The sequence below is a fragment of the Nonomuraea sp. NPDC050536 genome, from assembly GCF_044457685.1.
GTDB lineage: Bacteria > Actinomycetota > Actinomycetes > Streptosporangiales > Streptosporangiaceae > Nonomuraea.
Map to the genome: position 1 here is coordinate 1 of NZ_JBITHD010000003.1, position 57671 is coordinate 57671.

Genomic DNA, 57671 nt, shown 5'->3' on the forward strand with positions numbered 1-57671 from the left:
ACCGGCTGGTCGGTGACCGCGGTGGGACACGCCCGCGCCGTCCACACCCCCGAGGAAATGGCCCGCCTGATCCAGCTTCCCCTGCTGCCATGGGCGCCGGGCAGCCGCGACCACTACATCGTGGTGGCCGCCGAACAGGTCACCGGACGCCGCATCACAGCGGCACCGACCAGCTGAGCCGGGTCCCGCCCGTTTCGGGAGAGTCGACGGTGAACGTGCCGCCCAGCCGGGCCGCCCGCTCCTCCAGGTTGGCCAGCCCGCTGCGCCGCCCATCCGGCTTGATCCCGACCCCGTCGTCGCTGACCACCAGGGTCAACCGGCCGCCGGCCGCCTCCACCAGGATGTCGGCCGCACCGGCCCTGGCATGCCGGACCAGATTGGACAACGCCTCACGCAGCACCGCCAGCACCTGCTCGGCCACCAGATCCGGCACACCGCTGTCCAGCTGGCCCTCCAGCCGCAGCCCCGGCCGGAAACCCAGATGCGCGCGGGCCCCCTCCACCAGCTCCACGATCTGCCCCCGCAACCCGTCCGCCGAGGGCCCCTGCAGCGCGAAGATGCTGGAGCGGATCTGCCGGATCGTCTCATCCAGCTCATCCACCGCGTGCTGGACCCGGCTGATGGCCTCGGGCCGCTCCATCAGCCTGACAGCCCCCATCAACGTCATGGCCACCGCGAACAGCCGCTGGATCACCACATCGTGCAGATCCTTGGCGATCCGGTCACGATCTTCGAGCAGACCCAGCCGCTCGGCATCCCGGCGCGCCTCGGCCAGCTCCAGCGCGATCGCCGCCTGCCCCGCGAACGCCTCCACCATCCGCACATCCGCGGCGCTGAACGGCATTCGGCCCGACCGCTTGGTCAACACCAGCACCCCACGCACCGACGGCAGTGTGCCAAGCGGCACCAGCAGCCGCATGTCGCCCTCGGTCAAAGACTCACCCCGGGTCAGCACCTGCCCCGCCAGCGAGCCGTCCACCTCGCACGAGCTGCCGAGCGTCTTGTCCGCATGGGTTCCCTCGGCGATCTCCACCACCAGCCGGTCCCCGTCGGCGGGCAGCATCAGCTCCACCAGATCGGCATCCGTCATCTCCTTCGCGCTGACCGTCAACGCGGTCAGCACGTCGTGCGGATCCGCGCCCGACAGCAGGCTCGTAGTGATCTCCGACGAGGCCTCCAGCCACTGCTCCCGCCGCCGCGTCTGCTCATACAGCCGCGCGTTCTCCACCGCCACGCCGGCCGCGGTCGCCAGCGCGATGACGACCGCCTCGTCCTCCTCGTCGAACTCGCCCCCGCCGCGCTTCTCGGTCAGATACAGATTGCCGAACACCTCATCCCGCACCCGGACCGGCACCCCGAGGAATGTGTTCATGGACGGATGGCCAGGCGGGAAACCGTACGACTCGGGATGGTCGGAGATCCGCGACAACCGCAACGGCCGCGCATCCTTGATCAGCAGACCGAGCAGGCCCAGCCCATGCGGCCAGTGCTCGATCCTGGCGATCTCCTCCTCACTCAGCCCCACCGGGATGAACTCGATCAACGTGCTGCCCTGGCCGACCACACCCAGCGCGCCGTAGCTGGCGTCCACCAGATTCGTCGCGGTCTCCACGATCCGCCGCAGCACCGTCTCCAGATCCAGATCGCTGCCCACCGACACCACCGCGTCCAGCAGGGCGTGCACGCGATCACGCGTCGCCAGAACCGCGTTCAACCGAACCTGCAGCTCGGCCAGCAGCTCGTCCAGTCGCATGGACGGCATAACTGATCTGTCGGTCATACCCGAAGTCTGTCTCCCACCATGCCCGGTTGGCAAAGGTCAGAGCCGAACGTCCCACCCGAAAGGTGACCAACGCCTGCAGACGCTGCCAGGGACGAATCCCCAAGCTAGAAGTGAAATTTCCGGAACGAGGGGGAATCGCGATGGTCAAGCCGATCGTGGTCGCCGTGGACGGGTCCGAACCCGCGACCGTGGCCGTGCACTGGGCAGCGGACGACGCGTGCCGGCGCGGGCTCCCACTGCGGATCGTGCACGTGTGCGAGGACTTCAGCCTGCTACCTGACGAGGCGCTCGAGACGCAGCGCAACTACTGCGAGGGACTCGTCGCGGCGGCCGCCGACCGGGCTCGGGAGCGCGCGCCCGGCCTGCAGATCACCACCGAGCGCACCACGGGCAACGTCGTCGAGGGCCTCATCGCCGAGGCAGGCGAAGCGGACTGCGTCGTGCTCGGCAGCCGAGGCCTGGGCGGCTTCACCGGCCTGCTCGTCGGGTCGGTCGGCCTGGGGGTCGCCGGGCACTCGCCCGGCCCGGTCGTGATCGTGCGCGGCTCGGCTGAAGCCGCGCACGGCGAGGTGGTGGCCGGGTTCGACGGTTCCCCGGCGGCGGAGGCGGCCCTGGAGTACGCCTTCCAGCAGGCCCGGGCGCGCAAGGCGCGGCTGCGGGTGATGTACGCCTGGCGGATGCCGATCACCGGCCCGTACGCCTTCGGGATGGCCGACACGATCCGGAACATCGAGCAGGGCGAGGTGGAGCCGGCGCGGGAGCGGCTGGCGCCGTGGCCGGGCAAGTACCCCGACGTGCCGGTCGTGGAGGACGTGGTGTGCGGCCACCCCGCCTATGCGCTGAGCAACGCGTCGGAATCGGCGGACCTGGTGGTGGTCGGCTCGCGCGGGCTCGGCGGTTTCGCCTCGGCGGTCCTGGGTTCCGTCAGCCACGCCGTACTGCACCACGCCGCCTGCCCGGTGGCGGTCGTGCGGCCACGTCCATCGAGCGAGGAGTAGAGACCGCTCACTTGGCCGGGTGGAGGATGCGGTCCAGGCGGACCGCGGCGTAGCCGAGGACCGACAGGGCCAGGACGATCAGCAGGTCGCCGGGGGCGAGCGGCTGGGTGCCGAGGAGCTCCTGCAGCAGCGGCAGGTAGAGCGCGGCCAGTTGTAGCAGCAGCGCGCCGGCGATGGCCAGCAGAAGCATGGGGTTGGCCAGCGTCCGGGGACGGGCGCGGGAGCCGATGCCGACGCCGAGCTGGGCGGCGCCGAGGGCGAAGAAGGCCATGCTCTGCCAGGGCCGCCCTGTCTGCTGCGCCCAGAAGGCGACGCCGAGCGTGACGGCGGTGAGCACGACGGCGATCCTGATGACCCGCTGCCACAGTCCCGCGCCCAGGATGCTCTGGCTGGGCGGTCGCGGCGGGCGGTTCATGGCTCCCGGTACGGCGGGCTCGCCGCCGAGCGCCACGCCGGGCAGCCCGTGCGTGAGCAGGTTGATCCAGAGGATCTGGGCGGGCAGCAGGGGCAGCGTCAGCCCGGCGAACGGCCCGAGCAGCATGACGGCGATCTCCGCCGCTCCGCCGGACAGGGCGTAGACCAGGAAGCGCCGGATGTTGGCGTAGACCCGGCGGCCCTCCTCGACTGCCGCCACGACCGTGTTGAGGTCGTCGTCGGCAAGGACGAGGTCGGCGGCCTGCCGGGCGACCTCGGTGCCGCGCCGGCCCATGGCCACGCCGATGTCGGCACGGCGCAGCGCGGGCCCGTCGTTGACGCCGTCGCCGGTCATGGCCAGGATGTCGCCCTGGTCGCGTAGCTCCTGGATGATGTCGAGCTTGCGTTCCGGCGTGGCCCGGGCATGCACCTCGTCGATCCCCAGCTCCGCGGCGACGGCATGGGCGGTGCTCGGGTGGTCGCCGGTGATGAGGACCGGCCTGATGCCCGCGCGGCGGCAGGCGGCGATGGTGGCCGCGGCCGCCTTGCGCGGCGGGTCCACGATGGCGACCAGGCCGAGCAGGGGCAAACCGAGTTCCTCGATCGGCTCCGGGAGCGTGTCGACATCGGCGGCGGTGACGGCCAGGACGCGGCAGCCGGACCTGGCGTAGGAGTCGGCCTGCTCGATCGCGGCCCCGTCGGTGACCAGCACGTCGGGAGCGCCCTTGCAGATGACGCGGTACCGGCCCTCGGGGAGGCGGTGGACCGTGGTCATGCGCTTGCGCCGGCTGTCGAAGGGCAGCTCGGCCACCCGGGGAAAGCGTTCCTGCAGGGCGGCCCGGTCCAGGCCGTGCTCGGTCGCGGCGGCCAGGAGTGCCACCTCGGTCGGGTCTCCCAGGGCCTCGCCGTACTCGAGCCGGGCGTCGTTGCAGAGCACGGCGGCGGTGAGAAGCTCGGCGGTGCTCGCGGTGGGCCACAGGTGGCCCACCGCCATCCTGCCCTCGGTGAGGGTGCCGGTCTTGTCGGTGGCCAGTACGGTCACCGAGCCGAGCGTCTCCACCGCGGGCAGCCTGCGCACCAGGGCGTGGCGGGTGGCCATGCGGCGGGCGCCCAGCGCCAGGCTCAGGGTGACCACCGCGGGCAGCGACTCGGGCACGGCCGCGACCACCAGGCTGATCGCGGTCACCACCATCAGCTCGAGGTCCTGCCCCCGCGCGAGCCCCAGGGCCAGCACCACCGCGCACAGCAGGACGGTGACGCCGGCGAGCAGCCGGCCGATGCCCATCAGCCGGCGTTGCAGCGGTGTCAGGCCCGATCCCTTCACCATCATGGTCGCGATGCGGCCCATCGCGCTGGCCGCGCCGGTCGCGGTGACCACGGCGGTGCCGCGCCCGCGGACCACGACGGTGCCCGAGGAGACCTGGTCGGCTTCGCCCTTGTCGACGGGCACCGACTCGCCGGTCAGCGCGGATTCGTCGACGAGCAGCGACTCGGCCTGCGTCACGGTGGCGTCGGCCGGAATGATGTCACCCTCGGCCAGCACGACGAGGTCCTCCAGCACCACGTCCGCGGCGGGGATCTGCCGCTGGTGACCGTCCCTGATCACCCGGGCGGCCGGTGCGGTGAGCTCTTCCAGTGCGCCGATGGCCCGGTCGGCGCGGATCTCCTGTGCGACGCCGACCGTGGTGTTGACCACGACGACCAGCAGGATGACCGCCATGTCGGTCCAGTCGCCGGTGATGGCGGTGAGCGCGGCGGCGATCAGCAGGACGACGATCAGCGGGTCACGGAGCTGGGTCAGCACCCGCCGCCACCAGGGCACCGGCGGTTTGCGCGGAAGCAGGTTGGCGCCGTCCTGCTGGAGCCGTGCGGCCGCCTGGGCCGTTGTCAGGCCTGAAGCGAGAACCGTCACCGCTGGCTCCCCGCGTGTGCGAACGCCAGGGCTTCGGCGGTGCACGGTGTCGGCGGCACCATCACGACGGGGCAGGGGCAGTCGCGGAGGCAGGCGAGCAGCACGGCGCCGATCCGGCCCTCATCCAGCCGCTCGAGCGAGGCACCCAGCACCAGCAGATCGGCCTCGGCCGCCAGGCGCAGCAGGATCTCCGCCGCCCTGCCGCGCTCGAGCCGACGCTCGATGCCGAGCTTCGGGAACAGCTCCTGGGCGAGGGCGGCGCCGCGTTCGATGATCGCCGAGCCACAGGAGAGCAGGTAGGACGGGTCGCGCCGCCAGGAGAAGCCCGCGTACGGGGCTTGGTGAACCAGGTGCGCGCCCCAGGCGTGCACGATCGTCAGCGTCGCGCCGCACCGCTCCGCCTCCGAAGCGGCCCACACCAGGGCCGGTTCGGACGCTGCGGTGCCGTCGACTCCCACCAGGATCCTCATGCCTCCACGCTCTCGGGCTGCCCGCTGGAGCGGCAGAGGCCTTCGGTACCTGCTTTAGAGGACCTTCGGCCGCTGCCGCTGTCCCCTATGTGTGATGACGTGGACCGACAGGGGGAGGTTGCGCGATGAGATCAGTGAGCGACTGGATCATGCTCCGCCTCCGGTACTACCGGCCGGATGGCAATCCCCTGCGCCGCGTCTCCGATCGGCTGGAGACCCTGGCGATGGCGATGGCCATCGCGCTGTTCCTGATCAGCATCTGGCCGTCGATCGTCGTAGGAAGGATGGCCGCGGATGCCCATCGGCGTGTCCCGGCCGGAGAGCACCAGGTCGTCGCGACCATCCTGACTGACGTTCCCACGCCGTCCGTGCCCTTCGGAGAGACGGCGACGCGCGCCAGGGCCACAGCGACGTGGACGACCCCGGCCGGCGGGCAGCGCACCGGGCAGGTGGACGCGCCCGTGTTCGCGGTCAAGGGCGACAGGGTTCGTGTGTGGATCGACGCGACCGGCTCACCCGTCACTCCCCCGCCCGGCCCATCCGAGATCTGGCTGTACGGCGTCTGCTCGACGCTGTTCGTGCTGATGAGCGCGGCCGCGCTCGTGTGCCTGCTGTTCGCGGGGTTCAGGTGGGGGCTGGACCGACGGCGGTCCGCACGATGGGAGAACGCCTGGAAGCTCGCGAACGAGCCCTGGCGGCGAAGGAGATCAGAATGAACTCCCTCCGCCTGGTCGAGCAGGATTTACTGCCGGTGCCGACCCCGCCGCATCAGCTCCCAGGCCATCAGCACGGACTCCTCGGGTTCGACGACCACCAGCACCTGGCTCATCACCTGCCCGGCGGTCAGGTCCTCGACGCGCATGATCTGTCCCCCTCGTTACGGCGGCCCATCAACAGGTAGGCGATCGGGCCGACGGGCTGGACGAGCAGGGCCGGCCACCACAGGCTCTTGCGCCCCCGGACGGCGTTCCGCGGGCGGAACCACAGGTCCACCGCCGCGGTCGCGGTGAGCGCCCATTCGATCGACGCCATCACCAGGATGGCTGTCTGCTGGCGCTGCGTGAGATCCCGCCATCGTCGGCGCTGCCACATGTCCGGCTCCTTTCGTGCTCCTCAGCGCCTCAGTGTCCGGCCCGGGCGGCAGACCCGCTAGGGCCGGAAGTCCATCAGAGGGGGACCTTCGCCTCCAGTCTCACAACGGTGACCAGGGGCCAAGCACGACATCCTGGCGCCCTGGTGGCAGCGCTATCCCGAGCTGCGCTGCGCGACTCTGGCGTGGAGCCCGCTGTCATGCGAGCTCCGCCAGTGCGTCGCGGAGATAGCCGGGGAAGTCCCAGACGTCGGGGACGCGTTTGCGGCAGGCTGTGATGCCGATGTCGAGCCGGCCGTCGTAGGAGAAGACCGTGATGTTCAGGCCGCCGCTGACGTCGGTGACCACGGAGACCGGGTAGTGGGCGAGCAGCCGCACCCCCGCGATGTGCAGGGGGAACTGGGGCCCTGGAATGTTGGAGACGACCACGTTGATCGGCGGGGACGTCCTGCCGACCAGTTCGAAGGCGGCGCGGTCTGCCAGGCCGTTGAGCGCGGCTGGCAGGCTCTGGCTGAGGTCGCTGAGCCAGCCCGCCGGGGTGAGGCCGAAGCGTTCCTTGATCGCGCGCATCGCCCGGTTCACGGCCGCCAGCCGTTCGAAGGGGTCGGAAAGGTGCGTGGGCAGGGCGGTCATCATGATCGTGACCTGATTGCCCGGCGGGACGTCGGAGCATTCGCGCAGCGAGAACGGCACGCCGGCCACCAACGGCAGCTCGGGCAGCGCGTCGTGGGCGAGCAGCCATCGCCTGAGCGCGCCCGCCGTCAGGGCCATGATCACGTCGTTGACCGTTCCGCCCTGCTCGTTCTTGATCCGCTTGACGTCCTGCAGTGGGAGCTCGGCGAAGGCGTACCGGCGGTGCGCGGACACCGGCCCGCTCAGCGGGGTCGCGGGGGCGGGCAGGTCGGGGACCTGGCTCACCGAGGGCCTGCGGAGCAGCCGCGACACCTGTGCGGCGCCGGGCAGGCGCGAGACGACAGGGAGCTGGTCGAGCATCGGTGCCGCCTCGACCAGGAACTTCAGCAGGTAGCCAGGGTTGGCCGCGGCGTGACCCGCGCTCCTGGCGAGCATCTGCCACAGCGGCGGGGCGTTCTCGTGCTCGTGCGCGACGAGCGGCGGCGCCGGGTCCATCAAGGCGCCCAGCAATTCGGCACCGGTGATCCCGTCCACGGCGGCGTGGTGCACCTTGGTGTAGACGGCGCAGCGCCCTCCGGCCAGGCCGTGGATCAGGTACATCTCCCACAGCGGGCGGTCGCGGTCGAGCCGTCTCTCGTGCAGCCGGGCCACCTGCTCGCCGAGCTGCCGGTCGTCGCCGGGCGGCGGCAGGCACAGCTCACGCACGTGATAGTCCAGGTCGACCTCGTCGTCGGCCCAGTAGGGACGGTCGAGGCCGAGCGGCACGGACTCCAGCCGCTGACGGAGCTGCGGGATGGCCGGCAGCCGGTCCTTCACCCTCACCAGGATGTCCTCGCGCGTGACGTCGCTCTCGAGCACCGCCACGCCGCCGATGTTGGCCACGTTGGTGGCGGTCTCGAAGTTGAGGAACTGCGCGTCCAGCGCGCTCACCTGCCGCACACGTCCAGCGTCCGCCGTGAGGTCGCACCTGTTCAGGGTCGAAAGACCCTGGCATCGGGGACTTCGTCCTCCAGACCTCGCGGGAAGAAAGCCGGAGGCTGGAGGCATGAACGAGCAGATCGTGGTGGCCGTGGACGGATCCGCGGCCTCCTATGCCGCCGTCGACTGGGCGGCGATGGACGCGAAGCGCAGAGGCCGCGCGCTGAGGGTCGTCCACGTGTGCGAGCAGGTGGCGATCGGCCAGACGGAGTACTGCGAGGCGGCGCTGGCCGCGGCCGTGGACCGGGCTCGCGCGATCCTGCCGGAGTCCGACGTCACGTCCGAGCTGACGCCCGGGCACGCCGTCGAGACGCTCGTCGCGGAATCCGCGCGAGCCGACAGCATCGTGCTGGGCAGCCGCGGACTCGGTGGGTTCGCCGGGCTGGTCGTGGGATCGGTCAGCCTGCTGGTCGCCGGGCACGCCGCGGGTCCTGTCGTGGTCGTACGCGACATCGATCCGGTCGAGTACGGGGAGGTGGTGCTCGGCTTCGACGGCTCGCGTCCCGCGGAGGCGGCCGCCGAGTACGCCTTCGAGCAGGCCCGAGCGCGCGGAGCACGGTTGCGCGCGGTCTACGCGTGGCAGATGCCCCCCGCAGCGCCGTACGCCGTGGGCTACAGCGGGTACGTGACGTCGACGTTCAAGAGCGAGACCGCGGCGATGCGCGAGGCGCTGGCGCCGTGGCGTGAGAAGTACCAGGACGTCCAGGTGATCGACGACGAGGTGTGCGACCACCCGGTCTCGGCGCTGATCAACGCGTCGCGGTCGGCCGACCTCGTCGTGGTCGGCTCGCGCGGGCTGGGCGGTTTCGCCTCGGCGGTGCTCGGCTCGGTCAGCCACGGGGTGCTGCACCACGTCCAGCGGCCGGTCGCCGTGGTCCGTCCGAGGAAGGGTTAGCATGCGCGCGCTGGTGATCTACGAGTCGATGTTCGGCAACACCCGGCACGTGGCCGAGGCCGTGGCGGAGGGGCTGTCGTCCCATCTGCGTGCCGAGACGGTCGAGGTCAGCCTGGCTCCCGCCGTCGTCGACGGCGACATCGACCTGCTGGTGGTCGGCGGGCCCACCCACGCCCTCTCCATGACCAGGCCCACCACCAGGGCCTCGGCCGCGCAGCAGACGACTCAGCCGCTGGTCTCGCCCGGCATCGGCATCCGCGAGTGGCTGGAGGCGGCCCACCTGGGCCCGGTCCACGCGATCGCCTTCGACACCCGGGTCCGGCACATGCCCGGCTCGGCCGCCCGCGCCGCGGCCAAGCAGTTGCACCGGCTGGGCGCGCGGATCACCGGGCCGACACAGAGCTTCTACGTCACCGGCACGACCGGGCCGCTCGTCGACGGCGAGCTGGAACGCGCCCGCACGTGGGGCGAGCAGCTCGCCGCCACCTGCCGCGCGCCGGAGTGCCTGACCTGACGGCATGTACGGCGGTGCCGAATGCCCCTCCGATCGGGGACCTCGGGCCCCTTGGGCCCTGGATGAGCGGGTGTCCGGCAGCACCGGCGAACGTCCCCTGGGCCCGGGTCCGAAGTCCCTAGGCGCGGCCCGTCCCGAGCGCGATCGTCGAAGTCATGACGTTCGTTGTAGCTCCCCCGCATCTGACGAATGCCGCGTTCGCCGACTGGGACGTACTCCAGGCGGAGACGCCCGATCCGCCGTTGTTCGACCCAGCCGAGGCCGATCGGCTGCCCGAGCCCGTGCGCGCTTGGCTCCTGTACGCCATCAGCCCGGGCACGCCGCTGCGGCGGGCCGTCGTCCTCCACACTCACGGGCGCATCCGGCTCGGTCAGTGGCGAAGGTTCACCGCCGACCAGGTCCTCGCGCCGCTGCGCGGCTTCGTCTGGGCGGCCACCGCCTACCTGGGAGTCCTGCCGGTGCACGGCTTCGACCGCTACCGCGACGACGTGGGCGAGATGCGCTGGCGGATGCTCGACCTCTTCCCCGTCATGTCCGGGGCAGGACCCGATGTGACCAGGAGCGCCGCGGACAGGCTGGCGTGCGAGTTCGTCATGGCGCCCGCGGTGGCCCTCGACCCGTCGATCACCTGGAAGGCCCTGGACGATCGCACAGCGCTGGCCTGCCTGGGCGACCGGGAGATCACTCTTTCCATCGGGCCCGGTGGCGAGCTGCGCCGGGTAAGCATGCGGCGCTGGGGCAACCCTGGCGGCCGGCCGTACACCACGCATGACTTCACGGTCGAATGCCTGGCCGAGGACGACTTCGACGGAATCACCATCCCGGTCGAACTGCGCGGTACGTGGGACGGGCAGGACTTCATCACCTTCAGCGTGGATGACGCGATCTTCCGTTGAGTGCCGAAGGTCCCGCCACAGCAAGGTCGACGCGGCGTCGTGGACGGACGATCGGCAGAGACCAAAGTCCTTTCCATTGCGGCCATCCGGCACTGCCGCCGAACCACCGCAGGCAGTGTGATTTAGGCAGTCGGCACGAAGGGAGGCCATCATGGCCGCCACACACGAAAAGCCCGTCATGAACGCCGATCCGGCCAGGATCGCGACCCGCCCCGTGGACTACGTCTGGGCGCTGGCGCGGATCTCGATCGGCTGGGTGTTCCTGTGGGCGTTCCTGGACAAGGTCTTCGGCTGGGGATTCGCCACCCCCGCCGCCAAGGCCTGGATCAACGGCGGCAGCCCCACCACCGGGTTCCTCAAGGGCAGCGCGGACAGGGCGCTCGGCGGGCTCTTCTCCGGCCTGGCCGGACAGGCCTGGATCGACTGGCTGTTCATGGCCGGCCTCGTCGGCATCGGCCTGGCGCTGATCCTCGGCGTCGGGACGCGCATCGCGGCCGTCACCGGCAGCCTCATGCTGGTGCTCATGTGGGCGGCCGAGCTGCCGCTGGCCAACAACCCGTTCATGGACGAGCACATCATCTACTCGATCGTCCTGGTCGGCCTCGCGATGAGCGGCGCCGGGCGCACGCTCGGCCTGGGCGACCTGCCGATCGTCCGGCGCAACCCCATCCTCCAGTAGTGGACGGCCTCTCCAGCGAGGAGGCCGCGCGGCGCCTGGCCGCGGGCGGACCCAACCGAATGGTTCCCGCCCGCGGTCATCGCGGTGTGCGGCTGCTTCTGGCGCAGTTCACCAGCCCGATCGTGCTGATCCTGGTCGCGGCGACCGTCCTGTCGATGGCGCTCGGCGACCTGACCGACGGGCTGATCATCCTGGTGATCGTCGCCGCGAGCGGGGCGCTCGGATTCTGGCAGGAGCATTCGGCGGGCCGTGCGGTCGACGCGCTGCTGGCCAGGGTACGGGTCGAGGTCGAGGTGGTCAGGGACGGCGTCGAGGTCTCGGTGCCCGCCGAGGACGTGGTGGTCGGCGACCTGGTGGTGCTGCAGGCGGGCGACATCGTTCCCGCCGACTGCCTGGCGGGCGAGTCGCACAGCCTGCTCGTCGACGAGGCGGCGCTGACCGGCGAGTCCTTTCCCGTGGAGAAACAGGGCGGGGACAAGCTGTTCGCGGGCACCCACGTCGCCAGCGGCGCCGGCCGTGCCGAGGTGACGCGCATCGGGCGCGACACCGAGTTCGCCGCGGTGACGGCCGAGCTGGCCTCGCGGGACGTCACCACCGGGTTCGAGCGCGGGCTGACCCGCTTCGGGCTGCTGCTCGTGCGGGCCATGGTCGTGCTGGTGACCGCGATCTTCGTGGTGAACCTCCTGCTGAACCGGCCCCTCGTCGACTCACTGCTGTTCTCCCTGGCGCTGGCCGTCGGCCTGACCCCGCAGCTGTTGCCCGCGATCGTCGCGGTCAGCCTGTCGGCCGGGGCGCGGCGGATGGCGGCCGAGCGGGTCATCGTCAAACGGCTGGACGCCATCGAGGACTTCGGCGCTATGACGATCCTGTGCACCGACAAGACGGGCACGCTCACCGCGGGAGCCGTACGTCTGGACGCGGCACTCGACACCGGCGGCGACCCCAGCCCCGAGGTGCTACGGCTGGCCAGGCTCAACGCCGCGCTCCAGCGAGGTTTCGCCAACCCCGTGGACTCGGCCATCCTGACCGGCACCCCGGCGGTCGACCAGGCACTGCGCCTGGACGAGGTGCCCTACGACTTCCACCGCAAGCGGCTGTCGGTGCTGGTCGACGAGGGCGGGACACCGACACTGGTCACCAAGGGCGCCCTGGAGTCCGTGCTGGCGGCGTGCGCCGGCGCGCCAGATGTGCGGGAGCTGTTCGAACGGCTGAGCGGCGACGGCTACCGAGTGCTCGGGCTGGCCGTCAAACCGTTGCCGGGGCGCGGCTCCGTCTCGGCCGAGGACGAGACGGGCATGACGCTGGCGGGCGTGCTCGCCTTCCACGACCCGGTCAAGTCGGGCGCGGCCGAGGCGATCGCGAACCTGGCCCGGCTGGGGATCTCGGTACGGCTGATCACCGGCGACAACCGGCTCGCGGCGGCGAACATCGCCCGCCAGGTCGGTCTGACCGGGCCCGTCTGCGTGGGCGACGAGATCGACGTGCACGCCCAGGTGTTCGCCGAGGTCGACCCGCTGCACAAGGAGCGCATCGTCCGCGCCCTGCGCGAGAGCGGCGCCACGGTCGGCTTCCTGGGCGACGGCATCAACGACTCCCCCGCGCTGCACGCCGCCGACGTCGGCATCTCGGTCGACACCGCGGTCGACGTGGCCAAGCAGTCGGCGGCGATCGTGCTGCTCGACAAGGACCTGGAGGTCGTCGCCGACGGGGTCAGGCTGGGCAGGCGGACCTTCGCCAACACGCTCAAGTACGTGCGGGTGACCATCAGCGCCAACTTCGGCAACATGCTCAGCATGGCCGCGGCCTCGGCCTTCCTGCCGTTCCTGCCGCTGCTGCCACGCCAGATCCTGCTGCTGAACTTCCTGTCCGACATCCCCGGCACGACCATCGCCACCGACTCGGTCGACCCCGAGCAGCTGGAGCGGCCCCGGGCGTGGGACGTCGCGGGGATCCGCACCTTCATGATCGTTTTTGGGCTGGTCAGCTCGGTCTTCGACATCGCCACGTTCCTGGTGCTGCGCCTGTGGCTGCACGCCGGCACCGACGTCTTCCGCACGGGCTGGTTCGTCGAGTCGACCGCCACCGAGCTCGCCGTGATGCTGGTGCTCCGTACGGCCAGGCCGTTCTACCGCAGCCGGCCGTCCTGGCCGCTGCTGACCTCCAGCGTGGCCGTGGGCGGGCTCACCGTGGCTCTGCCGTACACGCCGATAGCGGCGTCGCTCGGGCTGGCGCCGCTGTCGTGGAGCGTCCTCGGGGTGCTGGCCGTGCTGACCGCCGGTTACGTCGCGGCCAACGAGGTCGCCAAGCGATTCACTGGGCGTGTATTCGGCGGCCGGTGATCCGGTGCGGGACGATCCTGAGGTAAAGGTTCCGCTCGCCGCCGGCCCAGGGCGTGATGTCCACGTCGGGCGCCTCGATCAGGTGGTGGGCGGGGCCCTGGATCAGGACGCTCCAGCCCTCACGTGAGGCCTCGTCGAGGTGGTCTACCTCGAAGGCGACCTTGAGTTCCACGCCCTCCAGGCCGGTGCGCAGGTCGTCGTCCATCGGGCCGCGGTCGGCGGTCCTGAAGATGATCACGCCCTCGTGGAGGGCGTAGTTCACCGGCAGGATCGTCGGCCCCTGCGGCCCGTCGAAGCCGACGCGGCCGATGCCGCCCTTCTCGATGAGTCGCAGGCATTCCTGCGGGTCCAGCTTTTCCAGCACCGGGTCGGCCATGATGCTCCTCCTTGGTCTCTTCCTCCGACGCTACGGACGCGCCCGCGCGACCGGCACGGTCGTTGGGCCCGGGTACATGGGACTTCCGACCCTACGGATCGCCTTCCTGACCTGGTGCGATTGAGGCGAGACCAGGGAGGACACCATGATCGTTGTAGGGGTGGACGGCTCGCCCGAGGCCAAGGCCGCGCTGGAGTGGGCCGCCGATGACGCCTTGCGGATGCGCGAGCCGTTGCGGATCGTGCACGCGGTGGACCGCTGGCCGTACCAGATCTCCAGGTTCCCTGACGCGGAGTGGGCCGACACGCTCACCCAGGCCGGGCGCCAGGTGCTCACGGAGACGGAAGCCGTGGCGCGCGCCCGCCAGCCCAGCGTCGAGGTGACGACCCAGCTCGTCGAGGGGCCGCCGGCCGTCGTCCTGCGCGACGAGGCCGAGCAGGCCACCGAGGTCGTCGTGGGCAGCCGCGGGCTGGGCGGCTTCGCCGGAGCCCTGCTCGGCTCGGTCAGCATGAACGTATCCGGGCACGCCCGCCGCCCCGTCGTGGTGGTGCGTCCCGCCAAGGGCGGCCCGTACGGGCGGGTCGTGGTCGGAGTCGACGATTCGGCCGAGAGCGATGCGGCGCTGGCCTACGCCTTCGAGCAGGCAGTGTTGCGCGGCAGCGAGCTGCTGGCCGTGCACGCCTGGCAGTTGCCGGTGCACGCTTACTTCCCCGCCGTCCCGTACGACATGGACGAGATCCGCAAGTACCAGAACGAGATCGTCACCGAGAAGCTGGCGGTCTTCACGACCCGGTATCCGCAGCTGCCGGTGACCCAGGACCTGCCTCGCGCCCACCCGGTGGAGGCGCTGGTCAGCCAGGAGGCCGACCTGCTCGTGGTCGGCTCGCACGGACGCAACGCGCTCGGCTCGGCGCTGCTCGGCTCCGTCAGCCGCGGTGTGCTGCACCACGCCCGCTGCCCCGTGGCTGTGGTGCGGGGAAACTGACAGGGAAGAAGTCATGGCAATCGAAGTCAAGGACGTCATGGGCCGCGTGGCCATCGCCGTGCACGAGGACGCCACCTTCGGCGACATCGTGGCCGCGATGAAGCGTTACGCGGTCGGCGCGGTCACGGTGATCGACCTCGAGCGGCGGCCGATCGGGGTGGTGTCGGAAGACGACCTGCTGCTCAAGGAGACGGACACCGTACGGCACGCCATCAGCATCTTCGAGTCGCGCAAGCAGCGCACCGAGCACGTGAAGGCGCAGGCCATCACGGCGTCGGAGCTGATGACCAGCCCGGCCATCACCGTCACGCCGACCACCCCGGTGCGCGACGCCGCCCGGCTCATGCTCGACAAGCGGATCAAGCAGCTTCCCGTCGTCGAGCCGATCACCGGCCAGATAGTCGGCACCCTGCACCAGACCGACGTGCTGCGCATCTTCACCCGCCCGCTGGAGGAGATGGCGGCCGACATCCGCGCGCTGCTGCCCAAGGGCGTTTCGTTCGACGTCTACGACGGCGTCGTGACGCTCTCCGGCCGGGTCGCCCGCACTTCCGAGGGCATCGCGCTGATCGAGGCCGTACGACAGGTCGAAGGCGTCATCGACGTCTCCTCCGAACTGGTTCACGACGCCGACGACCTCCTCATCGTGCCGCCGCAGCTGTGATGGAGACCACCCGGCGCATCGAGGTGCGCGGCATCGAGCAGGGGGTCGGCTTCCGGCCCTTCGTGCACCGGCTGGCGACCAGCCTCGGGGTTCGCGGCAGGGTCCGCAATGCCGGTGGCCATGTCGTCATCGACGTCACCGGCAGCCCCACGGCCGTGGACGCCTTCGTCTGCGGCCTGGACGAGGGCAGGCCGGACGCCGCGCGGATCGGCCAGGTCATCGTGGTCGAGCGTCCCCCCGCCAACCCCCACGGCTTCGGCGGGCTGCCGGAGATCCCGCCCGACCTGGCGACGTGCGCCGACTGCCTGCGTGAGCTGTTCGCCCCCGGGAACCGGCGCTACCGCTACCCGTTCATCAACTGCGCCGCCTGCGGCCCGCGCGCCACGATCATCGAGGCGCTGCCGTACGACAGGGTCAGGACCAGCATGCGCGCCTTCGCGATGTGCCCTGCCTGCGCGGCGGAGTACTCCGACCCCGCGGACCGGCGTTTCCATGCGGAGCCGATCGCCTGCCCCGGCTGCGGGCCCCGGTTGCGCTTCGCGGGCGTGACGGGCGAGTCCGCGCTCCTGGCCGCAACGGAGATCATCGGCGCGGGCGGGGTGGTGGCCGTCAAGGGGCTGGGCGGCTTCCAGCTCGTCTGCGACGCGATCAACGAGGAGGCCGTCTCCCGCCTGCGCGCAATCAAGGACCGCAGAGGCAAGCCGCTCGCGGTGATGGTGCGCGATGTGACGGCCGCCTGCGCGCTGGCTCACCTCGAGCCGCCGGACATCTCGCTGCTGACCTCGCCCTCCGCGCCGATCCTGCTGGCACCGCGGCGCCTCGGCATGCTGGCGGCGGGCATCTGCGACGGCATGGCCGATCTCGGGCTGTTCCTGCCCTGCACGCCGCTGCACCACCTGCTGCTGGACGGATTGCGCCGCCCGCTCGTGGTGACCGGCGCCAACCACGCAGACAGCCCGATGCCGATCGACATGGTGAGCCTGCCGGTGGACGGCGTCCTCGACCATGACCGGCCGATCGTGAACCGCTACGACGACTCGGTGGTCCGCAGCCGCGGAACCACCATCCGGGCCGCGCGGGGTCTCACCCCCGCTTCACACCGGCTGCCGGTCGCCTCGCCCGAGCCGCTGCTGGCGGTCGGCGCCCAGCTGAAGAGCACCTTCACGCTGGCCGACGGGGAACGTGCCGTGGTCGGCCCGCACATCGGCGACCTGGCGGACGCCGAGACGCTCGAGGCCTACGACGTCGCGCTGGACCGGCTGCGCGCGATCCACCGCATCACCCCTGCCGTCGCCGTGCACGACCTGCATCCCGGCTATCTGTCGACCAGGATCGCCCGCCGGTATCCGCGGCGGCTGGCCGTACAGCATCATCATGCGCATGTGGCCGCTGTCGCGGCCGAGCACGGGCTGGAGCCGCCCTTCCTCGGCGTGGCCTACGACGGGCTCGGGCTGGGCGACGACGGCACGTTCTGGGGCGGCGAGCTGCTGCTGGCCACCTACACCGGATACGAGCGGCTCGGCCGCTTCTCTCACGCGCCGATGCCCGGCGGAGCGGCGGCCGTTCGCCGGCCCGACCGCATGGCGCTGGGCTACCTGCTCGGCGGCGAGACGTTCCAGGCCCCACCCTCAGGTCTCGCCGCCGATCTGCCCGACCGGGAGGTGATCGAACGGATGATCGCCCAGCAGCTGAACTGCCCGCGCACCTCCAGCGCGGGGCGCCTGTTCGACGCCGCGGCCGCGCTGCTCGGGCTCTGCTCGGTCAACCGTTTCGAGGGCGAGGCCGCCATGCTCCTCGAGGCCGCTGCGACCGGCCCGGCCGAGCCGCTGGCCTGGCGGCTGGAGCGGCGCGACGGGTTGTGGGTGTACGACGGGGTGGCCACGCTGGCCGATCTCCTGGCAGCTCGCGCCGACGGCGAGCCGGTCGGGAAGATCGCCGCCGCCTTCCACGCCACCATCGCCGCCGTCACCGTGCTGATGTGCGAGCGCGCCTCGGAGATCGGCACGGTCTGCCTGTCCGGCGGCGTGTTCCAGAACCGGCTGCTGGCCACCGAGGTGATGGCGCGCCTGGAGGAGGCCGGGTTCGAGGCCTACATCGGCGAGCGGATCCCCGTCAACGACGCCGGCATCAGCTTCGGTCAGGCCGCCATCGCCGCCGCGAGCCTGTCAAGTGCCTAGAGCGACCCTGAGTTCCTGAGGTGCCTGACCCGGACGATGCCGGGCACGGTTCTGGCGAGCACATCGGCGATCTGATCGGCGTACTCGTGCGGGGCTCCGCTGAGCACGGCGACTCCGTCAGTGACGTCGACGTGCCAGCTGGGTCCGAAGGGATACACCTCGCGCAGCACGGCCTCGACCTCGACCCGCAGGTCCTCGTCCGTCCTGACGAGCATCGTCAGCAGGTCACGGCGGCTCACGACGCCGACCACGCAGTCGCCGCGCATGACGGGCAGGCTCTTGAATCGCTTGCCCACCATGAGGTTGACGACGGCGGTGATGTCGGTGGTCTCCGTCGCGGTGACCGGGTCGGGAGTCATCACGTCCTCCACCAGCCGCGGCGGCGGCCCGGTGAGCGGCTGCACGGGACGCGCGTGAGCGCGGGGATCGGGTTCGAACTCCCCGCACAGCAGGTCGAGCTCGCTGACGATCCCGACCAGCCGGTTCTGGGCGTCGAGGACGGGGGCTGAGCTGATGTCGTGCTGGTAGAGCAGGCGGATGGCCCGCCGTACCGGGTCGGTGCGGCGGACCGTGATGGCCGGACTGCTCATCACTTCCCGGACGAGCATGATCTACCGCCCTTCCCACTTGGAGTCGTCCTCTTTCCAGGTGATCTTGTCGATCACGTCGACGACTCCGTTGACGCGCTGGGTCAGCCGTACGGCTATCGCCGCCTCGGAGCGCAGTCGCATCGAGCCGCTCAGCGTGACCACGCCGTCCTTGACGTCGGCCTGGACACCGTCGGTGTCCATCCACAGCACCCGGCCCAGGATGTCGTCCCGGATCTCCGCGGCGAGGTCGGCGTCGGACCTGGTGAACACCTTGATCAGGTCACGGCGGGAGACGAGGCCCACCAGCCTGCCGTCGGTGTCCACCACCACCAGCCGCTTGACCTCCCGGGTCTCCATGATGCGGGCGGCGGAGCCGATCGGTGCCTCGGGCGAGACGGTGATCGGCGGAGCGCTCATCAGCTCGCCCGCGGTATCACCGGTGGCCTTCTCCTTGGCCTCGGGGTGGCGCAGCCGGGCACGCAGCGGCGGCTTGTAGCCCTCCCGGTAGAACTGCTCGCGGAACTCCTCCTTGCGGAGCAGGTCGGCCTCCGACACCATGCCGACCACCCGGTTGTCGTCGTCGACCACGGGGACGGCGCTGATGCCGTGCGCGATCAGGGCCTCGGCGATCTCCTTGAACGGCGTGTCCTGTTTGACCGACCGGACCCGCGTGCTCATCACATCGGAAACGGTCATGTGCATGGTGGACCTCCTCTGTCCATTTCCATCCCATCTCTGGGCCGATCCGTCAGGTAGAGGCGGAAGTCCCGTCTTCAGTCAGCGCAGCCGCCGCCGCAGTGCCGAGGGCGGCGGCTCGCAGGCGACCAGCCGGACACGCGCGTCGACCGTGGTGGCGCCGCCGGGAGTGACGATGACCGGGTTCATGTCGAGCTCGGCCACCTCGGGCAGGTCCTCCAGCAGCCTGCTGACCCGGACCACCTGGTCGGCCAGGGCCTCGGCGTTCACCGGCACACTGCCGCGGTAGCCGTGCAGCAGGGGTGCACAGCGCAGCTCGCCGATCATCTCGGTGGCCTGCCCGTGGGTCAGTGGTGGCACCCGGAAGGTGCGATCGGCCAGCAGGTCGGAGGTGACGCCGCCCATGCCGACCATGACCAGCGGGCCGAACGCCGGGTAGCCGACCCCGCCGACGATGATCTCGACTCCGCTGGGGAGCATCGGCTGCACGATCGCGCCGGTCATCTCCTGTCCGATGGTGGCGGCCATGTCGCGGTAGGCCTGCCGTACCTCTTCCTGAGTGCGCAGATCGAGCCGCACGCCGCCGACCTCCGTCTTGTGCAGAGGTCCTGTCGCCTTCAGTACGGCAGGCAGCCCGACCAGGGCGGCGGCCTCGGCGGCCGTCGCGGGACCGTCCACCGTGATCGTCTCGACCATGGTGATGCCGTAGCAGCCCAGCAGCCGCTTGACTGCCTGGGGAGACAGCCATCGGCCGTCCGGATGGCCTGCGAGTTCGGAGGCGACCAGGCGGCGGGCGGCGGCGGTGTCGGCGGCCGGGGCGGGGACGTCGACAGGTTGCGGGCGGCGTTCCGCGAAGTCGGCCGCGTGGGCCAGGGCGGCCACGGCGTCCTCGGGGAAGGCGTAGCTCGGGATGCGGTCGTCGATCATGCCGTCATGCCCCACCAGGCAGGCCAGCACGGTGTTGGTGGCGTGCCTGGTCGCAGTGGCGATGGCCCGGCGGGTCGCCTCCAGGCCGTCGCCGAACGGCGGCGTGTAGACCACCAGCACCGCGTCGACCTCGGCCGAGGAGGCCAGCCCGCGGACCGCGGTGCCGATCTGCGCGGCCGTGGCACCCGCGGTCAGGTCGACCGGATTGCCCAGCGCCGAGGCTTCCGCCTGACCGTCGAGCAGGCCCGCAGGCAGCTCTGGCACGGTCAGGCCGTGGCGTTCGCAGGCGTCGGCGGCCATCGCCTCCGGTCCGCCGGAGTTGCCGACGATCGCCACCCTGCGGCCCCGCGGCAGTGGCTGCGTGGTGAACAGGCGGGCGGCGTCCATCAGCTCCCGCACGCTGTCCAGCCGGATCACGCCCCCGGCCCTGACCAGCGCGTCCACCGCGACGTCAGGGGTGGCCGCCGCGGCGGTATGGGAGCGCACGGCCCGGCCGCCGGAGTCCGAGCGGCCGCTCTTGACCAGCAGGATCGGCTTCTTGGCGCTCACCCGGCGGGCGATGCGGGCGAACCTGCGCGGGTTGCCGAACGACTCCAGATACAGCGCGATCACCCGGGTCGCCGGGTCGTCCTCCCAGTACTCCAGCAGGTCGTTGCCGCTGACGTCGGCCTTGTTGCCGACCGAGACGAACGACGAGACCGGCGTCTGCTGGAGCAGGGCCGCGCCGATCGCGCCCGACTGCGACATCAAGGCCAGCGAGCCGGGGGCCGGCGTGCCCGGCAGGAAGCTGGCGTTCAGCCGGGCCGCGCTGGTGACCAGGCCCAGGCAGTTGGGGCCGATCAGGCGCATGCCCGCGGTGCGGCAGATCTTCACCAGGTCGTGCTCGGCCTCGTACTGCCCGCTCTCGGCGAAGCCCGACGACAGTACGGCCAGCCCGCGCACCCCCGCCTCCGCGCACTCGCGAGCCACGTCCAGCACGTGGACGGCGGGCACGGCCACCACCGCCAGGTCCACCGGGCCTGGCACGTCGCGGACGCTCGGATAGCAGGTCAGCCCGGCGACCCTGCGGCCTTTCGGATTGATCGGATAGATCGGCCCGGCGAAGCAGCCGTCGATGAGGTTGCGCACGACCATGTGCCCGATCGCCGAGGGGTCACGGCCGGCCCCGATCACGGCCACCGACTGGGGCGCGAGGACCCGGCGTAGCGACGCCCGCTCGGCCTGGTGGTCGCGGGCCTCGATACCGGCCACCAGCCGGGGTGTCGGGGTGACGCCGATCCGGGCGTGGACGGTGCCGTCCTGGAAGCGGCGGCGCACGTCCAGGCCCAGATCGGCGAGCACCTTGATCATCTGGTTGTTCTCGGGGAGGACGTCGGCCACCAGCTCGCTCACACCGAGCTCGGCCGCGTCCAGGGCCACGTGTTCCAGCAGCAGGGTGCCCAGGCCGTGGCCGTGCACCGCGTCGTCGATCAGGATCGCCAGGTCCGCGGACCCGCCCTTGATCGGGATGTACTCGGCGACCGCCACCAGCCGCCCGTGCAGGACGGCGACCAGAGCGTGCCCTGGATAGTCCGGGCCGGTGATGCGATCCATGTAGCCGTGAGCCGTCGCCTTGCCGCCGGCGAAGAAGCGGAGGTACGCGGACCGTTCCGAGGTACGGTCGACGAGTTCGTGCAGCGCTTCACGGTCGGTTGTCGTGAGAGGGCGCACGTGGGCGATGCCGCCATCACGCAGCAGGACGTCGTATCCGTCAGGCATGGCGCAACTCCAGTTCCGTCACGGGCCGGCGAGGTGCCCGGGGCACGGACGGGCCGTACCGCCTCATACCTCGACGATGCCCCGCGCCCCGGCCGCCCGATAAGTGCCGAAGGTCCCACTCCCGCGGGTCCCTTGGCCGCTTCTTCACCGCGCGCCCGGCTTCACGAGCGGGTCAGGATTACCCCTCGCCGCCCACTAGGGACTTTGTGCCCTGGTTTCCACTGTGTGATCGGTGTGACCGTGAAGGTGTAGCGCCGTGAGCATGGGGGGGTCGTTGTGCACGCCGTACACACCCAAGCGGAAAGGGTCGACTCGGCTGTGTCCGCGCAGGTCAAGGAGACGCACGCCGCCGTTCTGTTCCTGGTCGGCGAGCACGTGTACAAGATGAAGAAGCCGGTGAATCTGGGTTTCCTGGACTTCACCACCCGGGAGGCGCGCAGAGCCGCCTGCCATGAGGAAGTCGAGCTCAATCGCAGGCTCGCGCCCGACGTCTACCAGGGGGTCGCCGACGTCACGGGCCCGGACGGTGAGCTGTGCGAGCACCTCGTCGTCATGCGGCGGATGCCGGATCAGCGGCGCCTGTCGGCTCTGGTACGTTCCGGCAGGCCGGTCAACGAACACCTGCGGGCGATCGCCCGCCTGGTCGCCGGGCTGCACGCGAAGGCGAGGCATGGCCCCCAGATCGACCACGAGGGCAGCCTGGAGTCGTTGCGCCGCAGGTGGTGCGACAGCTTCGCGCAGGTCCGTGGCCTGCCGGAAGCGGTCATCCCTGCTGAGCTCCTGGACGAGATCGAACATCGGACCCTGCGTTTCCTGGACGGCAGGGCCCCGCTCTTCCAGGCGCGCATAGCGGAGGGGCGCATCGTCGACGGGCACGGCGACCTGCTGGCCGAGGACATCTTCTGCCTCGACGACGGGCCGCGCGTCCTGGACTGCCTGGAGTTCGACGAGCACCTGCGCTTCCTGGACGGGCTGGACGACGCGGCGTTCCTGGCCATGGACCTGGAGCAGCTGGGCGCCCCTCGGCTGGCTCAGCGCTTCCTGAGCTGGTACGCCGAGTTCTCCGCCGACCCCGCGCCGCCGACGCTGTGGCACCACTACGTGGCCTACCGCGCCTTCGTCCGCGCGAAGGTGGCCTGCCTGCGCCACTGGCAGGGGCAGCAGGACGCGGGCCGGCAAGCCAGGAGGCTGGCCGAGCTCACCCTGCGCCACCTGCGCGCGGGTGGGGTGACGATGGTCCTGGTCGGCGGCGAGCCGGGTACGGGCAAGTCGACCCTGGGCGGCGCGCTGGCCGACCGTCTCGGCCACACGCTGCTGCGCAGCGACCGTATCCGCAAGGAGCTGGCGGGGCTGGATCCGCTCCAGCCCGCCGGCGCGCCGTACGGCGAGGGCATCTACAGCCCCGCCCACACGCAGCGCACCTACCAGGAGCTCTTGTCGCGGGCCGAGCGGCTGGTGTCGATGGGCGAGCCGGTCGTGCTCGACGCCTCCTGGGCCGACGGCCGGCACCGGGCCATGGCGCAGGATGTGGCCGGCCGTACCGCGACGGAGCTTGTGGCGCTGCGCTGCACGGTGAGCCCGCGGATCGCCGCCGAGCGGATCGCCGGCCCGCGTGACATCTCCGACGCCGACGAGAGCATCCGTACGGCGATGACCGTCGCGCCGTGGCCGGAGGCGACCGAGATCGACACCGGAGTCGCGCTGGAGCAGTCGGTCGAGCGGGCGATCGGGACCATCCACCCGCTGGAGTCGGAGATCACCTGGCGATTCCTGCGCCCGCGGATGGAACCCGACTGACGGCTGTCAGCCGCCCCAGGGGTCGATGGGTCCGCGCACGCGGCGCACCGGCTGCAGGGACAGGCCGGTCCGGCGGGTTACATCGCGCTGACGGCTCCTGTGACGTACGGGATCAGCCAGATCGCCCAGACCACGATGCTGAGCTTGTGGAATGTGAGCTTTTCCGCTGGCTTGTTGCGAACGAGGACGATGATGGCCCACAGAAGGTGCACGGCCATCAGGACCAGGGCGATCGCCCCGCTCACGATCATGATGCTGGTCAGGCCGTCCGCCGCTTGCCCGGCCGCGGCCCGCTGGTCGGCGATCAGGCTCATGAGGAAGGTGCCGGTGGCGTCACAGGTCAGACCGAGCAGGAACATGCCGGCGTGCCACCGTTTCAGGATCCTTCGCCGGCGTTCGGCCCAGACGCCGATGGTGTAGAAGATCAGCGCAAGCGTAATGATCACGATGGCGAACGCGAGCATGGCGGGTTCCGTTCAGTAGGAGACGACGCCTCGCTCAACCTAGGCGGCACGGATCGCGCCACACATCGTTCAAAAGGTGTATTCCTGGCAGAGCTGTAGCCGAACGCTGTCGTGCGATGGCCTACCAGGACCGACGACCCAAGCGCGTCTCGGCGTTGGAGCGGGGAGGCTCTGCCTTGGGTGCGGGCATGAACCGGCCGAGCTCGCTGCGGACTTGGTAGTGAAGGCGCATCAGGCGCCGGGTGGAGCGAACCCGCGGCGGCACCGGCTCGCGCAGCGCGCGCTGTGCGGCGGGTAGCCGGGCCAGGTCGGCGCTGCACCGATCACGGATCGTGCCGATGGTCTCGGAGGCCGCCAGCCGGCGCCCCGCGATCATCACGGGTGCGAGCAGTGGCCGGTGATCGGGCGGCGGGCTCTCCTCGCGCAGGCCGACCACATCGCCGGTCGGACCGCGGAACACCTGCTTGGCGCCGGGCGCCGTGGTCTTCCCTGGTGAGAGCTTCATCACCGCACGCTCGCCGTACGCGACCAGCTTGTAAGCAGTGTCGAGATAGGGCGCGTCGGCCGAGACGCCCATCTTCGTGCCGACGCCGTAGGCGTCGATCGGGGCGCCGGCCGCGACCAACTCGGCGATGGTGTACTCGTCCAGCCCGCCGCTGGCGAAGATCTTGGCGTCTCTCATTCCCGCTTGATCGAGCAGTTGACGGGTACGGCGAGCCAGGCTCGCCAGATCCCCGGAGTCCAGGCGGACGCCGATCGGGCCGGGCAGGCGCATGCGACGGGCCACGTCGATGGCCGCGTGCACGCCGGAGATCGTGTCGTAGGTGTCGACCAGGAAGGTGGTCATGCCGGGGAAGTCGGTGGCGAACACCTCGAACGCGACCCCCTGGTCACCGTGAGCCTCGATGAAGGAGTGCGCCATCGTTCCCGCGGCCTGCAGGCCGTAACGGCGTGCGGCTTCGACGTTGCTGGTGGCCGCGAACCCGGCGATGGCCGATGCTCTGGCCACGGCCATGGCGGCGTCCAAGCCCTGGGTGCGGCGGAAGGCGAAGTCCACCAGTTGGGCGCCGCCCGCCGCCAGGACGCACCTGGCGGCCTTGCTGGCCACCGCGGTCTGGAAGGTGACGTGGTTGAGCAGGACGGTCTCCACAATCTGCGCCTGCGCGATGGGAGCGGTCACCTCGAGCAACGGCTCGCCCGCATACACCACACGCCCCTCCGGCACCGCCCACACGTCCCCGGTGAAGCGCATCTTCTCGAAGGCGCGCAGGACATCGGGGCCGTAGCCCTGGGTGTCGGCCAGGTAGGCGAGTTCCTCGGGAGTGAAGCGGAAGCCTTCCAGGAAGGCCAGGCAATCCTCGAGTCCTGCGGCGACCAGGAAGCCGCGGCTGGGTGGCAATCTGCGGACGAACAGGCTGAAGGTCGCCGCGTCTGTCAGGTCATGCCGCAGATAGCTCGCGGCCATGTTCAGCTCGTACAGATCCGTGAGCAGTCCACTGGCCATGTCCCCAGTTTCCCGGACACCCCAGGACGAATCCGGAGCCCAACGGCCCCAATCCGGGGGCCGTTGGTCCCGTACGACCTCGCGCAGGAGATCCCGGGCCGTTCATCGCTGGAGGCAGGCACTCTTTCGCACGCGCTGCCGACGGGCTTGTGTCAGGCCCCACCCCAGACCGGAGTGTCGGCGACGTCGTCGTGCTCCCAGGTGAGCTTGGTGCGGACGGCCACCACGCCGTCGAGGTTCTCCGCCATCCCGGCCAGGGCGATCGCCTCACTGTGTCTGTGCACCCTGCCGGACAGCGTGAGCACACCGTCATCGACGTCGACGTCCAACCGCGCGGGGTCGGCCCACACGGCGTATCGCGGGATGGCCTCCAGCATCTGGCGTTCGATGTCGGCGTCCAGACGGAGGAAGACCTTGAGCAGGTCCCGGCGGCTGACGATGCCGACCAGCTTGCCGTCGGCGTCCACCACTGGCAGGCGTTTGACGCCGTGCCGGTCCATCCTGCGGGCGGCTTCGACGACGCGGGTCCTGGGGGTGGTGACGTAAGCGGGTGCGGTCATCAGCTCGCCGGCGGTCTCCCCCTTGGCCTTCGCGCGGCCGATGCCCTCGCTGCCGAAGGATCGGCGGATGCGTGAACGCAGCGGCGGGTGGTATTCGTCGCCGTAGTACTGCTGCTTGAACTCCTCCTTGGCCAGCAGGTCGGCCTCGGTGACGACGCCGAGCACGCGGCCGTCGTCGTCAAGCACCGGCAGGCCGCTGACGCCCCGCTTGATGATCAGTTCGGCCACCACGTGGAAGCTCGCGTTCTGATTGACGGCCGCCACATCGGTGGTCATCACGTTCCCGACGGTCGTTGTCATGGGATCCTCCTGTGCTTGACCCGGACGACGCCGGGCACGGTGCGGGCGATTTCATCCCATCGCCGGCTCGCCGGCCGAGGTAGGGGCAGAGGTCCCGTTCGTCGGGTGGTCATCCAGGGATGGCTCAGGGCTGACGTCCTTCAGGTACGGGACCTTCGGCCCTCACCATCAGCCCCGGATCATGATGCTGTGGACCTGGGTCTGCTGGAGGTGGCTGTCATGACCGACCGGGACAAGGAACGGGCGATCCGAATCGCGCTGGAGGCCGCCACCTGGGCGCCCTCCGTCCACAACAGCCAGCCCTGGTCCTTCTCCATCACCGGGGACGAGATCGCCGTGCGTGCCGACCCCGAGCGCAGGCTGCGTTACGGCGATGCCACGGGCAGGCAGCAGCTGATCAGTTGCGGCGCCGCCCTCTTCAACCTGGTCACCACGCTGCGCTGCCAGGGATACGAGCCCGTCACCAGGGTCCTGCCCGACCCGGACCGGCCCTCCTTGCTGGCCACCGTACGGGCAGCAGGATCCGCGGACGTCGACGAGCTGACCAAGGCCCTGCGCGCCGAGGTCAAGCGCCGTCGCACCCACCGGGCGGGATTCACCGACCTGCCCATCCCTGACCGGCTCATCGACGCGCTCGTCGCCCAGGCAGGCCGGGAAGGCGCCAGGCTGACCCCCGTCCGCTCTCCCGTCGCCGTGGCGGTGGTGGCCGCCCTCACGCAGGCCGCGCAGGGCGTCCAGTCCCAGGACCGCGTGCTGAATTTGGAGGTCATCCGCTGGGCCCGTCCACCTGGCAGCTCCCGCGCTGACGGCGTCCCCGCGGACGCCTATCCGGCCGAGCCCGCCCGCACCAGCCCGCACTTCCCGCAACGCGACTACGCCTGGCGCCACGAATGGGGCAACCCATCCGACCAGAGCGCGTCCGCTTCGTCTGGAGTGCTGACCCTGCTCACCACCTCCGGTGACACCCGTGAGGAGTGGATCGCCTGCGGCAAGGCGCTCCAGCGGACCCTCCTGTACGCCTCGGCCCACGGGGTCAGCGCCGCCTTCCACACCCAGGCGCTGGAGATGCACCATCTGCGCGAGTATCTCCGTCAGGAACTCTGCTCGGGCGAATACCCCCAGATGATCATGCGGCTCGGCATCACCTTCGACGATACGAGCGCTGTACGGCGCCCACTCCGTGACGTTCTGGACCAGAGCCTCGGCTGCGGTAGATGATGTAAGGCCTGGTCAGATAGCCGATCGGCGCGGTGAGCATGTGGACGAGCCGCGTGAACGGCCAGATGGCGAACAGCAGCAGCGCGCTCAGCGCGTGCAGCTGGAACAGCAGCGGCGCGCCGGCCATCAGCTCGGGCCGGGGCTGCAAGAGAAAGATCGAGCGGAACCACGGGGAGACGGTGGCGCGATAGTCGTAGCCGCCGCCCAGGATGTTCGCGGCGACGGTGGCGGCCAGGCCGAGAAGGATCGTCAGCGCCAGAACCGCGTACATGGCCTTGTCGTTGCGGGTGGTGGCGCTGAAGACGGGTCCGACGGTGCGGCGCCGGTAGATGAGGATGGCCAGGCCGGTCAGCGTGCAGGCACCCGCGATGGTGCCCAGCGCCACGGCTGTGACGTGGTAGAGCTCCTCGCTGACGCCCACCGCCTCGGTCCAGCTCTTGGGGATCACCAGGCCACCCACATGGCCGAGGGCGACCACCAGGATGCCGAAGTGGAACAGCGGGCTGCCCAGCCGCAACAGCCGCGATTCGTACAGCTGCGACGAGCGCGTCGTCCAGCCGAACTTGTCGTAGCGATAACGCCACACGTGTCCCATGACGAAGATCGTCAGCGCGACGTAGGGCACGATCACCCACAGCAGGATGGTCACCGGTCGCCTCCGATCGCGTAAGGCTCCAGCCCGACCTCCTCCGCCGGCGGCCCGTCGGCGGCCAGCCGGGCGGCGGCCAGCCGGTCGCGCGCCGTCGGCGGCGGCAGGGTGGCGATGACGGCGTCGACGATGTGCCTGTACGGCGAGCGTTCCGAAGCCAGCCCCTGGGACAGCAGTTCGAGCCCGGGGCGGTTCTCGCGCAGGAGACGTACGGCCTGCGCCGTGCCGCCCCGGGCGGACAGCTCGCACACCACGGCCAGGTGGTCCGGCAGCTCACCGTCCGCGGGCTCGAAGCCCGCCTCGCGGAAGGCGTGTTTGAACCGGAGCAGCGCCATGCCGCGCTTCCTGGTGTCCCCGCACGCGTAGTACGTCAGGTACGGACAGCATCGGCGCTTGAGGTCGAAGGTGGCGACGTAGTGCTCGGCCAGCTCTCCCGGTGTGACCGTGTCCAGGTGGTCCAGGAAGGCGGTCAGCGAGGTGGCGGGAAGGGTGGAGACCGCCATGCGCAGCATCGGGACGGCCTCGAACAGCTTGTCGTCCGGGTAGCCGAGCAGGACGGAGGCGGCGAGGTGGATCGTGCGCACCTGGTTGTCGGTCATGAGTCCTTCTTGGGTGGGAAGAGTCCGTCGGGCAGGCCTTTGCCGTCCCAGTTGAGGAGGTTGACGCGACCGCTCAGCCGGTCGCCCTCCTGCCGCTGCTTGAGTGCGTGGAAGTTCTCCACCGCGACGGGATCGGGCAGGCCGGAGGCCTCACCGAAGGGGCCGTTCATCCCCGGTCCGCCCTCGTAGTCCAGGCTGCATCCGACGGCGGCCTCCTCCAGGCGGCCGGCCTGCTCGGCGTGGGCCTTGGGGATGACGTAGCGCTCGCCGTAGGGGGCGATGGCCAGCAGCCGGTACATGGCCTCCACCTGTTCGCCGGTCATGCCGACGGCCTCGGCGATCGTCTCGTCGCGTTCCTGGCCGAGGTTGACGCGGCGCAGGTAGGAGCGCATGGCGGCCAAGCGGCGCAGCACCGCGCGCACCGGCTCGGGATCGCCCGCGCTGAACAGCTCCGCCAGGTAGCCGACGGGGATCCTGAGCGCGTCGATCGCGCCGAACAGGTTGCCCGCGTCCTCACCGTCGTGCCCGGTCTGGGCGAGCACGTCCACCACCGGTGACAGCGGCGGGATGTACCACACCATCGGCATCGTCCGGAATTCCGGATGCAGCGGGAGGGCGACGCCGTACTCGAAGATCAGCTTGTGGATGGGCGAGCGTCGTGCGGCCTCCAGCCAGTCGTCGGGAATGCCGCCGGCCCGGGCGGCGGAGATCACGGCAGGGTCGTGCGGATCGAGCAGCACGCTCCTGTGCGCCTCGAACAGGTCCTTCGCCTCAGGCGTGGCGGCCGCCTCGGCCACCCGGTCGGCGTCGTAGAGGACGAGCCCGATGTAGCGGAGCCGCCCCACGCAGGTCTCCGCGCACACGGTCGGGATGCCGACCTCGACGCGCGGGTAACAGAACGTACACTTCTCGGCTTTGCCGGTCTTGTGGTTGAAGTACACCTTCTTGTACGGGCAGCCGGTGACGCACATCCGCCAGCCGCGGCAGCGGTCCTGGTCGACCAGGACGATGCCGTCCTCCGACCGCTTGTACATGGCTCCCGACGGGCAGGAGGCCACGCACGACGGGTTGAGGCAGTGCTCGCAGATGCGCGGCAGGTAGAACATGAACGCCTGCTCGAACTCCAGCTTCACCTGGTCCGACAGCTTCCTGAGCACCGGGTCGGGTGACGGGTCGCCGGCCAGGTTGTCGTCCCAGTTCGCGCTCCAGGTGATCTTCGTGGGCTCGCCGCTGATCAGTGACCTGGGGCGGGCGACCGGGGTGTCCTCGGTGGCCGGCGCGGAGAAGAGCCGGTCGTAGTCGTAGGTCCAGGGTTCGTAGTAGTCGCCGATGGACGGCATGAGCGGGTTGGCGAAGATGGTGAGGAGTTTCTTCAGCCGTCCACCGGCCTTCAGCCTGAGCTTCCCGCGACGGGTCAGCTCCCAGCCGCCCTTCCAGCGTTCCTGGTCCTGGTAGGTGCGCGGGTAGCCCTGTCCTGGGCGGGTCTCCACGTTGTTGAACCACACGTATTCGGTGCCTGCCCGGTTGGTCCATGCTTGCTTGCAGGTCACCGAGCAGGTGTGGCAGCCGATGCACTTGTCCAGGTTCATCACCATGGCCAGCTGTGCCATGACGCGCATCAGTAGTCCACCTCCTGCGAACGGCGGCGGATCACGGTGACCTCGTCGCGCTGGTTGCCGGTCGGACCCAGGTAGTTGAAGGCGAACGACAGCTGGGCGTAGCCGCCGATCAGGTGGGTCGGCTTGATCATGAGCCGGGTCAGCGAGTTGTGGATGCCGCCGCGCCGCCCTGACGTCTCGGATTTGGGCACGTCCACGATGCGTTCCTGGGCGTGGTACATGTACGCGGTTCCTTCGGGCATCCGGTGCGAGACCACCGCCCGTGCCACCACCACGCCGTTGCGATTGACGGCCTCCACCCAGTCGTTGTCGGCGATGCCGGCCTTGGCGGCGTCGCCCGGCGACATCCAGATCGTCGGTCCGCCGCGCGACAGGGTGAGCATGAGCAGGTTGTCCTGGTATTCGGAGTGGATGGACCACTTGGAATGCGGGGTGAGGTAGCGCAGCGTGATGCCGTTCGGGCCTGCTTCGCCCAGTCCCGGCTCGCCGAACAGCGCCGTCATGTTGAGCGGCGGCCGATAGATCGGCAGCGCCTCCCCCGCCTCGTGGATCCAGTCGTGGTCCAGGTAGAAGTGCTGACGCCCGGTGAGGGTGTGCCAGGGCTTGCGGTGCTCGACGTTGATGGTGAAGGCCGAGTAGCGCCGGCCTCCGCTCTCGCTGCCCGACCACTCGGGTGAGGTGATCACCGGCACCGGCCGGGCCTGCGTGTCGGCGAAGGTGATCTGCTTGTGCTCGTCCGCCAGCCCGTCGAAGGATGTCCCCGTACGGCGGGCCAGCGTGGCGAACCCGCTCGCCGCCAAATGCCCGTTCGTGGTTCCCGACAGCGCGAGGATCGCCTCGCACATGTCCACGTCACGGGCGAGCGAGGCGTATCCCCCGGCTGCGGTGCCGTTGACCCGGCGAAGCCGCTCGATCTCGCCCGACACGTCGTAGGTGAGGCCCTTGGTGGTGGCACCCAGCCGGTCCAGCAGCGGGCCGAGCGCGGCCATCTTCTCGGCGACGGCCGGGTAGTCACGCTCGACGGTCACGATCTTGGGGAAGTCGCGGCCCGGCACCGGCCGGCGACCGGCCGTACGCCAGTCGTCGACGCGGCCGTGCGGCACGGCCAGCTCGTCGGGGGTGTCGTGCAGCAACGGCACCGCCACCAGATCGCGGCGGGTGCCCAGGTGGACGCGGGCCAGGTCGCTGAAGGCTCCGGCGATGGCGTGGAAGGCGGCGAAGTCGGTCCTGGTCTGCCAGGGCGGGTCGATCGCGGGAGTGAAGGCGTGCACGAACGGATGCATGTCGGTGGAGGACAGATCGTGCTTCTCGTACCACGTCGCGGCGGGCAGCACGATGTCGGAGAACAGCGTGGTGGAGGTCATCCGGAAATCCAGCGACACCAGCAGGTCGAGCTTGCCCCGTGGCGCCTCCGCGCGCCAGGTGACCGCTTCCGGCCGCTGATCCTGCCCGGCCTCCTCGGCCCGTACCGCCGAGTCGGTGCCCAGCAGGTGGCGCAGGAAGTACTCGTTCCCCTTGGCCGAGGAGCCCAGCAGGTTCGCCCGCCAGACCGTCAGCACGCGCGGCCAGTTGTGCGGCGCGTCCGGATCCTCGCAGGCGAAGCCCAGGCGACCGGCCTCGACCTGCTCGACGACGTAGGAGGCGGGGTCGTCTCCCGCCTCGTCCGCCAGGTCGAGCGGGTTGCGGTCGAAGGTCGGGTAGGAGGGCATCCAGCCCAGCCGCGCGGACTGGGCCAGCAGGTCGGCGGTCGCCTTGCCGGTGAACGCGCCCTGGCTCAGCGGGGAGGAGACCACGTCGGCCGAGTACGTGTCGTAGCGCCACTGGTCGGTGTGCAGGTACCAGAAGGCCGTGCCGATCATCTGCCGCGGCGGGCGCGCCCAGTCCAGCCCGAAGGCCAGCTGCGCCCACCCGGTGATCGGCCGGCACTTCTCCTGCCCGACGTAGTGCGCCCAGCCTCCGCCGTTGACCCCCTGGCATCCGGTGAGCGTGGTCAGCGCCAGGAAGGACCGATAGATGGTGTCGGAGTGGAACCAGTGGTTCGTCCCCGCACCCATGATGATCATGGATCTGCCGTGCGACTCCTCCGCGTTGCGCGCGAACTCGCGGGCGATCCTCGCCGCCGCCGCCGCCGGGACCCCGGTGATCGCCTCCTGCCAGGCCGGGGTGTACGGCTCGGCCGCGTCGTCGTAGCCGGACGGCCAGCGGCCCGGCAGCCCGTCGCGGGGCACGCCGTACTGGGCGAGCATGAGATCGAACACGGTGGTGACCAGGTGGCCGCCCACCTCCCGCACGGGAACGCCGCGCTCCAGCACGCCACCGTCCCCGTCGAACCGAGGGAGCGCGACGCTCACGGACTGTCCGGCGTCGAGCAGGGTGAGGGTGGGGTCGACCTCGCCGAGATCGAGGTTCCAGCGGCCCACGCCCTGCTCGGAGTAGCGGAACGCGAGCGAGCCGTTGGGCACGACGGGTTCACCGGTGCGCGCGTCGAGCAGCACGGTGGCGAACGCCGCCTCCGGATCCTCCTGCCCGAGATCGGCCGCGGTCAGGAACTTGTCCGGCAGGTAGGCTCCGTCGCCCGCGCGCAGCCGTACCAGGAACGGCAGGTCGGTGAACCGCTTGACGTAGTCCAGGAAGGGCGGTGTCGCCCGCTCGACGAAGAACTCCTTGAGGATCACCTGTCCCATCGCCATGGCCAGCGCGCCGTCGGTGCCCGGGCGCGGGGCCAGCCACTCGTCGGCGAACTTGGCGGCGTCGTTGTAGTCCGGCGCGAGCACCACCACCTTCTGCCCGCGGTAGCGCGCCTCGGCCATGTAGTGGGCGTCGGGTGTGCGGGTGACAGGGACGTTGGAGCCCCACAGCATCAGGTAGGCGGCGTCCCACCAGTCGGCCGACTCGGGCACGTCGGTCTGGTCGCCGAACACCTGCGGGGAGGCGACGGGCAGGTCGGCGTACCAGTCGTAGAACGACAGCATGGAGCCGCCGATCAGTGAGATGAACCGCGCTCCCGAAGCGTGCGAGACCATCGACATCGCCGGGATCGGCGAGAAGCCCGCCACGCGGTCGGGGCCGTAGGTCTTGATGGTGTGGACGTGAGCGGCGGCGATCATCTCGGTGGCGAGGTCCCAGGTGATCCTGACCAGGCCGCCCTTGCCACGCGCCGCCTGATACCTGCGGCGTTTGCCGGGGTTCGACGTCACGTCCGCCCAGGCCTCGACGGGGTCCAGGCCGCTGCGCCTGGCCTGGCCGTACATCTCCACCAGCACCCCGCGGGCATAGGGGTAGCGCACACGCGTGGGCGAGTAGGTGTACCAGGAGAAGGCCGCGCCGCGTGGGCAGCCGCGCGGCTCGTACTCCGGCCGGTCGCCGCCCACGCTCGGGTAGTCGGTCTGCTGGGCTTCCCAGGTGATGATGCCGTCCTTGACGTACACCTTCCACGAGCACGAGCCCGTGCAGTTCACCCCGTGGGTCGAGCGCACCACCTTGTCGTGGCTCCACCGGTCGCGGTAGTAGATGTCACCGTCGCGGCCACCGATCAGGTGCAGGCTGCGGCCGTCGGCCGCGACCTGGCCGGGCCGGAGGTGCGTGGCGAACCGGAGCAGCTCTTCCATCTTCATGCGGCGGTCTCCCGGAGAACGAACCAGCAGTACACGAGGGCTCCGAAGGCCATCACGGCGAGCAGCATCAGCCCGATGGCGTAGGAAGCCGTGGCCTGGTAGATCAGCCCCATCACGATCGGCGGCAGGAAGCCGCCCAGGCCGCCGGCCGCGCCGACCACGCCCGTGGCGCTGCCGACCATCGAAGCGGGTACGGCCCGGCCGAGAATGCCGAACACCGCGCCGTTGCCCAGTCCGAGGGCGGCGGCCATGCTCAGGAAGCCCACCGTCGCCTGCGTCATCCCCGGCGCGAACGACACGATCAGCGCGCAGGCCACCACGGCCGCCAGGACCGCGGCGAGCACGTTGGCGCCGCCGACGCGGTCGGCCAGCCACCCGCCCACCGGCCGGGCCAGCGTGGCCAGCACCACGAAGCCGGCCGCCCTGGCGGCTGCGTCGGGAACCGTCAGCCCGTAGACCGCCTTCAAGTACAGGGGAAGGTAGACACCGAAGGCGACGAAGCCGCCGAAGGTCAGCGCGTACATCGCGGCCAGTTCCCGGGTGACACGCAGCCGGGCCGCGCGCATGAAGCGCGTCAGGAACGGCTCGGTGGCCGGGGCGGTGCCCGGCGCGTTCCGGCCGACGAGCAGGAAGACCACTCCGGTCGCGGCCAGGGCGACAGCGACGGCGAAGAACGGCGTGCCGCGGCCCCACTGTGCGGCCAGCCATGGCGTGGCGAAGCCGGAGATCGCCGTGCCGATGTTGCCCATACCGAAGACGCCCAGCGCCAGACCGCGACGCTCCGGCGGGAACCAGCCGTTCACGAACGGCACGCCGATCGCGAAGGTGGCTCCCGTGATGCCCAGCACGATGCCGCCCGCGAGCAGGGTGGGATAGCTGTCGGCGAAAGCCAGGAACAGCACCGGCACGACGCCTGCCAGGCTGGCCACCCCGAAGACGAGCCGCCCGCCGTACCGGTCCGTCAACGCCCCCAGGACCATCCGTCCCAGCGATCCGACCACGACCGGCGCCGCGACCAGCACCGCCACGGCGGTCGCGCTCAGCCCGAACAGTTCCTTGTAGACCGGGCCGAGCGGGCTGAGGAGCGCCCAGGCCCAGAAGTTCACCGCGAACGCGGCCGTGGCAAGCACGAGGGCTGTCATCCGCCCCGCCACCGTCGAGGTCGGGGCAGGAGAAACAGACGTCATCGTCTCGTCGTCCTTCTCATGTCGATCGCTTCATTCACCGGCCAGCCTCCTCTGACGGCCGAGTCCACTGGCAGGGTCTTTGGTCCCGAGTTCCCACCCCATTCGCCCCACCGGCCGCGAACCACCGAGCCGAGCAGCGTTGACCCCGTGGCACCGCGTGTGCGGAGCGGATCGTGGCCGACGGACGGATCACAGGGCCGGAAGTCCCGCTCTCGGAAGGTCCAATGGCCGTGTCCGGCCGGGCACATGACCCGTACCGTCGCTGCCATGGCCATGAACCCGTGGGCGCTCACCTACGACGGCTTCGACCCGTCCGCCGAGGGACTGCGGGAGGCCCTGTGCACACTGGGCAACGGCCGCTTCGCCACCCGAGGGGCGACACCTGACGGACGGATGCGCACGCCCGGCACCTATGTCGCGGGCTGCTACAACCGGCTGACCTCCCCGATCGCCGGCCGTACGGTGACCAACGAAGAGCTGGTCAACCTGCCCGACTGGCTGCCCCTGACCTTCGCGACCCCGGACTCGGCGTGCTTCTGCCCGGAACGGTCCGAGCTGCTGGACTACGGGCAGGAGCTCGACCTGCGCCACGGAGTGCTGCACCGCACGGTCCGCTGGCGAGATGACGCCGGCCGCGTCACCTCGGTACGGCAGCGCCGCCTGGTGTCGATGGCCGACCCTGTCCTGGCCGCGCTGGAGACGACGTTCACCGCGGAGAACTGGTCGGGACCGCTGCGGGTGCGTGCCGCCCTGGACGGCCGGGTGACGAACCGGGGCGTGGCCCGGTATCGCGACCTGCGCGGCGACCACCTGACCGACCACCGCACGGGATCGCGGGACGATCTCACCTGGCTGACCGCCAGAACCCGCTCTTCACAGATCACGGTCGCGCTCGCCTCCAGAGTCAGCCTGCCGGGAGAAGTGGGGGTCGAGCGGGACCGGATCACCTCTCACCACGTCCTCGACCTCGTGCCCGGTACGCCGGTGACGTTGACGAAGGTCGTGGCGCTGGCGACTTCCCGTGATCATGCGATCCACGACGCGCGCTCGGCCGCCCTGGAGTGGGTGCGGCAAGCGCCCGGCTTCGACGCGATGCTGGCCCGGCACAGCAGCGCCTGGGATCGGATCTGGGAGCGGGCCACCGTGGAGGTGGACAGGCCGGAACTCGCCCAGATCATCCACCTCCACATCTTCCATCTGATGCAGACCCTGTCTCCGCACACCGCGGACCTCGACGTGGGCGTGCCTGCCAGAGGCCTGCACGGCGAGGCCTACCGCGGCCATGTGTTCTGGGACGAGCTGTTCGTCCTGCCCTGGCTGAACCTCCGCTTCCCGGAGATCTCGCGGGGCCTGCTGCGCTACCGGTGGCGGCGGCTGCCGGAAGCCAGACGGGCCGCTCGGGCCGCCGGGTTCGACGGTGCGATGTTCCCCTGGCAGAGCGGCAGCGACGGCAGCGAGCAGACACAGGCCGTCCACCTCAATCCCCTCTCAGGGCGGTGGCTGACCGACCGATCTCGCCTGCAGCGCCACATCGGCCTGGCCGTCGGCTACAACGTGTGGCAGTACTACCTGGCGACCGGAGCACTGCCGGAGTGGTGCGCCGAGCTCCTGCTCGACATCGCCAGGTTCTTCGCGTCATTGGCCGTCCTCGACCCTTCCTCCGGCCGTTACGAGATCCGCGACGTCATGGGGCCCGACGAGTACCACACCAGCCCAGGTCTGGCCAACAACGCCTATACCAACGTGATGACCGTGTGGTTGCTGATGCGCGCCCGCGAAGCCGCTGATCTGGCGCCCGCACTCCGCCCCGCCGATGACGAGCTGGCGCGCTGGGACGACATCACCCGGCGGATGCGGGTGGACTTCCTCGAGGACGGCGTGATCAGCCAGTTCACCGGTTACGCCGACCTGCTCGAGCTGGACTGGACGCGCTACCGGGGCGTGCGCCGCCTGGATCGGGCCCTGGAGGCCGACGGCGACGACGTCAACCGGTACAAGGCGTCCAAGCAGGCCGACGTGCTCATGCTGTTCTACCTGCTGCCCGCCGACGAGCTGCTGGCGATCCTGGATCGGCTCGGCTACCCGGCAGAGCCCGGCCTGATCCCCCGGACGGTCCAGTACTACCTGGCGCGGACCAGCCACGGCTCGACACTGAGCGCGGTGGTGCACGCCTGGGTGCTGGCCAGGTCCGACCGTGTGCGATCGTGGCGGTTCTTCGCCGAAGCCCTCACCTCCGACATCAAGGACGTCCAGCACGGCACCACCGCGGAGGGCATCCATCTGGGGGCGATGGCGGGCACCCTGGACCTGGTGCAGCGCTGCTACCTGGGGCTGGAGGTCCGCAAGGACGGCCTGCGGGTGAACCCGCTGCTGCCCGACGGACTCGGCATGGTCTCGCTGGCACTGCATGCGCGTGGAGCCCGATTCGTCATCGACGCCGACCGCGATGCGGCACGGATCAACGGTGCCACGCTCCGGTGTGGCGACAGCCGTACGTTCGCATGGGGCGCAGCTGGGCCTTCCGGGCGAGTTCCCGCCGCCGCCGGGCCCTCGCGCGATGGATGAGGAAGGCTCTCATTCCCTGTCACGAGGATGCTGCGGCTCGCTGATCTCGCTGATGACCGGCTTGAGCAGGTCGGCTGTCATCTGGTGGCTGTGCAGCAGCAGGTCGTCCAGGGTCACCATGCCGACGACGGTCCCGCTGTCGACGACCGGAAGACGGCGCAAGGCGTGGCGCCGGAGGGTCTCGAATGCCACGTCGAGATCGTCGTCGGGCCGCACGATGACGGGATCGCGGGTCATCACCGCGCTGATCGGACCGTCGGCCTCGAGCTCGCGCCCGAGCACCCGCAGGGCGAGATCACGATCGGTCACGATTCCCGTGATCTCCCGCCCATCGGTCACGATCACGCAGCCGACACCGTAGTAGTCCATGTGCCGCGCGACATCACGGATCGGCGTGAACGGCGTCACTTCCACGATGGGAGCGGACATCACATCTTTGATCTTCATCGTCGCCCCTCCTTCGTCAGCTCCAGCTTCACGAGAAGGACACGGAACGGGTGGAGGCCAAGGTCCTGAATCGGTGTGCCCCGAGCCATCCTCGAGGAGGACCAAAGTCCTATCCGCGGGCCAGCCGTACAGCGGTGACCTTGTATTCGGGACAGGACGTCACGACGTCGGCCCGGTCGGAGGTGAGCGCGTTCACCCCGCTGGACGGGAAATGGAAGGCGCAGAAGACCTGACCTGGCACCGTGTCCTCGCCGATCCTGGCCACCAGCCTGGCGCGGCCGTGGCGGCTTTCCACCCTGACGAGGTCGCCGTCGCGCAGGCCGTACCGGGCCGCGTCGGCGGGATGCAGGTCGAGCCTGTCCACGGGGTCGAGCCGGAGATTGTCCGTGCGACGGGTCATGCTCCCTGAGTTGTAGTGCGCCCAGCGGCGCCCGGTGACGAGGATCAGCGGGTAGCTGTCGTCGGGCTGCTCGCCGGGCGGCAGGTATGGGGCCGCGCTGAGGTGGGCGAGCCCGTCAGGCGTGGCGAATCGGTCACGGTAGAGCGTGGCCTCCCCCGGGCCGTCGGGGTCCGGGCAGGGCCAGGCGATGGCGCCCTCGCGGTCGAGCCGGTCATGGGACAGTCCAGCGAACAGTGGTGCCACCCGTCCGCATTCGGCCAGCGCTTGAGCTGGTGTCGAACACCCCAGGTCGACGCCGAGTCGCGCGGCGAGAGCGTGAACGACCTCGAAGTCGGTCATGACTCCGGCGGGCGGGGCGAGAGCGGCGCGCACTCGCTGGAACCGGCGGTCGAAGTTGACGAACGTGCCGTCCTTCTCCAGCCAGGACGCGACCGGCAGCACGACGTCGGCCCGGCGTGCGGTTTCCGACAGGAACAGCTCGTTGCAGACGACCAGCGGGCAGGCCTCCAGGGCTTGGATGACGTGCATGGCGTCCGGATCGGTGGCGCACACATCCTCACCGACGATCCACAGCGCCCCGAGCCCACCCGCGCGTGCGGCGGCGAACATCTCCGGGATGCGCAGCCCGGGTCTGTCCGGGACCGTCGTGCCCCACACGCCTTCCGCTCCAGCCCGGGCGGCCGGGTCGGTCAGCTTGCCGTACCCGGGCAGGAGATCGGGCAGCGCGCCCATGTCGGAGGCGCCTTGCACGTTGTTCTGGCCGCGCAGCGGGTTCACCCCGAAGCCGTGGCCGGTGCCGACGGCTCCGCGCAGGATCGCCAGGTTGGCCAGCGTGCGCACCCCGTCGGTGCCGTGCAGGTGTTCGGTGACCCCCAGCCCGTACACGATCGCCGGTCGCTCGGCCCGGCCGTACAGCCGAGCGGCGGCGATCACGTCCTGGGCGGGCACCCCCGTGATGGCGGACACCCTGTCTGGCGGGTAGTCCTCCAGCACGGCCGTGAGCTCCGCCAGGCCTGCGGCACGCACCCGCAGGAATTCCTCATCGATCAGACCTTCGGCGAGCAGCACGTGGGCCAGGCCGTGGAACAGGGCCACGTTGGTGCCCGGGCGGGGCCGCAGATGCACGTCGGCGTGGCGGGCCAGGCCCACCGCCCGAGGGTCGGCGACGACCAGCCGCGCTCCACGCAGGACTCGCTGGAGCAGCCGGGCTCCGACCACTGGGTGGGCCTCGACCGGGTTGGCGCCCACCAGCAGCAGGCAGTCGGCCGCCTCGACGTCGTCGAAGCAGTCGGTGCCGCCGGACAGGCCGAACGACGCGGTCAGCCCCGCAGCCGAGGGGGCGTGGCAGAGCCTGGAACAGTTGTCGACGTTGTTGGTGCCGATCGCGACCCGCATGAACTTCTGGATCAGGTAGTTCTCCTCGTTGGTCGCCCTGGCCGAGGAGATCGCCGCAACCGCGTCGGGGCCGCCATCGTCCATGGCGGCCCGCATCCCGCGCGCGACGTGATCGAGCGCCTCGTCCCAGTCGACCGGCTCCAGGCGGCCGCCTCGGCGAAGCAGCGGCCGGGTGAGACGTTCCGGCGAGCGGAGGAAGCCGTGCGCGAAACGGCCCTTGACGCACGCGTGCCCGCGGTTGACCGGGCCTTCGTGGTCGGGCAGGACCGCGGTCACCTCGCCTTCGCTGGTGAGGACCTCCAGCGAGCAGCCGACACCGCAGTAGCCGCACGTGGTACGGGTACGCGTCAGTCCCGGCGTTCTGCGGCCACCGATGAGCCCGGGCTCGGTGAGCGCGCCGGTTGGGCAGGTGTCGACGCAACCGCCGCAGGCGACGCAGTCGGAATCGGCCCACAGCCCGCCGGTGCCGGGTGCGACCACCGTGTCGGCGCCCCGCCCGGTCAGGGTGAGGGCGAAGGTGCCCTGCACGTCGGCGCACATGCGAACACAGCGACCGCAGGCTATGCACAGATCGCGGTCCAAGCGGACATAGGGGTGGCTGTCGTCTCGGCCCCTGCCACCGCGGCCGCGAGCCTCGTCCGCCGTGATTCCCAGCGAGCGGCAGACCTGGGCGAGCTCGCCACTTTCCAGCGCACGGGGCGGCAGGGCGGAAACGACGAGCTCCACCGCCTCCCTGCGCAGCTGCTGTAGATCTCCGGCGGTGACCTCGATCACCGCGTTCTCCGTCGCGGGAGTCACGCACGCGGCCACCACGTGGCCGTCCGATCTCACCAGACAGGTACGGCAGGAGCCCGCCGGGGACAGCCGGTCGTCGTGACACAGCGACGGCAGCTCGACGCCTGCCTCGCGAACGGCGGCCAGCAACGAGGCGCCCTCGGCCAGCCGGACGGCGCGGTCGTCCACGATGACCTTCACCGGTCCCACCCCGCCAGCCGATCCCCGTAGGCGCGGGCCAGGCTGCGGACGGCGGCAGGGACCCGCCGCCCGAAGGCACACAGGCTGGCGGCGCCCATGACCCGGAGAAGCCTCGCATACTCGTCACCGGACGGGTCCGCGGCGGTGGCGATCTCCAGCCCTCGCCGGGAGCCCACCCGGCAGGGCGAACACGCTCCGCAGCTCTCCGCCGCCGCGAACTCCCACACGTGCCGCAGCACCTGCACCGGCTCCACCTGGTGATCGAAGGCGACCAGACCGGCGTGCCCCAGCGCGGCACCCAGAGCCGCCAGCCCTCCCTCCGACAGCGGCACGTCCAGCTGATCGGCTGCGAGGAAGCCACCCAACGGCCCGCCCACCTGCAGGACGCTCAGGTCGGCGCCCTCGCGCAGCCCACCGCCCAGTTCGGCCACGATCCACCGGACCGGAGTGCCGAGCTCGACCTCGTAGCAGCCAGGCCGGGCGAAGCGCTCTGACAGGCACACCAGCTTCGTGCCGGCCTCCTCCGGCGTGCCGCGACGCGCGTACGCGTCCCCGCCGCGCCGGACGATCCACGGAACGGCCGCCAGCGTCTCCACGTTGTTGACCACGGTCGGCGCATCCCACAGCCCCTGCTGGGTCGGGTACGGCGGGCGGGGCCGGGCGCAGCCGCGGCCGCCCTCCAACCCCGCGATCAACGCCGTCTCCTCCCCCGCCACGTAGGACCCCGCGCCCACGACCACGTCGACGTCGAGGTCCACCTCGCTGCCGTGGATCGTGCGGCCCAGATGGCCGTCGGCGTAGGCCTGTTCGACGGCCGCCCGCATGGCGGCGAGCGCCCGCGGGTATTCGGAACGCACCAGCACCACGGCGCGGCGCGCTCCGCAGGCGAAACCGGCCAGCGCCAGCCCTTCGAGCACGCGGCCTGGATCGGACTCCATCAACAGCCGGTCGGCGTAGGAGCCGGGGTCGCCCTCGTCGCCGTTGGCCACCACCACTGTCTCCGGCGCGCCGCCCGCGGCAGCCCACTTGGCCGCCACCGGGAACCCCGCACCGCCGCGTCCTCTCAGCCCGGAGGCCAGCACCGCGGCCCGCACGTCGGCTCGGTCGCGCGTCGCCACCGTCTCCGGCCACACCTGCCAGGGCGCCTCCCCCGCGACCACGCCGGCCAGCACGACCGGATCCCCGGTGGTGTCGGCGGCCGGGATCGGCGGATCCTGCGCGGGTGACAGGCCGCGGAGCTGATCGACCACCGTCGGGCCCGTGCACGGCGTATCTCCGTCCAGGCACGCGGGCCCCGTGTAGCAGTATCCGAGACAACGAACGCTCTGCAGCGAGATCCGGGCCTGCGGATCGGCGGTGTTCACCCCCACCCCGAGCGCGGCCTCCACCTCGGGAAGGTGCTTTCCCTGGCGGGCGGCGAAGCACGCCGCCGCGGTGCAGATCCGCACGTGCCGCCTGCCGTGCCGGACGGCGAGATCCGCGTAGAAGGTGGCAGGGCCGAGGCCCGCGGCCGCAGGCAGACCAAGCCGCCTGGCCACCTCTGGCGCCCACGTCTCGGGCCCCTCGGATGTGGCAGGTGCCGCCTCGAAGAGAGCCTCGAGTACGGCAGGGCGTCCACGGCGCTCCGCCAGCGCGCGGAAGGCGTCAAATCGATCAGCGGGCCCCATACCCGCCATCCTGACCACAGGCCCCCGAAACGTCCCTCACCCACTGGTCATAATCCGCCAATTCCCTGGCCAAGAGCTCCTCCCCAGCGGCCATGCGGCGGATGGGCATCGACGCGCCTTGTTATTCAGCACCCAGGACGAGTACCGACCTCCCCGGGCGTCGCTTGCCGCAAACCTCCAGCACCCGGCGACCAAAGACCGCTTAAGCGCCTGCGCTTGATCGTTATCCGCCCCCCAAGGCACAGTAGCGGCGGTTTCAACAAGCGTGGCAGTTTTCAAGGTCGCCACGATGTCTGGACCAACAGGCCACCAGCTTGCGCTGTAGCGGGTTTCGCGTCCTGGTCTGGGCTGAATAAAGCTGCGGAAAGGGGATAGATCATGCGGTTTCTGAAATTTCTCGCCGGCGTAGCGGCCGTGATGATGAGCTTTTGTGAGCCTGCGACAGCGAACCAAGCGAATCGAGCCTGGGACGCTCGCTCGGTCCCCCGGCCGCAACTGGCGACATCTGGCGGCATCACGCCGAAAGGGCCGGACGGCAGCTGGAGGCTCATGTTCGATGATGGATTCGATGGCTCGTCGATCGATCAGTCGAAATGGCAATTCCGCTCCAGCGCCGAGGCCGACTGGTCTGGCACGCCGTTCGGGACCGGCAACTCGGGCAACCAGCAACTGGAGTTCGATCAGCCGGGCAACTGCTCGGTAGCGGGAGGCGCGCTCACCATCACGGCGAAGCCGGACGACATCACGTCCCAGTCGGGTCAGCACTACAACTGGTCCAGTTGCCTGATCACGTCGACCGGCCAGAACGGCTACGCCTTCCGGTACGGCTATATCGAGATCAAGGCCCAGCTTCCCTCAGCTCGAGGCTTCTGGCCCGCGTTCTGGACGTGGCAGGCGGCCGGCAACAGGCAGTACACCGAAACGGACGTCTTCGAGTTCTTCTCCGACAACCACACGCGCCTCTACCTGTCCCAGCATTCAGGCCCTGACGATGGCTGTGTGTACACGCCCCCGTTCGACCCAACGGCGGGTATGCACGTCTATGGGGCGGACATCCACGAACACGGTACCGACTTCTACGTCGACGGCAGGCCGGTGTGCCACGTGAGAGGCACATCGACAGGCATGACCAACGTGATCGTCGACAACTTCGTCTACTCCGAGATCCCACCTGCCCCGCACTCCGTCGGCCGCATGTCCGTGGACTACGTCCGAGCGTGGGACAGAGTCGACAAGACGGTTGATTCCAAGGTGTTCAGTTGGGGTCACTGGTCGAAGGTGGCGAGGGATCACGCGATGAGCTGAGCGGTTTGTCGTTGTGCTCGCCAGATGGAGGTGCCGGCTGCGGAGTTCGGCTCCTGCCAGTGGGCTGGAAGCACGATCCAGCCCCGTCCACTCGCGACCGGCCGGGCGGCGAGTGGACGGGGACGATCGGCCGTCAGATGGTGTACCCGCCGTCCACGGCGAGGGCGGTGCCGGTGATGTAGCGGCCGCCGGGACCCGCCAGGTAGGCCACCGCGGCGGCGATGTCCTCGGCCTCGCCATAACGCCCCAGGGCGGTGAGGGAGCGCTGGAAATCGGCGGTATCGCCGTCGGCCGGGTTCATGTCGGTGTCGATCGGGCCCGGGTCCACGATGGTGGCGGTGATCCCGAGCGGCCCCAGCTCCCGGGCAAGTCCCTTGGTCAGCCCGATGAGCGCGGATTTGGCCGTCGCCTGCAGGACGAAGTTCGAGCCGGGAACGCGCCCGTTGAAGCACGACCCGATGCTGATGATCCGCCCGCCGTCGCCCATGTGCCGGGCGGCGGCCTGGGCGGCCAGGAACACCGACCGGACGTCCACGGCCAGCACCCGGTCCAGTTCCGCAGCGGACACCTCTGCAAGCGGGCCGTAGGTGAGGAAGCCCGCGTTGTTCACCAGGATGTCGATGCGGCCAAGTTCCCGTACCGTCTGCTCCACAGCATCCGCCGCGGCATTCGGCTGGGTGAGGTCGGCCTGGATGACTGCGGCCGTGCCACCGTCCGCCTCGATCTGCTTGGCGACCTCGCGCGCTTGGTCCACTGCCTGAACGTACGTCAGCGCAACCGCCGCCCCGGCGTCCGCCAGCCTTTTCGATATCGCCGCGCCGATCCCGCGGCTGCCACCTGTCACCAGCGCCACCTTGCCGGTCAAGTCACTCATCGATGCGTTCTCCGCAAACTGTGTGTTCGTCATGCCGGCATGGTAGAAGTTCACATCAGTGTCAGGTTCAAGTCGTCGTCATGCGAGGTGTGGAATGCGGATCGGCGAGCTGGCCCGGCGCAGCGGGGTGAGCGAGCGTTCCCTGCGCTACTACGAGGCACAAGGACTGCTACGCGCGGAGCGCACCCCCGGCGGCCACCGGGACTACGACGAGTGGGCGGTCGACCGCGTCGTACGCATCCAGATGCTCTATGCCGCGGGGCTGAACAGCAAGAAGATCGCACAACTGCTGCCCTGCATGAGAGACACGGATGGTCGCCCGAACGAGATCGCCACCCCGGTGCTGGTCGGCGAGCTCACCGCGGAGCGCGACCGCATCAACCGCATGATCACCGATCTGGTTCGCTCCCGCGACGTCCTGGACGAGGTGATCGACACGGCGTCGGAGAGCGCGACCACCGCCCCGGCTTCACTCACGCGTCGCAGCTGAGGACCGGGCCATCGAGCACGGGAGAGACGAGGGGTGGACGGCGTAGTCGTTGCAGGTGTCAGGTGCTGCGGCGGGGCCGGGCGCCTGCATGGCGCCCGGCCCTTGAGGCGTTCGAGCCGGAGCCTCAGTGGAGGGGGGGCACGTGCCAGGTGGGCGGGAGATGGCCCTGGATGGTGTCCGCCAGCTCTGCCGGCGCCCTCATGAACGCACTCAGTTTCGACCTGGGGGTGGCTTCATCTAGCTTTTCGAATCGCGCTCCCTCCCCGGCATAGGCTCCGGTTTCCGCCCCGAGCGGGTCCTCCGGGGGTGCGATGTCGGGCAATTCAGACCGCGGAACCAGCTTCCCGTCCTTGTAGACCGTGAAGCTCTTGCCGTTGCCTGAGGGCAACGCCGACGGTCCGCAGTTGTGCACGAGGAGGTCTCCCGCACCGGACACCACGTAATAGGTGTGGACATCGCCGACGGTGAGGTTGTGCACGCTCGCGTAGGCGCTGTACGGACGGACCTCACGGATCCGAACCTGGGCGCCGGAGTCGGTCGTGAGCCACATCCCGGACCGGAGCCGACCGGCCTCCATCCAGGAGTTCCGGTCCGCGACCCAGAACGGGTGCCCTTCGGTGGCGACGACGCTGCCGACCCTGGCGTCGCCGGTCTCCACGACGACCTGGACCAGCCGCTTCATGCCCAGGCCCGCGATGGACGCGACGACCTGCTTGCCTTCCGTCCGGCCGCTGGCCGGGTCGCTCGCCAGGACCTTGGCCCCGGGTTCGAGTTTCTCGATCGGTTTGGCCGTGCCGTCGGCCAGTCTCACCAGGGTGCCGGGCAGGAAACTGTTGACCCGGCAGGCCGCCTTGACCGCCTTCTCCGCCTCAGTGACCTCCTTGCCCACCTTGAACAGGTCCTTGATCGTCCTGACGATCGCACCGACGAGTTTCCCGACCGCGCCCACGAGTTTCGCCGCCTTGCCCCACTTCCAGGGCATGCCGTACTTGGACGCGACTTTGCCGAGGACGCTGCCCGAGAACGTGAGCATGACGTTGAGGGCGGTTTCGCCGCAGGCGGCGAGATCTCCCTTGGTGAAGCAGTCGACGCCCGCGGTGATGCCCAGCTCGTCGGCGGCGATCTTCAGCAGGGAGCCGATCGCGCTGGCCAGCCGGCGCTTGAGTTCGATCTTCTTCTGCTGGGCCGCCCACAGGCGCTTGAGCGCGGCGAGCTGGGCGGCGCGGCGCTGGGCCGCGATCTGGGACGAGGAGTAGCCGCTGTCGGACGGCCTGGCGTAGGGACCGTAGTAGTCGGCGCTGGGACGCCAGTGCGGCCACCTCCGCTGGATCTGACCGACCTGCCAGTCCAGGCACGCCCGCTTGTCCCCGCCGGACATGCAGCTGTCGGGTCGTAGGCCATCGGGGTCGGAGAGCGTCCCGGGATTGTTCTCGCTGTAGGAGTAGGAGTTCATCTGCTGGGGATCTTCGACGTCGGTGACCGGATCGACCGACAGGAACCGCCCGTTGTCCGGGTCGTACTCGCGGGCGCCGAGATGGGTGGTGCCGAGCGAGGTGTCGGTGACTCCGTCGACGTAGCCGTGTTCGTCCGGCCAGACCGTCGGCTGGGTGCCGCGCTGGGATCCGAACGGGGTGAAGTAGCGCTGGCTGACCTGGTTGGTGGAGGCGTCGATGATCCGGTTCGCGGTCCCCTGATGGTCGTCGGCGAGCAGCTGGACGCCCTTGCCGGTGCGCACCGCGACCGTGTCTCCGCCCAGGGTGTAGTACCGGGTCCCTGACACGCCGGTGCCGTCGAGCCGGAGCTCCATCGGGCCGAGATACAGGGTGGTGACGCCGGCTCCCCGGCGCATCAGCCGCTGGCCGTCGGCGTCGTAGAGGAACGAGGAGGTGGCGCCGCCCTTGGTGGACTTGGCGAGATGCCCTTCGGCGTCCCATTCGATGGCCTCGTCGTCTCCGCCGACCTTGCGCAGCGTGGTGTTGCCTGCCTGGTCGTAGCCGAAGGAGTCAACACTGGTCCCTCCGGGACTGCCACCGGCGATCGTGGGTGTGACGGTGGTGACGGACTGCAGGGCATGCGGTCGCGCGCTCCCGCCCGCGGGGTAGGTGTAGGTCTTGGTCGTGTCCTGCGCGGTGACGCCGTCCAGGTCGTGGTCGGTCTGCTTGGTACGGTTGCCGGTCAGGTCGTAGCCGTACGACTGCCAGTAGGGAGCAGGCCCGGTCTTGGCGACCGTACCGGAGCCGGGCGAGGCCGCGCAGTCGTCGCCGGCCGTCCAGGCGTCGGTGACGCGTTGCAGATAGTCGTAGCGGAAGCACTGGGTCTCCGCGGCCTGGCCGTCGCCCGGCTGGTCGGCGACCCTGGTGAGGTTCCCGGCGTCGTCGTAGCGGTAGGTGGTGTTCTCCACCCGGAAGGGCGCGCTCTTCTCCCGATCGGTGACCACGTTGGTCAGCCTGTCGGTGCCGGTCTCGTAGGAGAAGGTGCGCTGCACTCTCGAACCGGCGGCCGTCCCCATCAGCAGGGTGGAGAGGTTGCCGACGCCGTCGTAGCCGGTGTCGAGGACGTAGGTGCCTGCTCCCTTCAAGGTCCGGGGCCGGCCGAGCGCGTCGTAGCCGTACTGCAGCTTCTCCGACGGCAGGCCGCCGATCGCCGGCAGGGTCATCGTGGCCATCGACCCGTCGCTGTTGTAGGTCATCGTGGTGGCGTAGGTGCCGGCGAGGGCCGCGTTGCCGTCGACGGCGGGGATCGTGACGTTGATGCCGGTCGGCCGGTAGACGTCGTCGACGCCGGTGATGTCGGTCCGGTACGCCTTGCCCGGGTCGCCGTCGGCGTAGCGGATGGCGGAGACGACCTGGCCGTACACGTTGGTCGTGCCGATCTTGTCGTAGAGCCATTCGACCTGCTTCGGCCCGTCGGCGGCATCGGCGCGCTCGGCGGTTCTGCGGCCGAGCACGTCGTAGTCGAAGAACAGGCGCTTGCCACGGCCGTCCACGACGGATCGCAGCTCGTCGAGGTCGGTGTAGGTCAGGGTGGTGGTGCCCCTGTCCGGGTCCTGGAGCTCGGTCGCGCGGCCGATCAGGTCATAGGTGGTGTGCCACTCGTTGCCCGCGCCGTCCGTGACCGTGGCGAGCCGGTCGGCGGAGTCGTAGCCGTATCGGGTGACATCCGCCGGCACCTCGACGCCCGTGCCGTGATACTGGCGCAGTTCGGTGACCTTGCCCTGCGCGTCGAAGACCTTGGTCGTGGGGGTTTCGCCGGTTGGCGGGACGACGCTGACGCTGTCGCCGGTGTAGCTGCTGGTGGTCCGCCACTTCTCCACTCCGAGCTGCCTGAACGCCTCTACGGTGGCCCGGCCCTGCCCGTCGTAGGTGGTCACGGTCTGGCCTGGCACCTCGTTGTCAGCGGCCGCGAACAGGGTGCTGGACGGTGGGGCGGCGTTGTAGTAGTCGTCGTTGACCTTGACCACCTGGCCGCTGGAGTCGTAGAACGTGTCGGAGATCGTGCGGCCGGTGACCGTGCCGCTGCAGTTGGTCATGGCCGGGCCCTGCGTCTGGATCGGGCGCAGCAGCCCGTCGAAGAGCTGATACGACGTCGTGTAGGTGGACCCGTCGGCGTTCAGCTTCGCCGTGGTGACAGCCGCGGGCTTGTCCCTCGACATCGTGTAGGTGAACTGGACGTGCGGGGACATGTCGGTGGTGCGCCCCGGCATCCAGACCTTCACCATGCGCCCCAGCGGGTCGTACTGCTGCTCGGTCCGCCTGCCGTTGGCGTCCTGGATCGCCGTGCGCGCCGCCCAGGCCGGGTTGTACGTGGTCGTCTCCCGGTGCCCGGCCGGGTTGGTGATCACTACCTGGTTGACCAGTCCGCCACCGGCCACCTGCGTGTAGGCGGTCGTGGTCTTGTGGTCGGCCTTGCCGCCGTCGTAGGAGGCGATGACCCGCCCGTTCGCGTCGTAGTCGGTCGCGGTGTCGATCTGCCAGTTCGCCGACCCGCTGGTGAAACCGGTCAACCGGCGGGTTTGCGTCACGTCACCCGTAGCGGGCGCCTCACCGGAGCTTTTGCGGTCGAAGCTGTTCTCGACCCCGGAGATGATCTTGTCGTCGGGCAGGGTCGCGGTCGGCGCCGGGCAGGCCATGGCCGCGGTCAGCTCGCGGCTGACGAAGTTGAGCATCCACGCGCTCTCGTTGCGCGCGTAGGTGGTCCTGGTGCACTTGTCGTCGCCGGGGACCGAGGTGTCACCCGCGTCCGCGGTCTCGACCGCCAGGCCCCGATCGTCGTATCGGGCGATCGTCCGGGTGCGCCGCCAGCTGCCGTCGCCGATCAGTGTGCGGGTGGCCACGGTGCCCGCGCGGACCATCGCGGCGGTCGACGTGCCCCAGGGCTTGACGCGTTTGGCGGTCATGGCGCTCACCCATGGCGTGTTCACGGTCGCCTGCTGGATCCGCCCGCCCGGCCGGTCGTCCACGATCTGCTCGCGGACCTGCCCTTCGAGCACGTCCGCGTCGTCCACCGCGGTGCCCTCGGAGTCAGTGATCTTGACGTCGCGGACGGCTGTGCCCTTCAGCTCGTCGCCGTCCATGCCGCGGTAGAAGAGCGACTCGGTCTGCGACTGCGCCTCACCTGGCCGCCCGCTGACGATCCGTACCTTGGCGTAGCCGCGCCACTCGGACCACGTCTTGTACTTCTCCTCCACCAGCCCGTCGTCGTCATCGTGGTGCCAGGCGGGGGCGCCCTGATAGTCGTACGTGGTCAGGACAGGTGGCGTGCCCGCGATGCGAGCATCGTCGGACACCGAGGCGACGGGGTACTTGTGGAAGTACTCCAGCTTCGGATCCGTGGCCCCCTCCGGCGTCCAGTAGAGCGGGAAGCAGCGTTTGTCGTTCTTGTCCTCGGCCGCGGGCAGGTTGGCCTGCGCGCACTCGGGCGGCAGGTAGGTGATGGAGGTGACGCCGCCGGACTCCGAGGTGATGGAGGAGATCCGGAACTTGACCATCTGCGGGCCCTGGGCGGGGTCGACCCGGTTGGCCAGCTTGGTGCCCTCGAACGTCACCTCGGGCAGCGAAAGGTCACCGCCGACCTTGCCGGTGTGGGTGATGCCGTCCAGCCACAGGCCCGCGGTGGTGCCGTCGCCGGGGTCCTTCATCTCCTGCCGCAGCGCCCAGGAGTCCACCGCGTCGTACTGCGTGCCGTTCCACACGCGCGTGGTGATGCCGGTCAGGCGCTTGCGCGTCCAGAAGGTGGGCGTGTTCTTGTTCGCGCACGACTCCCCCGCCGCGCAGTTCTGGTCCACCGGCACGTCCGGCCAGTACTTGGCGTTGGTCGTCTTGAACTGGCTGTCGGCGCAGGTGATGGCGCCGGAGGGGAAGCAGCGTTCCGCGGTGCTGAAAGTGGCCTGCGCCGGGGCGTTGGAGGTGAAGATCGTGTCCGCGCGCTGCCCGTAGTCGATGCGGCTCAGCGTGCCGGCCCGGGTGTAGGCGACCCCGGTGGACTTCAGGTTGCGCCCGTAGTAGTTGGTTTCGGGGGTGTACCAGTAGGTCATGGTGTTGCCGTGCCGGTCCACGACATAGTCCAGATTCCAGCGCCAGGCCTGGCGGCACCACGACTTGTCGAAGGTGTCGGCGGCGTCCGTGCCGGTGGTGTGACACGGTTCGCCGTTGTCGTTGCCGAACACCGGCACGGTCCAGGTCGAGTTCGACACCGGTTTGCCGGTTGTCCACCCCGGCAGCTGGTTCAGGCCGAAGTAGTACTGCGTGCCGTCGGGCGTCGTGATGCGCCAGTGTTCGCCCTTGTCCCCCGTGCCGCCCTCGTCGCCGTTCGCGGCCCCGGTGAGCTTCTCGACCTTCGAGCCGTCGTCGTCCTTCGGCTTCCACACGCCGGTCGCGTCGTCGCGGATGAGCTCGCTCGACTTGCCGTTCAACGACATCGTCGCGTTGTCGTAGCGCCAGCACAGGTCCTGACGCTTCGGTGACAGGCTGGAGTCGTAACGGCAGGAACGGTAGCGGCGCTCGATGTAGCCCGGCCAGTAGTCGAAGCCCATGCCGACCCACGAGGGCTGGTTGTTGGTCGAGGCCGTCTGCCCGTCCACCGCGCTCGAGGAGTAGTCCAGCGTGACCTGCGGCACAGGACCGCCCAGCGAAGGGGGCATCCGCAGCGGATACGACCAGGAGAAGTTTCCGGTCTGCGCGCCGACCTGCCAGGTGGAGGAGGGGGCCAGCTGTGTCGCGGCGAAGCTGCCCGCCGGGCCGGAGGCGCCCGCGGTCAGCGCCAGCACCCCCGAGTCGACCGCTGTCCGGGTGCGGACCAGCCCCTTGGTCACGTCGTTGTCGGAGCCGAGCGGGGTCTGCGTCTGGCACTCGGGACGTTCCGGGGTGGTCGCCGCGCAGCCGGGTAACCGGACCAGTCGCAGCCGGGAGGCCCAGTCACCGCCGCCCGCGTGGCGGAACGCCGAGTAGTCGACCTGGACCAGCGCCTGAGCACCCACCGTGAACAGCAGTCCGTCCACCCCGGCACGCCGCGCGGCCGTCTGGTCGAGGACCTGAACCTGGACCTTGGCCGCGGCGGATGACAGGTGGTCCGCCGCGGCGCCGACCTGCACCGGCAGCCCGCTCACCTGTGCCATCCCGCTCGCCGGGATCGTGACCTCGGCCGATCCCGCCTTCGGCCACGTGACAGCCGGCGGAGCCTGCCTGCCGGATCCGGCGATGCCGCGGGCCCGATAGCCGCTGTTGTGCCCTGATACCGACCGCTGCTGCTCGGGCCGGGCTGGATTCCATTTCTGGGCCGCGCTCACCGGCATCGCCGGAAGCAGGCTCACCACCAATGTGATCACGAGCGCCACCGCGATACGCGGTGCACCCCACCGCCGACTGGTCACCAGTCCTCCGCCTGAGGTCGAGGGGCCCGCTATGAGCCCATGAGGTTGATCTCCTCGGCCGTGAGCACACCGGTGAACGCGTGCACGTCATCGATGCCACCCGGCCAGAAATCTGGAATCCGCGACCGTGGTGCCCGAGCCGAGGTCGCCGGTCCAGTGGCCCTCCTCGACGGGCGGCCGGTTCGCCAGGTCCGCTGCGCCGCCGGTCGAGCCGTCGACCGCGTTCGGCTCGGTGGCGAAGACCACCCGGTCGTAGACGCGCACGTCGTCGACCGCGCCGGGGAAGAAGTCGACGTCGCCGCCGTTGAACCTGGCCCGCCCGATCGCCAGGGGGCCGTCGGCGCCCGCCCATTGCGAGGTGCAGTGCGAGGTGTTCTGCGGCGCGCCGTCGACGTACAGCTGCGCCTGTTGAGCCGCCGCGTCGTACACCCCGACCAGATGGGTCCACCTGTTCAGGGTGGGCGCGTCGCGCGACAGGGCCCGTGTCCCGCAGACCGACATCGACCAGCGGTCGTTCTCCAGCGAGTACTGCAGGAAGAACGAGCTGAAGACGGGACCGTCCTGGCTGAGCGCGGTGGCCCAGTTGCCGGTGCCGCCGAGCTTCACCCAGGCCGCCGCCGTGAAGCTCCGGTCGGCCCGCACCACCGGCGCCGCTGTCTCGGCGTGGTCACCGCCGCCGGTCAAGCCCAGTGCCGAATCGACGCGGCCGGGGGCCGCGAGTGTGCCCCCGGTCAGCGTCGCCGGGTGGTCGCCCGCCGCGTCCGCCAGGACCGTGCCGCCGGTCTCGTCCAGTTTCCACCAGCCCACCGGGCCCGCCGACGCCGACAACCGGAACTCGAACACGCCCGGGTTGACGCTGTGGTTGCCCGCGCTGTCGAAGCTGAAGACGTACAGCCGGTAGGTGATGTCCTGCGTGTAGGGCACGGTCAAGGACACCTGCGCGGTGCCGTCGGGGCCCGCCGGCACGGATGGGGCGTTCGGCGCCATGGCGGCGGCGTCGTCCGCCCAGGCGTACTGATACCGGCTGACCCCGCCGGCTCCGTTCGGGTCGAACGCGAACCTCGCCGTACGGCCGATCGTGTCGTTGAACGCCCCTGAACCGCTGTCCTGCAGGTCAGCCGACTTCACCCCCGGCGCGCTCTCCGGCGCGATCTTGTCGACGCTGTAGTAGCACCACTCACTCGGCGTCCCCGGATACGCGGTGTCGATCGGGGTGACTCGCCAGCGGAACGTCTGGCCGTCCGCGAGAGCGGCAGCGGGCAGGGTCATCTCGTGCTGGCTGCCCGATTTCAGGCCGTTGGTGGACTGCGAGGCGACCTTGGTCCCTCCGCTCGTGCCGCTCCAGACCTCGAAGTCGGCGTGCGGGTTCTCAGGGTCCGCGTCGGAGACGGTCGCGACCAGGGACGGCGTGGAGTTGCCGACGCGGGCCGGCGCCGCCGCCGAACCACATCCGGCCTTGGGGTTCGACAGGCCCAGCCCGGACAGGGTCGGCAGCGAATCGAACTGCACCGCCAGATAGACGTTGCTGAAGTACTTGTAGGAGTGGCTGCTCTCGCTGCCGCCCTTGAGGGCCAGATAGACCGACGAGGTCGTCCCGGTGACCGCCTTGGTGGCGTTCAGTTTCACGTCGTGCGCCGAACAGCCCGGCTCGCCGCCGGACGTGCTCACGGAGGCGACAGGAGAGCCCCCGGTGAGCGAGGGCTTGGACGACCACGTGGTCGAGCTGGAGAACGACGAGGTCTGCCAGAGCTCCACCGTGGACTTGGTGCAGGTGAACGACCGGTCCAGGAAGGCGTGGAACTCCGCCGACATGATCTTCTTGTTGAGCGCCTTGGAGACGTTGAACTTGAAGAACGCCCGGTAGGTGTCCGAGCTCGGGCTTCCCGGCCACCCCGAGTAGTGGCCGACCTTCACCTGCTTCCAGTTGCCTCCGTTGTAGGAGTGGAAGCCGGAGGAGGAGACGTCGGCCCAGGCGGTGCCGGTGGTGCCCATCTTCGAGCTGGTCCAGTCCGGATCGATCACCACGGGGAACGTCGTGTCCGGCGAGGTCATCATCGATCTGTCCGGGGTCACCACGAGGTCCTCGCCGGACAGTGCTGTCCGCATCACCGCCTGCCGAGCGCCGGCGCCGGGCGCGTCGGCGGCCCTGGACCTGTCGGCGATGCCGGAGGAGTCCCAGGTCAGCGAGGGTGGCGCGTGGAACACGGGAGTGCCCGCGGCATTCACCACGTCGAAGTCGCCCTGACGGCCCGCACGCAGGGTCCCGCCCTTGACCCTGGTCCTGAACCGGATCTGGGCCAGCCTGCTGTCGGCTGCGGCCTGCCGGGTCTTGACCACGATCTGCTCGGCGAAGCCCTCAGCCCCGGCGCGGATGCGCAGGTCCACGTCCTTCAACCCGGGAATCGCGCCGGGGTAGGTGGCGGTGTCCCCGTCGAGCACCGGCTCGGGCAGCCGCCACGGCCAGCCGAGCGTCAGCTCGGAGCCGTCCCTGGTCAGCGTGGCCAGCGGCGCGTCGCCGCCCCCGGAGAGCCTGAGCTCCACCGGTGTCGCCTTCGGTGCGACCACGCCGTCAGAGCGGCGCACGAGCTCGGTGTCGACGGGGGCCCAGTCCGCGCCACGCCTGACCCATCTGGGCAGGAGGTACTCCTCGATCGTCGTCGACCCGTCCGGATTCGCGAGCACCCGTCGCGACTCCGAACGCTGTGCCATCACCTCGACCGGGTGATCTGACGTACGGGCCTGCGGCAACGACTCAGGATCGGCGCCGGCCGGCCGTACCGACGAGAGCACGAGCAGCACACCCAGCAGGCCTGCCACACCGCTGACGCGCAGTGGTAAGAGAGGTCGGCATCGCGCCCTCACACGCATGTGCTTCTCTTCTCTTCGCGACCACCGCGCGAGCCCGCCAGGGTCCGTCGTGGTTACGGACATGAGCGACTTATTTATGGCAAATATCAACAACCAGGGCGTCAAACTGGCGCATGAAAGGTCACTAGAACGCCTGCCGTACGCTCGTGCCACAAGCCCCGCACGGGTGTGAACCCTCGCGGTACGGACCTGCGGAATCTGTGACTCGCGCGGTAGCGGACGTCAACCCAGGGGTTGATTCGCGGCGGCGGCTGGGCGACTAGCATGCGCTGATGCGCGCGAAGGTCGTGTCGTCCCTCGTACGGCTGGCCGGCGTCAACCCGTTCCTGGTCGACCTGATACTGGGAGTGGTGGTCGCCGCCAGCACCACGGTGTTCGAGTTCACGCTCTCCAACGGCGGGCCGCACACTCCCGACGTACTCTGCCTGACTTTGATCGGCGCGACCAACCTGGCGTTGGCGTGGCGCAGGCGGGCGCCGCTGATCGTGCTGGCCGTCTCGTGCGCGGGGGCGATCGTCTATCACACGCTCGGTTACGAGTACCAGTTGAACAACTTCGCGGCCCTGCTCGCTCTCTACACCGTGGCGGCTCACCGCCTGCCACAGGTCTCCCTCGTGACCACGTTGCCCGTGGTGGTCGTGTGGTGGCAATCCGCGCTGCTGGGGCCGGCCGACCTGGCCTGGCCGAGCATCGTCCAGGGGAGCCTGGTGGTCGCCATCGCATGGGCGTTCGGCAACAGCACCCGCCTGCTGGCCGAACGCAACCGGCGGCTGGCCGGCCTGGCCGAACGGCTGCGACAGGAACAGGAAGACCGGGCACGGCGCGCGGTGACGCAGGAGCGCGTGCACATCGCCCGCGAGCTGCACGACATCGTGGCCCACCACATCTCCGTGATCGCCGTCCAGGCCGGGCTCGCGCGCTACGTCTCCCTGTCGGATCCGGCCACCGCCCGCACCGCGCTCGCCACGATCGCCGACACCAGCAGCGAGGCCATGGGCGAGATGAGGCGGCTGCTGGCGGTCCTGCGCATCGAGGCCGACGACGAAGGGGACAGCTACGATCCCGCTCCCGGCCTGGAGCGGCTCGGGCAGCTGGTCGAACGGATGCGCTCCGCGGGGGTCGCCGTGGACGTGGAGATCACCGGCTCGGCGCGTCCCCTGTCTCCCGGGATCGATCTGTGCGCGTACCGAGTGATCCAGGAGTCACTCACGAACGTGCTCAAACACGCCGGGCCCGCTCACGCGTGGGTGGCGCTCCGCTACAGCGTGGACGAGCTGGAATTACGCATCACGGACGACGGCCACGGCGCGGCGGCGGTCACCGAACCGGACGGCCACGGTTTGATCGGGATGCGTGAACGCGTCAAGCTCTACAGGGGGACGGTCGTCGCCGGGGCTCGGCCGCAGCGCGGATTCGAGGTCGTCGTGACCTTGCCCATGTCGGCCACGGCCTCGGACGAACAGTCCCCGACGTCACAGGGTGAGACATACGCATGATCAAGGTACTGGTCGTCGACGATCAGCCCCTGGTGCGTGCGGGCCTGGCGGCGCTGATCCGTGCCGTGCCGGACCTCGACGTCGTCGGCGAGGCGGCCACCGGCGAGGAGGCGGTGCGCCTGGCTCCCGCGACCCGCCCGGATGTGATCCTGATGGACATCAGGATGCCGGGCATGAACGGGGTCACCGCCTCCGAACGCATCCTGGCCGCCGCCGACGACTATCAGCCCCGCGTGCTCATCCTGACGACGTTCGACCTCGACGACTACGTCTACAACGCCCTGCGGGTGGGGGCCTCGGGGTTCCTGCTCAAGGACACTCGGCCCGAGCGCCTCATCGCCGCGATCCACACCGTCGCCTCCGGCGACATGCTCTTCGCCCCGACCGTCACCCGGCGCCTGATCGAGGCCTACACGCTTCGTCCCGGCCCGGCCGCGTCCGGGCCCCTCCCCGACCTGGACCTGCTCACCGCTCGCGAGGTCGAGGTGCTCAAGCTCGTCGGGCAGGCGCTGTCCAACACCGAGATCGCCACCCGCCTGTACGTCAGCGAGGCCACCGTCAAGACCCATCTCAACCGTGCCATGGCCAAGCTCTGCCTCTCGAGCCGCGCCCAGGTGGTCGCGCTCGCCTACGAGTCCGGACTCGTAACACCACGCACGAAAGCCGGTGGCCCCACCGGCAGCAAGCCGCCATGACCAACTCGCACCTAGCCTGTGCCCTGCCGTCCTGAACGGCAACCGCGGTGCCAACACCATCGTCCGGCAGTACGTCCGGCCCTGGCGGACCGGCCTACCCGCCATGCCGCCACCGCGGCACCCAGCGACGGTCTGGCAGGGCAACCTCTCGCGGAAACCCCACCGATCTCGCCCAGAGGAACGCACCGTGGCCAGCGGCGGATCCAGCGTTTCTTCGGCAGGTCCGGGTGTCGGACGGCCCGTTTCTTCGGCAGGTCCGGGTGTTGGACGGCGCCCGCTCGGCGGCAGTGTTCGAGCGGGTGCCGGAGCCTGTGGGCCGGTGGAGGTTGCGGCGTCGGGGG

41 protein-coding genes are annotated in these 57671 nt (G+C 70.2%); 18 read left to right on the plus strand and 23 right to left on the minus strand.

Translation table 11 applies throughout. The features are described from left to right. Positions 1 to 12 precede the first annotated feature (12 nt). The gene (locus tag ACIBHX_RS10095) at positions 13 to 177 is read left to right on the plus strand and encodes a hypothetical protein (RefSeq protein ID WP_397067041.1); all 165 of its coding nucleotides are present in this window, start codon (positions 13 to 15) and stop codon (positions 175 to 177) included. Here the strand turns inward: ACIBHX_RS10095 and ACIBHX_RS10100 are convergent. Next, complete coding sequence (locus tag ACIBHX_RS10100; RefSeq protein WP_397066080.1) at positions 155 to 1780, minus strand: GAF domain-containing protein; 1626 nt, start codon at positions 1778 to 1780, stop codon at positions 155 to 157. The genes ACIBHX_RS10095 and ACIBHX_RS10100 overlap by 23 nt on opposite strands. 143 nt (positions 1781 to 1923) lie before the next feature. Here ACIBHX_RS10100 and ACIBHX_RS10105 point away from each other — a divergent pair, with 143 nt between their 5' ends. Next, positions 1924 to 2781, plus strand: coding sequence for a universal stress protein (locus tag ACIBHX_RS10105; RefSeq protein WP_397066081.1), 858 nt, complete (start codon positions 1924 to 1926; stop codon positions 2779 to 2781). A 7-nt stretch (positions 2782 to 2788) separates the two neighbouring features. Here the strand turns inward: ACIBHX_RS10105 and ACIBHX_RS10110 are convergent, their stop codons facing one another. Both ACIBHX_RS10110 and ACIBHX_RS10115 read right to left on the minus strand, forming a co-directional pair. Beyond that, entirely contained in the window at positions 2789 to 5107 is a 2319-nt protein-coding gene (locus tag ACIBHX_RS10110) for a cation-translocating P-type ATPase (protein ID WP_397066083.1), read from the minus strand. Further along, positions 5104 to 5577 (minus strand): universal stress protein, encoded by a 474-nt coding sequence (locus tag ACIBHX_RS10115; RefSeq protein ID WP_397066085.1) that lies wholly within the window; start codon positions 5575 to 5577, stop codon positions 5104 to 5106. The genes ACIBHX_RS10110 and ACIBHX_RS10115 overlap by 4 nt, the downstream gene beginning before the upstream one ends. A gap of 125 nt (positions 5578 to 5702) precedes the next feature. On the opposite strand from ACIBHX_RS10115, the gene ACIBHX_RS10120 reads away from it, so the two are divergent. Next, entirely contained in the window at positions 5703 to 6293 is a 591-nt protein-coding gene (locus tag ACIBHX_RS10120) for a hypothetical protein (protein WP_397066086.1), read from the plus strand. A gap of 127 nt (positions 6294 to 6420) precedes the next feature. On the opposite strand, the gene ACIBHX_RS10125 is transcribed toward ACIBHX_RS10120, so the two are convergent. Next, on the minus strand, positions 6421 to 6669 hold the full coding sequence (locus tag ACIBHX_RS10125) for a PLD nuclease N-terminal domain-containing protein (protein WP_397066088.1): 249 nt from the start codon (positions 6667 to 6669) through the stop codon (positions 6421 to 6423). 196 nt (positions 6670 to 6865) lie between these two features. Continuing rightward, positions 6866 to 8239 carry a wax ester/triacylglycerol synthase family O-acyltransferase gene (locus ACIBHX_RS10130; RefSeq protein ID WP_397066090.1) on the minus strand — a complete coding sequence of 458 codons (1374 nt, stop codon included), beginning with the start codon at positions 8237 to 8239 and terminating at the stop codon, positions 6866 to 6868. A gap of 106 nt (positions 8240 to 8345) precedes the next feature. Between ACIBHX_RS10130 and ACIBHX_RS10135 the strand changes: the two genes are divergently transcribed. The 5 genes from ACIBHX_RS10135 to mgtA all read left to right on the plus strand — a co-directional run bounded on the left by ACIBHX_RS10135 (position 8346) and on the right by mgtA (position 13601). Next, complete coding sequence (locus tag ACIBHX_RS10135; protein ID WP_397066092.1) at positions 8346 to 9173, plus strand: universal stress protein; 828 nt, start codon at positions 8346 to 8348, stop codon at positions 9171 to 9173. Between the two features lies 1 nt (position 9174). Continuing rightward, the gene (locus ACIBHX_RS10140; protein ID WP_397066094.1) at positions 9175 to 9687 is read left to right on the plus strand and encodes a flavodoxin family protein; all 513 of its coding nucleotides are present in this window, start codon (positions 9175 to 9177) and stop codon (positions 9685 to 9687) included. 155 nt (positions 9688 to 9842) lie between these two features. After that, the gene (locus ACIBHX_RS10145; RefSeq protein WP_397066096.1) at positions 9843 to 10583 is read left to right on the plus strand and encodes a DUF6544 family protein; all 741 of its coding nucleotides are present in this window, start codon (positions 9843 to 9845) and stop codon (positions 10581 to 10583) included. Between the two features lie 151 nt (positions 10584 to 10734). Next, on the plus strand, positions 10735 to 11262 hold the full coding sequence (locus ACIBHX_RS10150; protein ID WP_397066098.1) for a DoxX family protein: 528 nt from the start codon (positions 10735 to 10737) through the stop codon (positions 11260 to 11262). Then, a complete protein-coding gene (gene mgtA / locus ACIBHX_RS10155; RefSeq protein WP_397066099.1) occupies positions 11262 to 13601 on the plus strand; it encodes a magnesium-translocating P-type ATPase in 2340 nt (779 codons plus the stop codon). Before ACIBHX_RS10150 ends, mgtA begins: the two co-directional genes overlap by 1 nt. On the opposite strand, the gene ACIBHX_RS10160 is transcribed toward mgtA, so the two are convergent. Beyond that, the gene (locus tag ACIBHX_RS10160) at positions 13573 to 13977 is read right to left on the minus strand and encodes a pyridoxamine 5'-phosphate oxidase family protein (protein WP_397066101.1); all 405 of its coding nucleotides are present in this window, start codon (positions 13975 to 13977) and stop codon (positions 13573 to 13575) included. The genes mgtA and ACIBHX_RS10160 overlap by 29 nt on opposite strands. Positions 13978 to 14122: 145 nt before the next feature. Between ACIBHX_RS10160 and ACIBHX_RS10165 the strand changes: the two genes are divergently transcribed. Genes ACIBHX_RS10165 through hypF form a run of 3 tightly spaced genes read left to right on the plus strand, consistent with a single transcriptional unit; the run spans position 14123 to position 17803 of the window. Further along, positions 14123 to 14962 (plus strand): universal stress protein, encoded by an 840-nt coding sequence (locus ACIBHX_RS10165; RefSeq protein ID WP_397066103.1) that lies wholly within the window; start codon positions 14123 to 14125, stop codon positions 14960 to 14962. 13 nt (positions 14963 to 14975) lie between these two features. Further along, positions 14976 to 15626, plus strand: coding sequence for a CBS domain-containing protein (locus ACIBHX_RS10170; RefSeq protein ID WP_397066105.1), 651 nt, complete (start codon positions 14976 to 14978; stop codon positions 15624 to 15626). Then, complete coding sequence (gene hypF, locus ACIBHX_RS10175; RefSeq protein ID WP_397066107.1) at positions 15626 to 17803, plus strand: carbamoyltransferase HypF; 2178 nt, start codon at positions 15626 to 15628, stop codon at positions 17801 to 17803. Before ACIBHX_RS10170 ends, hypF begins: the two co-directional genes overlap by 1 nt. Here hypF and ACIBHX_RS10180 read toward each other — a convergent pair. The 3 genes from ACIBHX_RS10180 to ACIBHX_RS10190 form a co-directional block, all read right to left on the minus strand. Further along, positions 17800 to 18411 carry a CBS domain-containing protein gene (locus ACIBHX_RS10180; protein ID WP_397066109.1) on the minus strand — a complete coding sequence of 204 codons (612 nt, stop codon included), beginning with the start codon at positions 18409 to 18411 and terminating at the stop codon, positions 17800 to 17802. The two genes, hypF and ACIBHX_RS10180, sit on opposite strands and share 4 nt — an antisense overlap. Positions 18412 to 18414: 3 nt before the next feature. Next, positions 18415 to 19089, minus strand: a complete 675-nt coding sequence (locus tag ACIBHX_RS10185) for a CBS domain-containing protein (protein ID WP_397066111.1) — start codon at positions 19087 to 19089, stop codon at positions 18415 to 18417. An 81-nt stretch (positions 19090 to 19170) separates the two neighbouring features. Continuing rightward, on the minus strand, positions 19171 to 21774 hold the full coding sequence (locus tag ACIBHX_RS10190) for a GNAT family N-acetyltransferase (RefSeq protein ID WP_397066113.1): 2604 nt from the start codon (positions 21772 to 21774) through the stop codon (positions 19171 to 19173). 318 nt (positions 21775 to 22092) lie between these two features. Here ACIBHX_RS10190 and ACIBHX_RS10195 point away from each other — a divergent pair, with 318 nt between their 5' ends. Further along, positions 22093 to 23571 (plus strand): AAA family ATPase, encoded by a 1479-nt coding sequence (locus tag ACIBHX_RS10195; RefSeq protein WP_397066114.1) that lies wholly within the window; start codon positions 22093 to 22095, stop codon positions 23569 to 23571. Positions 23572 to 23648: 77 nt separating this feature from the next. Here ACIBHX_RS10195 and ACIBHX_RS10200 read toward each other — a convergent pair whose 3' ends face one another. The 3 genes from ACIBHX_RS10200 to ACIBHX_RS10210 form a co-directional block, all read right to left on the minus strand. Beyond that, a complete protein-coding gene (locus tag ACIBHX_RS10200) occupies positions 23649 to 24035 on the minus strand; it encodes an HsmA family protein (RefSeq protein ID WP_397066116.1) in 387 nt (128 codons plus the stop codon). Positions 24036 to 24156: 121 nt separating this feature from the next. Continuing rightward, a complete protein-coding gene (locus ACIBHX_RS10205; RefSeq protein WP_397066118.1) occupies positions 24157 to 25539 on the minus strand; it encodes a nicotinate phosphoribosyltransferase in 1383 nt (460 codons plus the stop codon). Positions 25540 to 25691: 152 nt separating this feature from the next. Further along, positions 25692 to 26399: a CBS domain-containing protein gene (locus ACIBHX_RS10210; RefSeq protein ID WP_397066120.1), complete on the minus strand. Its 708-nt coding sequence runs from the start codon at positions 26397 to 26399 to the stop codon at positions 25692 to 25694. Between the two features lie 219 nt (positions 26400 to 26618). Here ACIBHX_RS10210 and ACIBHX_RS10215 point away from each other — a divergent pair, with 219 nt between their 5' ends. Continuing rightward, the gene (locus ACIBHX_RS10215; RefSeq protein WP_397066122.1) at positions 26619 to 27617 is read left to right on the plus strand and encodes an Acg family FMN-binding oxidoreductase; all 999 of its coding nucleotides are present in this window, start codon (positions 26619 to 26621) and stop codon (positions 27615 to 27617) included. Here ACIBHX_RS10215 and narI read toward each other — a convergent pair. Genes narI through ACIBHX_RS10240 form a run of 5 tightly spaced genes read right to left on the minus strand, consistent with a single transcriptional unit; the run spans position 27541 to position 35240 of the window. Further along, positions 27541 to 28212, minus strand: coding sequence for a respiratory nitrate reductase subunit gamma (narI, locus tag ACIBHX_RS10220; RefSeq protein WP_397067042.1), 672 nt, complete (start codon positions 28210 to 28212; stop codon positions 27541 to 27543). The genes ACIBHX_RS10215 and narI overlap by 77 nt on opposite strands. A 50-nt stretch (positions 28213 to 28262) precedes the next feature. After that, positions 28263 to 28865, minus strand: a complete 603-nt coding sequence (narJ, locus tag ACIBHX_RS10225; RefSeq protein WP_397066124.1) for a nitrate reductase molybdenum cofactor assembly chaperone — start codon at positions 28863 to 28865, stop codon at positions 28263 to 28265. Next, positions 28862 to 30484, minus strand: coding sequence for a nitrate reductase subunit beta (gene narH / locus ACIBHX_RS10230; RefSeq protein ID WP_397066126.1), 1623 nt, complete (start codon positions 30482 to 30484; stop codon positions 28862 to 28864). The genes narJ and narH overlap by 4 nt, the downstream gene beginning before the upstream one ends. Then, positions 30484 to 34098 (minus strand): nitrate reductase subunit alpha, encoded by a 3615-nt coding sequence (locus ACIBHX_RS10235; protein WP_397066128.1) that lies wholly within the window; start codon positions 34096 to 34098, stop codon positions 30484 to 30486. The genes narH and ACIBHX_RS10235 overlap by 1 nt, the downstream gene beginning before the upstream one ends. Then, a complete protein-coding gene (locus tag ACIBHX_RS10240) occupies positions 34095 to 35240 on the minus strand; it encodes an MFS transporter (RefSeq protein WP_397066130.1) in 1146 nt (381 codons plus the stop codon). Before ACIBHX_RS10240 ends, ACIBHX_RS10235 begins: the two co-directional genes overlap by 4 nt. Positions 35241 to 35552: 312 nt before the next feature. Between ACIBHX_RS10240 and ACIBHX_RS10245 the strand changes: the two genes are divergently transcribed. After that, on the plus strand, positions 35553 to 37850 hold the full coding sequence (locus tag ACIBHX_RS10245; RefSeq protein WP_397066132.1) for a glycoside hydrolase family 65 protein: 2298 nt from the start codon (positions 35553 to 35555) through the stop codon (positions 37848 to 37850). Between the two features lie 9 nt (positions 37851 to 37859). Here the strand turns inward: ACIBHX_RS10245 and ACIBHX_RS10250 are convergent, their stop codons facing one another. From ACIBHX_RS10250 to ACIBHX_RS10260, 3 genes are all read right to left on the minus strand, one after another. Continuing rightward, complete coding sequence (locus ACIBHX_RS10250) at positions 37860 to 38297, minus strand: cyclic nucleotide-binding/CBS domain-containing protein (RefSeq protein ID WP_397066134.1); 438 nt, start codon at positions 38295 to 38297, stop codon at positions 37860 to 37862. A 109-nt stretch (positions 38298 to 38406) separates the two neighbouring features. Further along, positions 38407 to 41067, minus strand: a complete 2661-nt coding sequence (gene fdhF, locus ACIBHX_RS10255) for a formate dehydrogenase subunit alpha (protein WP_397066136.1) — start codon at positions 41065 to 41067, stop codon at positions 38407 to 38409. Next, entirely contained in the window at positions 41064 to 42734 is a 1671-nt protein-coding gene (locus ACIBHX_RS10260; RefSeq protein WP_397066138.1) for an NAD(P)H-dependent oxidoreductase subunit E, read from the minus strand. Before ACIBHX_RS10260 ends, fdhF begins: the two co-directional genes overlap by 4 nt. 378 nt (positions 42735 to 43112) lie before the next feature. Between ACIBHX_RS10260 and ACIBHX_RS10265 the strand changes: the two genes are divergently transcribed. Continuing rightward, on the plus strand, positions 43113 to 44039 hold the full coding sequence (locus ACIBHX_RS10265) for a family 16 glycosylhydrolase (protein ID WP_397066140.1): 927 nt from the start codon (positions 43113 to 43115) through the stop codon (positions 44037 to 44039). 133 nt (positions 44040 to 44172) lie between these two features. Here ACIBHX_RS10265 and ACIBHX_RS10270 read toward each other — a convergent pair whose 3' ends face one another. Continuing rightward, entirely contained in the window at positions 44173 to 44967 is a 795-nt protein-coding gene (locus ACIBHX_RS10270; protein ID WP_397066142.1) for an SDR family NAD(P)-dependent oxidoreductase, read from the minus strand. A 40-nt stretch (positions 44968 to 45007) separates the two neighbouring features. Between ACIBHX_RS10270 and ACIBHX_RS10275 the strand changes: the two genes are divergently transcribed. After that, the gene (locus tag ACIBHX_RS10275; protein ID WP_397066144.1) at positions 45008 to 45403 is read left to right on the plus strand and encodes a MerR family transcriptional regulator; all 396 of its coding nucleotides are present in this window, start codon (positions 45008 to 45010) and stop codon (positions 45401 to 45403) included. Between the two features lie 124 nt (positions 45404 to 45527). Here the strand turns inward: ACIBHX_RS10275 and ACIBHX_RS10280 are convergent, their stop codons facing one another. Together ACIBHX_RS10280 and ACIBHX_RS10285 are read right to left on the minus strand one after the other, a co-directional pair. Further along, entirely contained in the window at positions 45528 to 52226 is a 6699-nt protein-coding gene (locus tag ACIBHX_RS10280; RefSeq protein ID WP_397066146.1) for a polymorphic toxin-type HINT domain-containing protein, read from the minus strand. Positions 52227 to 52358: 132 nt separating this feature from the next. Further along, positions 52359 to 55088, minus strand: coding sequence for a LamG domain-containing protein (locus ACIBHX_RS10285; RefSeq protein ID WP_397066148.1), 2730 nt, complete (start codon positions 55086 to 55088; stop codon positions 52359 to 52361). A gap of 323 nt (positions 55089 to 55411) precedes the next feature. Between ACIBHX_RS10285 and ACIBHX_RS10290 the strand changes: the two genes are divergently transcribed. After that, the gene (locus ACIBHX_RS10290) at positions 55412 to 56635 is read left to right on the plus strand and encodes a sensor histidine kinase (RefSeq protein ID WP_397066150.1); all 1224 of its coding nucleotides are present in this window, start codon (positions 55412 to 55414) and stop codon (positions 56633 to 56635) included. Further along, positions 56632 to 57330, plus strand: a complete 699-nt coding sequence (locus ACIBHX_RS10295; RefSeq protein ID WP_397066152.1) for a response regulator — start codon at positions 56632 to 56634, stop codon at positions 57328 to 57330. Before ACIBHX_RS10290 ends, ACIBHX_RS10295 begins: the two co-directional genes overlap by 4 nt. The last annotated feature ends 341 nt before the right edge of the window (positions 57331 to 57671 follow it).

What these genes read in the sequence shown, in the direction of transcription:
- ACIBHX_RS10100 (WP_397066080.1), bottom strand. Translation starts at nt 1,780, where the DNA reads ATGACCGACAGATCAGTTATGCCGTCCATGCGACTGGACGAGCTGCTG.
- ACIBHX_RS10105 (WP_397066081.1), top strand. Translation starts at nt 1,924, where the DNA reads ATGGTCAAGCCGATCGTGGTCGCCGTGGACGGGTCCGAACCCGCGACC.
- ACIBHX_RS10115 (WP_397066085.1), bottom strand. Translation starts at nt 5,577, where the DNA reads ATGAGGATCCTGGTGGGAGTCGACGGCACCGCAGCGTCCGAACCGGCC.
- ACIBHX_RS10120 (WP_397066086.1), top strand. Translation starts at nt 5,703, where the DNA reads ATGAGATCAGTGAGCGACTGGATCATGCTCCGCCTCCGGTACTACCGG.
- ACIBHX_RS10125 (WP_397066088.1), bottom strand. Translation starts at nt 6,669, where the DNA reads ATGTGGCAGCGCCGACGATGGCGGGATCTCACGCAGCGCCAGCAGACA.
- ACIBHX_RS10135 (WP_397066092.1), top strand. Translation starts at nt 8,346, where the DNA reads ATGAACGAGCAGATCGTGGTGGCCGTGGACGGATCCGCGGCCTCCTAT.
- ACIBHX_RS10140 (WP_397066094.1), top strand. Translation starts at nt 9,175, where the DNA reads ATGCGCGCGCTGGTGATCTACGAGTCGATGTTCGGCAACACCCGGCAC.
- ACIBHX_RS10145 (WP_397066096.1), top strand. Translation starts at nt 9,843, where the DNA reads ATGACGTTCGTTGTAGCTCCCCCGCATCTGACGAATGCCGCGTTCGCC.
- ACIBHX_RS10150 (WP_397066098.1), top strand. Translation starts at nt 10,735, where the DNA reads ATGGCCGCCACACACGAAAAGCCCGTCATGAACGCCGATCCGGCCAGG.
- ACIBHX_RS10160 (WP_397066101.1), bottom strand. Translation starts at nt 13,977, where the DNA reads ATGGCCGACCCGGTGCTGGAAAAGCTGGACCCGCAGGAATGCCTGCGA.
- ACIBHX_RS10165 (WP_397066103.1), top strand. Translation starts at nt 14,123, where the DNA reads ATGATCGTTGTAGGGGTGGACGGCTCGCCCGAGGCCAAGGCCGCGCTG.
- ACIBHX_RS10170 (WP_397066105.1), top strand. Translation starts at nt 14,976, where the DNA reads ATGGCAATCGAAGTCAAGGACGTCATGGGCCGCGTGGCCATCGCCGTG.
- hypF (WP_397066107.1), top strand. Translation starts at nt 15,626, where the DNA reads ATGGAGACCACCCGGCGCATCGAGGTGCGCGGCATCGAGCAGGGGGTC.
- ACIBHX_RS10180 (WP_397066109.1), bottom strand. Translation starts at nt 18,411, where the DNA reads ATGCTCGTCCGGGAAGTGATGAGCAGTCCGGCCATCACGGTCCGCCGC.
- ACIBHX_RS10185 (WP_397066111.1), bottom strand. Translation starts at nt 19,089, where the DNA reads ATGACCGTTTCCGATGTGATGAGCACGCGGGTCCGGTCGGTCAAACAG.
- ACIBHX_RS10190 (WP_397066113.1), bottom strand. Translation starts at nt 21,774, where the DNA reads ATGCCTGACGGATACGACGTCCTGCTGCGTGATGGCGGCATCGCCCAC.
- ACIBHX_RS10200 (WP_397066116.1), bottom strand. Translation starts at nt 24,035, where the DNA reads ATGCTCGCGTTCGCCATCGTGATCATTACGCTTGCGCTGATCTTCTAC.
- ACIBHX_RS10205 (WP_397066118.1), bottom strand. Translation starts at nt 25,539, where the DNA reads ATGGCCAGTGGACTGCTCACGGATCTGTACGAGCTGAACATGGCCGCG.
- ACIBHX_RS10210 (WP_397066120.1), bottom strand. Translation starts at nt 26,399, where the DNA reads ATGACAACGACCGTCGGGAACGTGATGACCACCGATGTGGCGGCCGTC.
- ACIBHX_RS10215 (WP_397066122.1), top strand. Translation starts at nt 26,619, where the DNA reads ATGACCGACCGGGACAAGGAACGGGCGATCCGAATCGCGCTGGAGGCC.
- narI (WP_397067042.1), bottom strand. Translation starts at nt 28,212, where the DNA reads ATGGGACACGTGTGGCGTTATCGCTACGACAAGTTCGGCTGGACGACG.
- narJ (WP_397066124.1), bottom strand. Translation starts at nt 28,865, where the DNA reads ATGACCGACAACCAGGTGCGCACGATCCACCTCGCCGCCTCCGTCCTG.
- narH (WP_397066126.1), bottom strand. Translation starts at nt 30,484, where the DNA reads ATGCGCGTCATGGCACAGCTGGCCATGGTGATGAACCTGGACAAGTGC.
- ACIBHX_RS10235 (WP_397066128.1), bottom strand. Translation starts at nt 34,098, where the DNA reads ATGAAGATGGAAGAGCTGCTCCGGTTCGCCACGCACCTCCGGCCCGGC.
- ACIBHX_RS10240 (WP_397066130.1), bottom strand. Translation starts at nt 35,240, where the DNA reads ATGACAGCCCTCGTGCTTGCCACGGCCGCGTTCGCGGTGAACTTCTGG.
- ACIBHX_RS10245 (WP_397066132.1), top strand. Translation starts at nt 35,553, where the DNA reads ATGGCCATGAACCCGTGGGCGCTCACCTACGACGGCTTCGACCCGTCC.
- ACIBHX_RS10250 (WP_397066134.1), bottom strand. Translation starts at nt 38,297, where the DNA reads ATGAAGATCAAAGATGTGATGTCCGCTCCCATCGTGGAAGTGACGCCG.
- ACIBHX_RS10260 (WP_397066138.1), bottom strand. Translation starts at nt 42,734, where the DNA reads ATGGGGCCCGCTGATCGATTTGACGCCTTCCGCGCGCTGGCGGAGCGC.
- ACIBHX_RS10265 (WP_397066140.1), top strand. Translation starts at nt 43,113, where the DNA reads ATGCGGTTTCTGAAATTTCTCGCCGGCGTAGCGGCCGTGATGATGAGC.
- ACIBHX_RS10275 (WP_397066144.1), top strand. Translation starts at nt 45,008, where the DNA reads ATGCGGATCGGCGAGCTGGCCCGGCGCAGCGGGGTGAGCGAGCGTTCC.
- ACIBHX_RS10290 (WP_397066150.1), top strand. Translation starts at nt 55,412, where the DNA reads ATGCGCGCGAAGGTCGTGTCGTCCCTCGTACGGCTGGCCGGCGTCAAC.
- ACIBHX_RS10295 (WP_397066152.1), top strand. Translation starts at nt 56,632, where the DNA reads ATGATCAAGGTACTGGTCGTCGACGATCAGCCCCTGGTGCGTGCGGGC.